The following is a 57,122-nucleotide window of genomic DNA, read 5'->3' on the forward strand; positions in this document are numbered from 1 at the left end:
GGCGGCGCGGGCCCGCGCGCAGCGGAGCGCGGGCGGGCGCTGGCGGGGCCGACGGCAGGCGCCGGGGGCGCACCGGGGCGGTCGCCACACGGCGCCGGGCACGCCGGTGGACTGACTGATTCCCGCACGCTACCCCGTACGTTTTCAGCCAACTTCCCAGCCGTCGGCGTTCCCTGGCCGAACAGGGGGTCAACCCACGTCCCACCAGGGGTGAAAGGAGCACGGAAGGGCTCTGCACCCTACGTTGACCGGCCACTGGCACGAGGCGCACTTCCCTGGGCGCCCCGTGAGTGCGACGCTTCGTGATCGAATGCTTCACGCCAAGTTGCCATGTCGACAATGCGCCGGTTGGTGAACTGGTCACGGCGGCGTCACGTGACGCAGTAGATTCGATCTTGACTGTAGTACGGCGGGGGACTGGTGGAGGACCGAGGGGAAACGTGCAGGAGCGACAGGTCCAGCAAGCGCGCCAAGAACAGGGAGCCGCGACGACCGAGGGGGGCTTAGCGCCATGAGCCACGACTCCACTGCCGTGCAGGAAGCCGCGGCGCGGAAACTCTCCGGGCGGCGCCGTAGGGAAATCGTCGCGGTGCTGCTCTTCAGCGGTGGTCCCATTTTCGAGAGTTCCATACCTCTCTCCGTGTTCGGCATTGACCGGCAGGACGCGGGAGTCCCTCGATACCGGCTGCTCGTGTGCGCCGGCGAGGAAGGTCCGCTGCGCACCACCGGCGGACTCGAACTGACCGCGCCCCACGGGTTGGAGGCGATCTCGCGGGCGGGCACCGTGGTCGTGCCGGCCTGGCGGTCGATCACATCGCCACCGCCCCTTGAGGCACTCGACGCGCTGCGCCGCGCGCACGAGGAAGGCGCGCGCATCGTCGGCCTGTGCACCGGCGCGTTCGTCCTCGCGGCAGCCGGTTTACTGGACGGCCGCCCGGCGACGACGCACTGGATGTACGCGCCGACGCTCGCGAAGCGCTATCCGTCCGTGCACGTCGATCCGCGGGAGCTGTTCGTCGACGACGGCGACGTGCTGACGTCGGCAGGCACCGCGGCCGGAATTGATCTCTGTCTGCACATCGTGCGCACCGATCACGGCAATGAGGCGGCGGGCGCGCTCGCCCGCAGGCTCGTCGTGCCGCCGCGCCGCGCCGGAGGCCAGGAACGCTACCTGGACCGGTCGCTGCCGGAGGAGATCGGGGCCGACCCGCTGGCCGAGGTCGTGGCCTGGGCGCTCGAACACCTCCACGAGCAGTTCGACGTGGAGACGCTCGCCGCCCGCGCCTACATGAGCCGTCGCACGTTCGACCGGCGCTTCCGCTCGCTGACCGGGAGCGCTCCCCTGCAGTGGCTGATCACCCAGCGGGTGCTGCAGGCACAGCGGCTCCTGGAGACGTCCGACTACTCCGTCGACGAGGTCGCCGGACGCTGCGGCTTCCGCTCGCCGGTCGCCCTGCGCGGCCACTTCCGGCGCCAGCTCGGCTCCTCGCCCGCCGCCTACCGCGCCGCGTACCGGGCGCGCCGGCCGCAGAGCGAGCGCGCGCTCGAGTCGGCGGCCGCGGCCGCCACCGTGCCCGCGACCGCCTCGGTGGTCTCCGCGGAGGGTCCGGGTCCAGGACCGGGCGGGAATCCCGGCCTTTCCCCGGGCCCCGTGCCGTCCCAGACCCGGCGTACGGCGGCCGCGAGCTCGCTCGGCGCCACGGCGTCGCTGCCGATGGACGCGGGCAAACCGCACTCCGACATGTACGCGCCGGGCCGTGCTCCCCTGCCCGGCCAGAGGAGCGCGCCGTAGGGTTGGGCGCATGAACGATCGCATGGTGTGGATCGACTGCGAGATGACCGGGCTCTCGCTGACGGACGACGCACTTATCGAGGTGGCCGCACTGGTCACCGACTCGGAACTGAACGTGCTCGGCGAAGGTGTGGACATTGTGATCCGCCCGCCGGACGCGGCCCTGGAGACCATGCCCGAGGTGGTGCGGCAGATGCACACCACCTCGGGGCTCCTCGACGAGCTGGCCGGCGGCACCACGCCGGCCGACGCCGAGGAGCAGGTCCTCACCTACATCCGTCAGCACGTGAAGGAGCCCCGCAAGGCCCCGCTGTGCGGCAACTCGGTCGGAACGGACCGCGGCTTCCTGCTGCGGGACATGCCGACCCTGGAGGACTTCCTGCACTACCGCATCGTCGACGTCTCCTCCATCAAGGAGCTGGCCCGGCGCTGGTACCCCCGGGCGTACTTCAACAGCCCCGACAAGAACGGCAACCACCGGGCGCTCGCCGACATCCGCGAATCCATCGCGGAGCTGCGCTACTACCGCGAGGCGGTCTTCGTCCCGCAGCCCGGGCCCGACTCGGACACCGCCAAGTCGATCGCCGCGAAGTACGTCCTGCCTGCGGATTAGCCCTCCCCGGCACCCCGTGTACGGGGTCCGTAAAACGCGTGCGCGAGCACCCCTTCGGACCCTGTACACTTTTTCTCGGCCGGTCGGAAGAACACCAAAGACCGGCTCATGGTGGGTGTAGCTCAGTTGGTAGAGCACCTGGTTGTGGTCCAGGTGGCCGCGGGTTCAAGTCCCGTCACTCACCCTGAATGATCAAGGCCCGGCCTGCGAAAGCAGGCCGGGCCTTCGTCATGGCCCATGACAGGTCAGGCCGGGGTGCGCAGGCCCGCAAGCAGCCGGTCGAGTGCTTGCTCCGCGGCTCCCGGGTCGCCGCCCCGCGCGATCCAGAGCGCGGCCTCGTTCATCGCCCCCGAGAGCAGCCGGACCAGGGGCTCCACCGGCTGCTCCGCGATGATCCCGGCCGCGGTGAGCGCCGCCAGGGCCTCCGCGAGGTGCCGGCCGGAGGACTCCTCGTCCAGAGCCCGCCACTCGTCCCAGCCCAGCACGGTCGGCGCGTCGACCAGGAGGACCTGCCGCACGGCCGGATCGGTCCCCGCGGCCAGGAAGGCCCGGCAGCCCGCCCGAAGTTGCTCCCAGAGGTCGTCGTGCCGCTCGGCCGCGGTCGCGACCCGCTCGCCCAGTTCCTGCTGGACCTCGGCGACGACGGCGCGGAAGAGCCCCGCCTTGCTGTCGAAGTGGTGGTAGGCCGCCCCCTTGGTGACCCCTGCGGCACGCGCCACCTCGGCCAGCACCACGTGGTGGTACCCGTCGGCGGCGAACCGGCGCCGCCCTTCGGCCAGCAGCGCCCGCCGCGTCGCCGCCCGCTGCTCCGCCCGGTTGACCGCCATCGCGCGCACCACCCTTTCCATTTCGCGTACCCCGGGTATGCTAACGCCATGTTCGCATACCCCGAGTATGTGAAATGGACGGGAAGGGACCTCTCCATGACGGCCGAACTCACGACCAAACTCACGAGCGAACTCACGACCGGGCCCACGATCAAGCCCACGAGCAAGCTCAGCGGCTTCTACCCGGTGCTCGCCACCCGGGACGTGGCCGCTTCGCGCGACTTCTACACCCGTCACCTCGGGTTCGAGGTGACCTTCGAGGCGGACTGGTACGTGAGTCTGCGACGCCCCGACGCCCCGCAGTACGAGCTGGCCCTGCTGGACCACTCCCACGCGACCGTCCCCGAGGACCACCGGGCCGCACTCCGGGGCGGCTTGCTGCTGAACTTCGAGGTGGACGACGTGGACGCCGAGCACCAGCGGCTCGTGACGGAGGCCGGCCTGCCCGAGGTACTGCCCCTGCGTACGGAGGAGTTCGGCCAGCGCCACTTCATCGTCGCCGCCCCCGACGGCGTACTGATCGACGTCATCACGGTCATACCGCCCAGCGAGGAGTACGCAGCCCAGTACACCGACGCCTGACCCCCGGGCCGCCGCGTGATCGGTGGGGCGCGCCGTGGCACTCCGCGCACCGCTACTTGCGCTTCTTCGACCGCATGGACCAGAGCGTGACCGCGATGCCGACGAGCGCCAGCAGAAAGAGGATCTTCATGTTGTTCAAGTGCCCGCGACAGCTCCGTCCAACACGCCGAGTTCCGCGTCAGGCCGACCCGGTTGGATGACGCCTGGTCACCCTCAGTCCGCCACCCCGCCGAACCCGATCACCCGGTCCACCCGGGCCCGCACCAGATACTCGCCCTCCACCGAATTCCGCTCCCCGTACGCGGCGGCCCGCTCCTGGCCCATGTAGCGGCCGCCGATCCGGGTGGCCCACTCCCGCATCAGCCCCGGGTCGTCCGTGAAGTCGGCGGTGCACTCCAGCATCACGTACGAGTACGGCGGCTCCTGGTCGTCCACGCACAGGGAGAAGCGGGGCTCCCGGCGGAGGGACTTGTGCTTCAGGGAGGCGTGCCAGGTGGTGAAGAGCAGGTAGGTGTCCTCGCCCGTGTCGTCAAGGAGGAACCACACCGGGGTGACGTGCGGGCGGCCGTCGGCGCGGTTCGTGGCCAGTTTGCCGGTGCGGGTTCCCGTCAGAACGAAGGAACGCCACTCGGCGTCGGTCATCGGCTTCATCATTCGCTCCCCTTGCTCGTGCGGCCGGCACAGCCGGTGCGGCTGTGACGGCTCGTGCGGCCGAGGACGCTACTCCGCACCGGCGACAAGATCATCCCGTTTTCGGGACCTCGCCCCTCACGACGACTCCCTGCACACCAGCTCCGTAGGCAGCACGATCTGCTGGCGTGTCAGGTGGCGGGCCGTCGCCGGGCGGGTGTCGGCTATCTCGGCGAGCAGGACGTCCGTCATGGTGCGGCCCATCTCGGCGATGGGCTGGCGGACGCTGGTCAGGGGTGGGTCCATGTGGCGGGCGATGGCCGAGTCGTCGAAGCCGACCAGGGCCACGTCGGCGGGTATGCGGCGGCCCGCCTCGCGGAGGACCTGGCGGGCGCCCGCCGCCATCACGTCCGAGCCGGCGAAGACCGCGTCCAGGTCGGGGCGGCGGGCCAGGAGCTCGGTCATGGCGCGGCGGCCGCCGTCCTCGGTGAAGTCGCCGCGGGCGATCAGGGCCTCGTCGACGGAGTGGCCCGCCTCGGCGAGCGCCTCGCGGTAGCCGTCGAGGCGGCGCTGGGCACCGTACACATCCAGGCGCCCCGTGATCGTGGCTATCGCGCGGCGGCCCCGGCCGAGGAGGTGGTCGACGGCCGCCCGCGCGCCCGCGAAGTTGTCGGAGTCGACCGAGGCGAGCGGCTCGTCCGCCGAGCGGCGGCCGCTGATCACCGCCGGGATCGCCAGTTGCTGGAGCAGGTCGGGGAGGGGGTCGTCGGCGTGCACGGAGACCAGGAGGACGCCGTCCACGCGGTGCGCGGACAGGTACTGCGCCAGGCTGCGGCGCTCCCGGTCGCCGCCCGCGAAGGTCAGGACCAGCTGCATGTCGGTGTCGGCGAGCGCCGTGCCCACGCCGTGGATGATGTCCGAGAAGTACGGCTCCGCGAAGAAGCGGGACTCCGGCTCGGGGACGACCACAGCGATCGAGTCCGTACGGTTCGCGGCCAGCGCGCGAGCCGCCGTGTTCGGGACATAGCCGAGCTCCGCCACCGCCTCCTCGACGGCCGCACGCGTGTGCTCGCTCACCCGGGGCGAGCCGTTGATCACCCGGGACACCGTGCCCCTGCCGACCCCCGCCCGCGCCGCGACCTCCTCCAGCGTAGGCCGCCCGCCACCGCGCCCCCTGGCCTGACCACTCCCCATCAGTGCCTCCCCACGACGCGAATCTAACAGCAGGACCACGGCCACCAGCGACGCCGCCGACGGCCCGCAACTCCCGGTGTCCGGTGCCTTGACACCCCCGTGGCAAGCCGCGAACCTTCAAGGCATCACACATGGGAGCGCTCCCACCCTACCCGGCTCTTACCCGCCCCGCACGTCCCCATCCGAGCCACATGCCGCCAATCCCCTTATTTCACACGGTAGTTGGCCGGTGATCGGTACGTCCGGGCACCAGGAGGACGTAATGCGCTACAGGACTCGAACGTCCCGCAAGGCCGTGGTCCTCGCGGCCGTCGCCGCCCTCACCACCGGGCTGCTCGCCGGCTGCGCGGAGGACTCCGGGGACGAGCCCGGCGGCTCCTCGGGCGGCGGCGGAGGAGGCGGCAAGGGCAGGACGACCCTGAGCGTCGGCGTGTTCGGCGCCTTCGGCCTGCAGGAGGCCGGTCTCTACGACGAGTACGAGAAGCTCAACCCGGACATCGACATCAAGCAGAACTCCGTACAGCGCAACGAGAACTACTGGCCCGCACTCCTCACCCACCTCAGCAGCGGCAGCGGGCTCTCCGACATCCAGGCCGTCGAGGTCGGCAACATCGCCGAGCTGACCGGCACCCACTCCGGCAAGCTGGTGGACCTCGGCAGGACCCAGGGTGTGGACAAGGGCGCCTACCTCGACTGGAAGTGGCAGCAGGGCACCACCGACGACGGCAAGACGATCGGCCTCGGCACCGACATCGGGCCGACCGGCATCTGCTACCGCAAGGACCTGTTCAAGAAGGCCGGCCTTCCGACGGACCGCGAGGCGGTCGGCAAGCTGTGGGCGGGCGACTGGAACATGTACCTGGAGACGGGCAAGCGGTTCAAGAAGAAGGCGCCCGAGGGGACCGCCTTCGTCGACGGCGCCACGGGCGTCATGGCCGCCGTGCACGGCTCCGGGAAGGAGAAGTTCTACGACGCCGAGGGCGATCTTGTCTACAAGGACAGCGCGGGCGTGAAGGAGGGCTGGGACCTCGCGGCCGACTTCGCCGAGGCCGGGCTCACCGCCAAGCTCCAGCAGTTCCAGCCCAGTTGGGACCAGGCCTTCTCCAACGCCTCCTTCGCCACCGTGACCTGCCCGCCCTGGATGCTCGGCTACATCAAGGACAAGGCGGGCGACAAGGGCAAGGACCAGTGGGACGTCGCCGCCGCGCCCAAGCCCAGCAACTGGGGCGGCTCCTTCCTGACCGTGCCCGAGGCGGGCAAGAACAAGGAGGAGGCCGCCAAGCTCGTCGCCTGGCTGACCGCCCCGAAGCAGCAGGCCAAGCTGTTCGACAAGCGGGCCAGCTTCCCGAGCGCCGAGGCGGCGTACGGCCTGCCCGAAGTGAAGGACGCCAAGAACGCCTACTTCGGCGACGCGCCCGTCGGACAGATCTTCGCCAAGGCCGCCGAGGGCGTGCCGGTCCAGCCCATCGGCCCCAAGGACGGAATCATCTCCCAGTACCTGGCCGACACCGGGATGCTCGGCGTCGACCAGAAGGGAACGTCTCCCGACAAGGCCTGGGACAAAGCCGTGAAGACGATCGACAACGCACTGGACCAGTGATCATCCGGTGACCGACATCCCGAGCGACACCCGTACCGCCGCGCCCTCCACCGGGGAGGAGGGCGCGGCCCCCCGCGCGCGGGCCGGGACGCTGCTCGCCGACCCGGCCGCCGAGCGTCGCCGCGCCCGGCGCAGCCGCCGCTACCGCCGGGACGTGAAGTGGAGTCCCTACGCCCTCATCGCGCCGTTCTTCCTCTTCTTCATCGCCTTCGGGCTCTTCCCGCTCCTCTATACGGGGTGGGCCTCGCTGCACCGAGTGGAGCTGGGGACGCCCACCGACATGGAGTGGGTGGGCCTGCGGAACTTCTCGCGGCTCATGGAGGACGAGTTCTTCTGGAACGCGCTGCGCAACACCTTCACCATCGGCCTCATCTCCACCGTGCCGCAGCTCCTGATGGCGCTCGGCCTCGCCCATCTCCTGCACTACCGGCTGCGCGGCTCGATGTTCTTCCGCGTCGCGATCCTCACCCCGTACGCCACGTCCGTGGCCGCGGCGACGCTCGTCTTCGTGCTCATGTTCAGCCGCACCGACCACGGCATGATCAACTGGGCGCTCGGGCTCATCGGCGTGGACGCCGTCGACTGGCAGAACGGCGACTGGACCGCGCAGTTCGCCGTCTCCTCCATCGTCATCTGGCGGTGGACCGGCTACAACGCGCTGATCTATCTCGCCGCGATGCAGGCCATCCCCAACGATCTGTACGAGTCGGCGGCGCTGGACGGCGCGAGCCGCTGGCAGCAGTTCCGGCACGTCACGATTCCCTCGCTGCGGCCGACGATCCTGTTCACCTGCGTGGTGTCGACGATCGGGGCGACCCAGCTCTTCGGCGAGCCGCTCCTTTTCAGCCAGGGCGCGAGCCCCACCGGCGGCTCCGACCACCAGTTCCAGACGCTCGGTCTCTATCTGTACGAACAGGGCTGGTTCAACCAGCACCTGGGGCGGTCCTCGGCGATCGCCTGGACCATGTTCCTCATTCTCGTCCTGGTCGGCCTGCTGAACTGGGCGATCAGCCGGTGGATCCGCCGAAGCTCGTGAGGGGATGACGTGACCAGCCTCAAGAAACGCGGCGCCGGCCGCCAACTGCACGGCGGCAAGCTGGCGTACGCCGTGCTGATCCTTTTCACCATCGGCTCCCTCTTCCCGCTGGTGTGGACCGCGATCGCCGCCTCGCGCAACAACACGCGGCTCGCCGAGACGCCCCCGCCCTTCTGGTTCGGCGGCAATCTCTTCAAGAACCTGGAGATCGCCTGGACCGACGCCAACATGGGCACGGCGCTGCTCAACACCCTCGTGGTGGCGGGCAGCATCACCGTGGGCACCGTGCTCTTCTCCACCCTCGCGGGCTTCGCCTTCGCCAAGCTGCGGTTCCGCTTCCGGGGGCTGCTCCTGCTGCTCGTGATCGGCACGATGATGGTGCCGCCGCAGCTCAGCGTCGTACCGCTGTTCATGATGGTGGCCGAGTTCGGCTGGACCGATCAGCTGCAGTCGGTGATCCTGCCGACGCTGGTGAGCGCCTTCGGGGTGTTCTTCATGCGGCAGTACCTCATCGAGGCGCTGCCCACCGAGGTGATCGAGGCCGCCCGGGTCGACGGGGCGAGCAGTCTCCGGCTGATCTGGCACGTGGTCTTTCCCGCGGCCCGGCCCGCGATGGCCGTCCTCGGCATGCTGACCTTCGTGATGGCCTGGAACGACTTCTTCTGGCCGATCATCGCGCTGACGCAGAACGGCGAGCCGACCGTGCAGGTGGCCCTCGCCGGGCTCGGCCGCGGTCAGATCCCCGACCAGTCCGTGATCATGGCGGGCGCGCTGCTCGGCACGCTGCCGCTGCTCATCGCCTTCGTCCTGTTCGGCAAGCAGATCGTGGGCGGGATCATGCAGGGCGCCGTAAAGGGCTAGCCGCCACGGCCCGCGTGCCCCGCCTCTCCTCTTTTCCGTACGACTCTTCCATTCCGTACGACCCATGGGAGCGCTTCCATGACCGACGCGAACCTGCGATTCCCGCCCTCCTTCCTATGGGGCGCCGCGACCGCCGCATACCAGATCGAGGGGGCGGTGGCCGAGGACGGCAGGACGCCGTCGATCTGGGACACCTTCAGTCATACGCCGGGCAAGGTGCTCGGCGGGGACACCGGGGACGTGGCCTGCGACCACTTCCACCGGTGGCGCGACGACGTGCGGCTGATGGCCGACCTCGGGATCGGCGCGTACCGCTTCTCGGTGTCCTGGCCCCGGGTGCAGCCCACCGGGCGCGGGCCCGCCGTGCAGCGCGGGCTCGACTTCTACCGGGCGCTCGTCGACGAACTGCTCGCGCACGGCATCACGCCGATGGTCACGCTCTACCACTGGGACCTGCCCCAGGAGCTGGAGTCCGCCTTCCCCAGCGGCTCCCCGGCGGGCGGCGGCTGGCCGGAGCGGGACACCGCCTACCGGTTCGAGGAGTACGCGGGCATCGTCGCCGGGGCGCTCGGTGACCGCGTGGACTTGTGGGCGACCCTCAACGAGCCCTGGTGCAGCGCGTTTTTGGGCTATGGCTCGGGGGTGCACGCGCCCGGCCGCGCCGACCCGGCGGCCGCCCTGCGCGCGGCGCATCACCTCAACCTCGCCCACGGCCTGGGCGTACGGGCGCTGCGCGCGGCGCTGCCCACCCGCGCGCGGGTGGGCGTCTGCCTCAACCCCAGCGCCGTGCGCCCGCTCACCTCCTCCGCCGCCGATCTCGACGCGCGCCGCCGCATCGACGCGCTCGCCAACCGCGTCTTCACCGGGCCGATGCTGCGCGGGACGTACGACGACGATCTGCTCGCGGACACCGCGCGGATCACGGACTGGTCCTTCGTGAGCGACCGCGACCTGGCCATCGCCAAGCAGCCGCTGGACTTCCTCGGCATCAACTACTACTCCCCCGCTGTCGTGTCGGCCTCCGTCGGCGCCGCCGCGGACAGTCCGCGTCACGACGGGCACGGCGCCGCCGACCACTCCCCCTGGCCGGGCGCCGACCGCGTCTCCTTCCACCGGGCGTCCGGTGAACTCACCGCCATGGACTGGCCGGTGGACCCCACCGGCCTGAAGGACCTTCTCCTCGAGTACACCGCTCAAGCTCCCGGGGTTCCGCTTTTCGTGACGGAGAACGGCGCCGCCTACGACGACAAGCCCGGCGCGGGCGGCCAGGTCCACGACCCCGACCGCGTCCGCTATCTGCACGGCCACCTCACCGCCGTACACGAGGCGCTCCTCGAAGGAGCGGACGTCCGCGGCTACTTCCTGTGGTCGCTCCTGGACAACTTCGAGTGGTCGTACGGCTACAGCAAGCGGTTCGGGGCGGTGTACGTCGACTACGAGACGCAGGCGCGGACGCCGAAGACGAGCGCGCAGTGGTACGGGAAGGTGGCGGCGAGCGGGGAGGTGCCGCCCACAGTCGAGGACTGAACAGGGGTGCGCCCCGGCCGGGTGGGGGTCCGGCCGGGGCGCGTGTTTCCCGTGGGGGGAACCTGGGGGGGAACTGGGGGCTACTTGTACGCGGCGAACGCCTTCGTGAACGCCAGCGGGTCCTGCTCGATCGACGAGCACGTCGGCTGCACGGAGTTGTTGCCGCCCGCGCAGGCCTTGTCGCGCGTCGAGGACCACATCGACAGCCAGCCGATGCCCTTGTCCTGCGCGAACTTCACCAGCTCGGTGGCGTCGTCGACCTTGAAGATCTCCGTGGTGACGTCGTTGACGCCGATCATCGGCGTGACCGCGACGGTCTTCCAGGCCTCGGCGTCCGACAGGCCGAGGACGCCCTTGATCTGCGCCTGCGTGGCGGTCGCCGCCTGGGTGGCGTACTTGCCCATGTCGTCGCTGTACGCGGGTCCGTAGTCCATCGCCATGATGTTCACGGCCGACGTCTTGACGCCGTTCTTCTTCGCGTCGGCGAGCAGGTCGACGCCGGGTTGGGTCAGGCCCTCGGGCATCACCGGCAGCGTGAAGGAGACGTCGAGCCCGGGGTGGTCCTTCTGGAGCTTGGCGATCGCCTGCGCGCGGCGGGAGTTGGCGGCGGTGTCCGGCAGGGCCGCGCCCTCGATGTCGAAGTCCACCTTCGTGAGCTTGTACGCGTCGATGACCTTGCCGTACGCCTTGGCGAGGGCGTCGGCGCTGTCGCAGCGCAGGCCGAGTTCGGAGCCCGCGGCGCCGCCGAACGACACGCGGACGTCGCCACCCTTGGCGCGCAGGTCGCCGATCTGGGCGGCCACCTTGTCGTCACCGAGCGCCGTGGTGCCGCCCCACAGGGGCTCGCAGCCGCCGCCGGACGTGACGAACGCCAGGTTGAACTCCTTCACGCCGGTCTTCGTGGCGGTGTCGACGAGGTCGTACGCCGGGGCGAGTGAGGTGTCCACGAAGGGGGCGAACTTGGCGGAGCCCTTGGTTCCGGTGCCCTCGCCGGGGGTCTTGGTGGGGGTCGGGGTGGGCTTCTCGGTCGGCTTGTCGGTGGGCTTGTCGGTCGGCTTCTCCGTCGGCTTCCCGGTCGGGTCCTCGGTGGGCTTCCCGGTGGGGCGGCCGGAGGGCTGGGGGGCCGCGCCGTCGTCGGCCGCGCACTTCGCCTCGTTGATCAGACACTTGACCGGGTCGGCGGCGCCGGTCACGACGAAGCCGACCGTCAGGGACTCGCCGGGGGCGAGTTCCTTGTCCCACTTGGGCGGGGTGACGGTGACGCGGCTGCCGTCGGTCTTGTGCTCGGCGTTCCACAGCGAGCTGAGCTTGGTGCCCGCGGGCAGGTCGAACTCCAGGGTCCAGTCGGACTGGGCCTTGCCGGTGCTGTTCTTGACGACGTACTGCGCGGTGTAGCCGCCCGACCAGTCGCTGGTCTTGGTGTACGCGGCGCCGACGGAGGCCGCCTGGGCCGTGCCGGACAACAGGAAGGCACCGCCACCGACGACGGCGGCCGTGACGACGGCACCTATCGCCTTCTGCCTGCCGGTGATCCTGCGACGGTGGGTGCTCATGGGGGTGCCTGCCTCTTCGGGGGGGGGTGCGGGGTGGGGACTGCTCCGCACGTTAGCCAGCCAGAGGCGCGACAAAACGGGCCTGTCGGGTTTGGGACGGTGATCTTAGGGTGCGCTTAAGAGTGCGATCGGAGTCGGGAAAGGTTGCGCCGGCGCACCGCGCCCGCGACGGCTGAGAGCGCTCTACTCCGGCCCCGCCGAAACCCGCTTCCGCCGCCGCACGGCCCCCCGCCGCCGCCCCCCGACCGGCGACCGCCGGGGATCCCGCTGGATCCAAAGCCGCACCTCGGTCCCGCCGAGCATCGAGCTGCCGATGCGCACATCGCCCCCCGTGGACTCGGCGAGGCGACGCACGATGTCGAGACCGAGGCCCGTGGAGCCGGTCGAGCCCGCCGAGGCACCCGAGTTGCCGCGGGCCAACGCGGCCTGCGGATCCGCGATGCCGCCCCCCGCGTCGGAGACGAGCACGATCACCGCGTCCTCCCCGCTGTGCACGTCGACGGCGAACGCCGACCCCTCCCGCGTGTGCCGGAAGACATTGCCGAGCAACGCGTCCAGGGCGGCGACCAGTTCGGCCCGCGCCACGGGGATCCACACGGGCCGGTCCACGCCGGCGACCCGCGCCTCGCGCCCCTCGTCCTCCGCGAGCGCCGACCAGAACCCCATCCGCTCGCGGATCACCTCGGCGGCGTCGCACCCGGCCCCGGGCCCGATGTGCACCCCGGCCGCCGTCTGCGGCTTGGCGTCACGTGCCGTACGAATGATGGTGTCGACCTCGCGTTCGAGGCGTTCCACGGCGACGCGGGTCTGCTCGGCGGCGGGCCCGTCGCCGAGCGAGGCCGCGTTGAGGCGCAGCACGGTCAGGGGCGTACGCAGCCGGTGCGAGAGGTCGGCCGCCAGCTCCCGCTCGTTGGAGAGGAGTTGGACGACCTGGTCGGCCATGGAGTTGAACGCCACGGCGGCGAGCCGCAGTTCGGTGGGACCGTCCTCCGGCACGCGCGCCCCGAGCTTGCCCTCGCCCAGGTCGTGCGCGGCGCCCACGAGGCGGCGCGCGGGCTGGACCATGCGTACGCCGAGCCGGTCGGCGACCGCGACGGACCCGATGATCAGCGCGACACCGACGCCCGCGAGCACCAGCCACGCCGTGGTGACACCGTTGCTGACCTCGCTCTCCGGCACGAAGATCTCGACGACGGCGATCTCCCCGGAGCCGAGCCCGAAGGGCTGGAGCAGCGCCGAGCCGCCGGGCACGCCCGCGGTCCTGGCCCGGCCCTGCGCACGCGTGGCCTCCACGTCGCGCGCGGTGGCGCGGCGGTCGCCGATCTTCAGCGCCGGGGTCCTGCCGACGGCCGGTACGTACACGGCCATCCGCCCGTCGCCGCCCGCCTCGGAGGTGGCGACGGCCCGGGTGAGCTGGTCGCGGTCGGTGGTGATGGAGAGGGTGGGGCCCATGCCGGCGGCGTGCCGTTCGGCGGCGGAGAAGGCGCGGTCGCGGGCCATCTCCTGGATGACGAGGCCGAGCGGGATGGCGAAGGCGGCCACGACCATCGTGGTGACGGCCAGGCACACCTTCACGAGCGCCCACCTCACGGCGCGGCTCCCGCGGGACGGGCCCGGTTCACAGCGGTGGCTCCAGCTTCACGCCGACGCCGCGCAGCGTGTGCAGATAGCGCGGGCGCGCGGCGGTCTCGCCCAACTTCCGGCGCAGCCACGACAGATGGACGTCGATGGTCTGGTCGTCGCCGTAGCTCTGCTGCCACACCTCGGCGAGCAGTTCCTTGCGGGGTACGACGACGCCGGGCCGCCCGGCGAGGAAGGCGAGCAGGTCGAACTCGCGCCGGGTCAGGTCGAGCCGCGCGCCGTCCAGCTCGGCCTGGCGCCGCAGCGGGTCGACGGTCAGGCCGCCGACCTGGAGCACCGGCCGCGGCGCCGCCTCGCCGGACCCGGACCCCGAGCCGCGCGAGCGGCGCAGCACGGCGGCCATCCGGGCGGACAGGTGCTCGACGGAGAACGGCTTGGTCAGGTAGTCGTCGGCGCCGTCGTTGAGGAGCCGGACGATCTCCGTCTCGTCGTCGCGCGCGGTCGCGATGATCACGGGTACGTCGGTGATGCCGCGCAGCATCTTCAGCGCCTCGGACCCGTCGAGGTCGGGCAGTCCGAGGTCGAGGATGACGACATCGAAGCGGAAATGGGCGACCTCGCGCAGCGCCTCCAGGGCGGTGCCGACGCTCCGTACCGTGTGGGAGGCGTCGGTCAGATGCCGGATGAGGGCCGAGCGTACGAACTGGTCGTCCTCGACGACGAGCACACTTGCCATGGGCGGCACCGTACGCCATGCGGGGGACGCGGGTGCCGTGCGGGACTTTTGGCCCGGACTTGGGTCCGATGTCCCCTTCCGGGCGGGAAATCCGGGCAGAGAGTTCCCGGCAGGAAAGCGGAAGCCCAGACTCCTGGGCGCCTGTTCTTCGTGGCGGCACGTGGTGCAGTATGGCCCGCGATGCACAGAGGTCTCGTACACGCCATCGCGTGGTCGCTCGCCACGGGCGCGGCGGTCACGCTGTCGTGGTGGGGTGTGCACACGGTGATGGCGGGCACGGCGTACGACCCGCCGCGCGCCCTGCCGCTGGCGGCCGGCGACCGTTCGGCCCTGCCGCAGTCGTCGTCGACGCACCGCCCGGAGGCGACGTCCAGCACCAAGCCCCCGAAGAAGTCCGGCGAACCGTCCAAGTCGAAGCCCCCCGGCCCGACGAAGGACAAGCCCCCGGAGAAGACGAAGAACCCGCGGAACTCCCCTTCCCACCAGACCGACAAGCCCGAGAACTCCACGTCGCCCTCCTCACCCTCCTCCGGCGACAGCAGCATCAAGGGCTACAACACCGAGGGCGGCCGCGTCGTCTTCGACCTGGGCAGGACGTCCGCGACGCTCGTGTCGGCGTCACCTGCGTCGGGCTGGTCGATGCAGGTGTGGCGGGCGTCGACGTGGATCCGCGTGGAGTACACGTCGGGCGCCGACCGCGTTTCGGTGTTCTGCACGTGGCACGACCACGCGCCGCAGGTCGACGTGAATACGTACTGACTGACGTACTGAGCCGGGCCTGTCAGCGAAAAACCGACGACGGCGGCGCGGGTGACGCGACGGCGCTGGCGTCGGTGACGGCCGCGGCACCGCCACTGAGGTCGAGGAGCGCGCGCCCGTGTTCGACGCGGGCGGGGTGCGGGTCGGCGGCGCTGCGCCGGGTCAGTTCGGCGACGGGCAGCGGCTGCGCCGCGCCGAGGAGCACGGCGTTGCCGAAGCGCTTGCCGCGCAGCACGGCGGGGTCGGCGACGAGGGCGAGTTCGGGGAAGACGGTGGCGGCGGTGGCGAGTTGGCCGCGCAGATAGGCGAGCGGCGGGCCGTCGGCGAGGTTGGCGGCGTACCAGCCGGTGGGTTTGAGCACCCGGCGTATGTCGCCGAGGAATTCGGCGCTGGTGAGGTGGGCGGGGGTGCGGGCGCCGCTGAACACGTCGGCTATGACGAGGTCGGCCCAGCCGTCAGGGGTCTTCGCGAGCCCTTCGCGGGCGTCGGCGCCACGCACGCGTATTCGGGCGCCGGGGTCCAACGGCAGGGCGCGGCGGACGAGTTGGACGAGCGCGGTGTCGCGTTCGACGACCTGCTGGGTGGAGCGGGGGCGGGTCGCGGCGACGTACCGGGCGAGGGTGAGGGCGCCACCGCCGAGGTGCAGGGCGTGCAGGGGCCGTCCCGGAGGGGCGACGAGATCGACGATGTGCCCGATCCTGCGCTGGTACTCGAAGTCGAGATACGAGGGATCATCAAGGTCGACATGCGACTGCGGCGCACCGTCCACGAGCAGCGTCCACCCCCGGGCCCGCTCCCGATCCGGCATCAGCTCGGCAAGCCCCCCGTCGACCTCCTCGACGACGGCTTCCCGCGCCTGCTGTCCCCGCCTGTTCCTTGCCACAGGCTCATTATCGCCGGGGTCGGACACCTACGCCCGCCCGCGCGGTCGCAGCCCTTCCAGTGCTGGGCCGAGCCACTCCAGCCCGTCCGGCGTTTGAGGACGAGCCGCGCAGCGGCGAAAGGCGGGGAAAGGGGCGCAGCCCCATATACAGCCTCAGCGACAGTTATCCGCGGCTTCGATCATCCGCGCGGCCTCGCCAAGCGCAGCACGCAACACAGCGGGATCGGTAACGGGGTCGGTCTCCCCGGGCGGCACCAACCACCCGGTCCCGGCAACGGGCGGCGGGGGCACCGGGTCCGGCTCCTGCGGGACGGCAACACCGCGCCCGAACGTCTGCGTACACGCGCTGCCAGGCAAGTCCCACGCATCCGCCGTGCCGGGCGGGACCAGGAAGCCGAGGGTGTCGCACCCCCCGTCGTGCAGAACGGGCCCCACGGCCTCTTCGCCGGCGCCCCGGCGCAGAATGTCGACGGCCTCAAGCCCCTGGCGCGCCGGCACGGTCACGAGATCGCACTCCTCGTGACCGTCATGGCGCTCGACGCAGCCGGCGGGCCCCGCACTGCGGTCCTGGCTCGGCCAGTGCCGCGCGGTCGTCAACGCGCCCCCGGATTCGCTGTTCTCCATGCCGAACTCCAACAAGGGAACCTCCTCGCCAGGGCGGGAGCGGCGTCGCTCCCTCTCCGCATGGTTCAACGCGCGAGGGCGGCAACGGCTACGGCGCCACGCCGCCGCAAAGGATGGCAGTTCATGGCAGATCACGGATGAGATATCCGGTTTGTAGGCAAACTCCGCGTGGTGGCCGGTTCCCAGCCGGTACGTTCATGCTCCGCCGGAACAGGTCCGCAGCCCCCCGCACAAGCTCCAGCCGATACGTCAGCGGCCGACGGCGCGGGACGGCGCGGCGCGATCCGGCACGGTCCCCCAGCGAGAGGATCCGGCATGGCGTCGTCGTCATCGGCATCGTCAACTCCGCCTCCGCGACCGAATCTCGCGTTCCGGCAGTTGCGCGGGCAGCGCTCGCCGGGCGAGTTCGCGGCCGCGGTGCGGCGGGCCGCGCGCGAGATCGGCGAGCGGGTGAGCTGCGACGCGCGGTACGTGGGCCGCGTCGAGGCGGGCGAGATCCGCTGTCCCAACTACGCGTACGAGCGGGTGTTCCTGCACATGTTCCCCGGCCGCACGCTGACGGACCTGGGCTTCGCGCCGCGCGCGGCGGTCCGGGGCCGCGGGGCGCGCGGGGCCGGGGACGCGCGCGGGGCGGACACCACGTACACGCATGACCGCGTGGACGCCCGGTACTCGCGCGTGCACGGCATGGAAAGCACCACCGGCGACGAGGAGAGCGACGTGCGGCGTCGCGCATTCATGACCAGCGGCACGGCCACGGTGGCCGTCGCCTCCCTGGGGGCCGTCGGGCTCCCCCTGGGCGGCGTCGCCGAGGCCGCCCGCGTCCGCGGGCACCGCCTGCGCGCGGCGGACGAGAACGAGGTGAGCGCGGTCGAGGAGGCCGTACGCCAGATCCGGCTGCTCGACGACCGGCACGGCGCCGACGGCCTGTACAAGCGGGCCGCCGCCCCCTTGCGCACGGCCTACGCCCTGCTCGACGCGGGCACCTCCCGGCAGGGCGGACAGGCGGTGGCCGACCGGCTCTACTCGGGCGCGGGCGAACTCGCCATCTCCGTCGGCTGGCTCGCGCACGACTCGGGGCGCTTCGACGACGCCCGCTCGCACTACGCGGAGGCCCTCGCGACGGCGCGGGTGGCGGGCGACCCCGCCCTGGAGGCGCACGCGTTCTGCAACACCGCGTTCCTGGCGCGGGACGCGGGACGGCCCCGGGAGGCGGTGCGCGCCGCGCAGGCCGCCGCGCGCGCGGCGCGGCAGCTCGGCTCGCCCCGGCTCCTTTCGCTGATCGCGCTGCGCGAGGCGGGCGGCTGGGCCGGGCTCGGCGACCGCGCGGGCTGCCGGCAGGCGCTCACGCGCGCGCACGCGCTGTTCGACATCGGCCCGTCCGAGACCGACCCGGAGTGGATGACCTTCTACGGCCCCGCGGAACTCGCGGGCCTGGAGGCGCAGTGCTGGTCGGCGCTCGGCCACTGGGAGCACGCGTCCCGGCACGCGCAGCGCGCGGCGGGCGTCGCCTCGACGCAGACCCCCGAGTTCACCCGGAACATCGCCCTGTACACCGCCGAGCTGGCCGACGACCTGGCCCGCGCGGGCCGCCCCGACGAGGCCGCGGCGGCGGGCCTGCGGGTCCTGGCGCTGCTCGACGAGGTCCAGTCGTCACGGATCGAGTCCATGATCGCGACCACCGCGCGGCTGCTCCTTCCGCACCAGCGGGCGGCGGGCGTGACGGAGTTCCTGGAGCAGCACGCCGCCCGCACGCGCGGGGTGACTATTTGACTGAGGCTCTTGACCGAGGCTCTGTGACCGAGGCTCTTCAGCCGACCAGGTGCCCCGTGTCGTTCCACGCCTCCAGCGCGGGCTCTCCGTAGGCCCAGCCCAGGACCGAAAGGGACGTCGGGTTGAGGCGGATCCGGGACGCGAAGTCGATGTCGAAGCCCAGCCAGCGGGCGCCGATGGCGCGCAGGATGTGGCCGTGCGCGAAGACGAGGACGTCCCGGTCGGCCTCGCGCGCCCAGGCGACGACCTTGTCCGCGCGCGCGGACACCTGCGCCAGCGTCTCGCCGTCCGGCACCCCGTCGCGCCAGATGAACCAGCCGGGGCGCATGGCGTGGATGTCGGCGGGGGTAAGGCCGTCGTACGCGCCGTAGTCGAACTCCATCAGCGCGTCCCACTCCGCGGCCCGGTCCCCGAACCCGGCGATCTCGCACGTCTCCCGCGCGCGGGACAGCGGGCTGGTGCGCACCTCGACACCGGGGAGGCCGTCGTAGGGCGCCCGGTGCAGGCGCTCGCCGAGGAGTTTCGCGCCGCGCCTGCCCTCTTCGAGGAGCGGGATGTCCGTCCTGCCGGTGTGCTTTCCGGACAGCGACCACTCGGTCTGTCCGTGCCGGGCCAGCAGGATGCGCGGTGCCATGAGGAGCCTTTCCAAAGAGCTGTGCAAGAGCTGTGCGAGAGAGCTGTGCAAGCAGATGTTCAAGGAGATTTTCCGGGACAAAAGCGGACAGTCACCCGTCCGTTCCTTCCATCATCACTCACACCGCGAAGGAGCAACCCCGGCGACGATCTCTGCGTCTTTGACGACCAGGGGGATGGCTCAGCGGCCTTCGCGTACGCCGTAAAGTGACCCAGCGGCCGTACGCCGCACGAACTGAGCGGGAACAGCGCGAATGAGATGGGGGACCCACCGGATGCCGCAGACCGAGGCACAGGGCGCGGGCGCCGGCGGCATATCCGGGAACGGTACCGCGCGGCTCCGCCTGCGGTGGTGGACGGAGCTGCCGCTGATCCTGCTGGTGTACGGGGCCTACTCGGCCGGGCGGCTGCTCGCCCGCGGGGACGTCACGACCGCCGTGGGCCACGGCCTCGACATCCTGCGCGTCGAGAAGGCCCTGAACCTCAACCTCGAGCATCCACTCAACCGGCTCTTCACGGCCCACACCTCGATCGGTGTCCCGGCGGACTTCTGGTACGCCTCGCTGCACTACGTGGTCACGCCGCTCGTGCTGATCTGGCTGTTCCGCAGCAGGGCCGTGCACTACGCCGCCGCCCGCACCTGGCTGATGGTCTCCACCCTCATCGGCCTGATCGGCTTCACACTGATGCCGACCTGCCCGCCTCGTCTTCTTGAGAAGAGCCACGGGTTCGTCGACACGATGGCGCAGTACAGCGACTGGGGCTGGTGGGGCGGCCAGGCCAGCGCGCCGCGCGGGCTCGGCGGCATGACCAACCAGTACGCGGCGATGCCCAGCCTGCACGTCGGCTGGTCGCTGTGGTGCGGCGTGGTGCTGTGGAAGTACGGCCGCACGCCCCTGCTGAAGACGATCGCCGTCGCCTACCCGCTGCTCACCACCGTCGTCGTCATGGGCACCGCCAACCACTACTTCTTCGACGCGCTCGCGGGCGTGGCCGTGATGGGTCTGGGGCTGCTGCTCGTCCGGCCCGTGCGGAACGCCGCCGCTCGGGTCAAGGCACGGCTGCAGCCGGTTGTCGCCACGGCGCTCGCCGCGCGCGGCAACGGCTCCGCTGCGCGCCCGGAAGGCGCCTCGGTCGCCTCTTCCGTCGCCAAGGCCCCGGCAGAGTCCTCCAATGTCAGTGGTGGATGCCAGACTTCGGCGGGTGAGCGAATTCCCCATCAGCGCAAGCTCGGCGCCGAGCCGGGCGTCGGCAGCGGTGCCGCGGGCAAGCCTGCCGGAAAGCCCCGCGGGAGCAAGGGCGGCAGACCCGCAGGCCGCGCCGCGGACACCGGGGACGGCGCTGCGGCAACGGCTCGCGGAACTGCGCGGACCTGACGTACGGCCGCAGCCCCTGGACGCCCGCGCCCTCGCGGCACTCGCGGCGAACCCGGGGTGCGGTCGGCGCGCCCTCCTCGACGGCGCGGGGGTGCCGAAGGCGGCCCTCGCGGAGTCCCTCGGCTCGCCCTCCGGCTTCGGGCAGTCGCAGTTCGCCTTCATGCGGGGGCACGCCTTCGAGGCGCGGGTGAAGTCCGACGGCGGCACGGAGCTGCTGCGCCTCACGCACGCGTGCCTGGGCGGCGGGCCCGAGCCCGAGCCCGGCACCGCGCGCGTTCCGGACCTCACGGCGGCCGGTCCCGAAGGCCGCGCGGGCCGCACCGCCCTCGCCCTGCGCGAGGCCACGGCCGCCGGTGCCTGGACGCTGCTCGACCACCCCATGCTGGCCCTGGACGTCGCGGGCACGCCCGCCTTCCTGGAGCCGGACGCGGTGGTCGTCGCGCCGGACGGGACCTGGACGGTCGTCGAGATCAAGTCCTTCCCGATGATCGACGGGGCTGCGGACGCGGCGAAGGTGGGGGCGGCCGCGCGGCAGGCCGCGGTGTATGTGCTGGCTCTGGAGCGGGTTGCGGCGCAGGTCGCTGCGCAGGACTCCGGGCACGTCTCCGAGCAGGGCGCCTCGCAGGCCGGTGAGGGTGCCGGTCTCGTGCCCGAGGTGCGGCAGCGGGCGCTGCTCGTCTGCCCCAAGGACTTCTCGAACCTTCCGGCCGCGTCCCCCGTGGACATCCGCAAGCAGCTCGCCGTCACCCGGCGCCAGCTCTCCCGGCTGACCCGCGTCGAGGACATCGCGGCCACGCTGCCGCCCGGCACGACGTTCGACGTCAACCGGCCCGCCGCCGAGCTGGCCGCCGCGGTCGACGCGGTGCCCGCCACGTACGCCCCCGAGTGCCTGGCCGCCTGCGAGCTGGCCTTCCACTGCCGCGACCGGGCCCGCGCGGCGGGCGAGCTCACGTCCCTCGGGCGCTCCCTGCGGGCCGACCTCGGGACGCTCACGACGGTCGAGGAGGCGCTTGCCGCCGCGCGCGGTGCGGCGGGGGATCCGGATGATCCGGCCGTGGTGGCGCTGCGGTGGGCGGGGGCGTTGCGGGCCGAGGCGTTGGGTGAGTCGTGGGGTGGCTCGGCCTCGGAGACTTCGTCGGATGGCGTGGCTGCCACGGCGACGGTTGCCGGAGGTGTGCGTTGTCCCTGATCGACAATCTGGCCCGCCTTGAGGCCACTGCCGGTGGGCGCGCCCGGCCGCGGGCCACCGTGCGGCACCGGCACCTCTCCGAGCGGCCCCTCGTCTTCGTGCCGCTCGTCACCGCCGGTGAAGCGGGCGCCCCGCTCGGCGCCCTGATCGGCACCGAGCGCACATCCCCGCGGCTGCTCACCGTGCCCCAGCCCCGCGACCGCGACCTGCGCTTCGCCTTCCTGTCCCGGCTCGCCGAGATCCTGCTGCCGTACGTGGAGTCGTACGAAGGCGACGTCGAGGCGGCCGAGCGCACGGAGGCCGACGCGGAGACCGGCAAGCGCGTCAAGGTCGAGGTCGAGCTGTGCGCGGACGCCCCGCAGCTCATCGTGCCGAGCCGCGCGGGCGTCGAGTTCGTGCGGCTGCTCGGCCGGTCGATGCGGTTCCGGCGTACGGCCGAGCAGGATCCGGACGCGCCGTATCCCGCGCCTCCGCGCGTGCCGCTCCTCGGGCGCTGGCTCACGCACTTCGGCGAGCGCTCCCGGGTGCCCGGCTCGGCGCTCCTGCTCGCCATGACCGACCTGCTGTCCCGGCACTGGGCCACCGGCCAGTCCTCCCTGGAGGAACAGCACTTGGGCGCGTTGCTTGCCTGGATCGAGGCGCCCGAGGGCACGTCGGGCGCCGAGGCCGCGCTCCGCGCGGAGCTGGCCCGCGGCGCCGACGGGCAGTTGCTGTGCCCGCCCGCCGGGCCCGCCACCGACCCGGCCTTCGACAACCAGCTCCTGGCGCCCGCCATCGAGCGCTACGACCGCGCGCGTACCGCACTCGCCGCCGCCTCCGACGGTGTCGAGGCGGACGGACTGCTCGCCGCCCTCGCCGCCGCCGAGCGGGACATCGACGCCCTGGTCGAGAGCCGTACGCGCCCCACCTGGGACGCCGTGTGGCGCGGCCTCGACGCTCTGTGCACGCTGCCCGAGGCGCCGCACGCCGTCGACCGGTGGCGCGGGGACCGGTGGTCGTTCACCGGCCACCGCGACCGCGTCGCCGCGGGCGAGCCACCGCAGCCGCGCGTCGACGACGCGGTCACCGCCGCCAACAAGCTCGGCACCCGCGAGCGGGAGCAGGCCCGGCTCGACGCCCAGGAGGCCCTGGACGATCCCCTGGTCATGGCCGGGCGGCGGCTCGCCGGTGAGGCCTTCGCCGGAGTGGTGACCGATGTCGTCATGGCCTACAGCGAGGGGCGTTCGCCCCGGCCTCGGCCGCTGGTCACCGTGCGGACGGGTGATCGGCCGCATCTTGATGCCGGCGTGAAGGTGTATCGGTCCCTTGAAGGGAAGCCTCAGGCCGCGCAGTTCGTCGCGTACGACGCCGACGCCGACGCCGACAGTGACGATGTCGGTGGCGGTGGCCGCCTTGTCGTGCTTCGCGTCCTGGACAAGATGGGGCGCGGCAAGGAAGCCGAGCCCGGGTCCGTGCCCGAGGTCGGGGATCGGTTGTGTTGGACGCTCTTCGAGCATGAGCAGCGGGGTGGGCCCCGGTTGCCCGAGCCTGAGGACACTCCCTGGACGCATGGGGGGCCGCCTGAGGGTGCGGGTCCCCTCGGTGAGCGCTCCGACGCCGTGACCTCGGAGGACATTCTGTGACCGTCTCCTTCGACCCCGCCGCCGAGGCCTCTCGGGCCACCGACGCGATCCTGCGCGACACGCTGCACGGCGCCCACCGCGGCGTCGTCGTGGACTCGCCTCCCGGCGCCGGGAAGTCCACCCTCGTCGTGCGCGCCGCGCTCGAACTGGCCGCCGCCGGGCGGCCCCTGATGGTCGTCGCCCAGACCAACGCCCAGGTCGACGACCTCGTCCTGCGCCTCGCCGAGAAGAACCCCGAGCTGCCCGTCGGGCGGCTCCACAGCAGCGACTCCGACCCGTACGACAAGGCGCTCGACGAGCTGCCCCACGTACGCAAGTCCGCCAAGGCCGGTGACCTCGCGGGGCTCGACGTCGTCGTGTCCACCGCCGCGAAGTGGGGGCACGTCAAGGGTGTCGAGCCCTGGCGGCACGCCATCGTGGACGAGGCCTACCAGATGCGGTCGGACGCCCTGCTCGCCGTCGCCGGGCTCTTCGAACGGGCCCTGTTCGTGGGCGACCCCGGGCAGTTGGACCCCTTCGCCATCGCCGAGGCCGAGCAGTGGGCCGGGCTCGCCTACGACCCCTCCGCCAGCGCCGTGACCACGCTCCTCGCGCACAATCCGGGGCTGCCGCAGCATCGGCTTCCCGTGTCGTGGCGGCTGCCCGCGTCCGCCGCGCCGCTGGTGTCCGACGCGTTCTATCCGTACACGCCGTTCCGTAGTGGTACGGGGCACGGGGACCGGATGCTGAACTTCGGCGTGCCGTCGGACGGTTCGGGGCCCGACCGCGTCATCGACGAGGCCGCCGCCTCCGGGTGGGGGCTCCTTGAGCTGCCCGCCCGGCATACGCCGCGTACGGACCCCGAGGCCGTGCGGGCCGTCGCGCTCGTCGTGCGGCGGTTGCTCGACCGGGGTGGGGTCGCCACGTCCGAGCGGTCGCCGGAGCCCGTGCCGGTCACCGCCGACCGGATCGCGGTGGGGACCGCGCACCGGGACCAGGCCGCCGCCGTGCGCGGTGCGCTCGCCTCGCTCGGGGTCGTCGATGTGACCGTGGACACCGCGAACCGGTTGCAGGGGCGGGAGTTCGACGTGACCGTCGTGCTGCATCCGCTGTCCGGGCGGCCGGACGCGACGGCGTTCCACCTGGAGACGGGGCGACTGTGCGTGCTCGCCTCCCGACACCGGCACGCGTGCATCGTGGTGTGCCGCGCGGGCGTGAGCACCCTCCTGGACGACCATCCGTCAACGGATCCCGTCCGCCTGGGAGTCACGGTCAAGTTCCCGGACGGCTGGGAGGCCAACCACGCCATTCTCGCCCGGCTGGCCGAGCATCGGGTGTCTTGGCGGCCCTAGGTCGGATGGCTACTTTCCCGCCGGTGGGAGTTGCTCCGCCTATGGTCCGGTGGTGGGGCGGGGCCGCGCCGGTATGTCCGTGCTCGCGCGTGGGCGCCGGAGGCGTTTCCTGTGCGTACGGCGGGGTCGGGCGGGCTGCGCGCGGACATACCGGCACGTCCCCTCCGGTCCGTCGGCGGCTTTCCCCTTCGGTGGGGGTTGAGCGGTCGGCTTTCCCGTCCGGGGGGGGTGCCCGCCCGGCCGTTCTGCCGTACCTGCTGTGGGCAGCTGGGCCGCCAGGGGCGGCTCCCGCCCCTTAAAGGCAGCCCACGTCTACGGGGCGGGAAAGTGGGGGCAAGGTCGGCTCCCGGCAGGCGGGGGCGCCAGGGGTGGCGGTCACCCCGGGGCCGCTCAAGGGAACGCCGCGCGAACGTCGCGGGCGTCTTGCGGGGCGGGGGACAATGGGTGTGGCCACGCGGCGTACGACGAGAGGAAAACGACATGGCGGAGCCCTCGCGGCCCCGGTCCAGCCAGCGCATGCGCCCCGCACCGCTCCTCTTCGAGCCCGCGGAAGCCGCCGCCGACCCCGAGCACTTCTTCGACCTGGAGTCGATGGAGGACCCGCGCGAACTGCTCGCCCGGGCCACCGAGTTGACCCTCGCCTTCCGGGCCGCCACCGACCGCTCCGTCGAGTTCCAGGCCATCGCCGCCGCCCAGCTCGCCGACCCGCGCCGCTTCGACCGGCTCACCACGGCCGACATCGCCGAGCGCGCCCAGTGGACCGAGGACTACGCGAAGAAGATGGTCGAGTTCGGTCGGGAGTTGATGGGTGGGAGTGAGGGCGGCGGGTCCGGTGCGGGTGGTGCGGGTGGCGCCGGTGCGGATTCCGGGCCCCCGTTGCCCCACTGAGCCCACGCGGCCCACGCGGCCCACGCGGCGCTCACGGCGCTCACGGCGCTCACGGCGCTCACAGCCCATCCGGCACAAGGTCCTGCGGCATATGCCGCAGGGGCAAGGTACTCCACCTCGCGTGTCATCGCCTGGGTTTCCCGCAACTCTGTGAAAGCGGGCGCTCACCACCGGTAGATCTATCCGGTATGAGCCGCCTCCCCCACCCCCACACCGTTCCCGCCAACGCCTGCGACGTCACCCCCGAAGGCGCCGCCTGGCTCGCCTCTGCCGAAACGTATCCGCAGGGGCTGCTCACCGGCTGGCGGGCGCGGCCCACCGCCCCGGCCGTGCTGTCCTGCGGCACCGTCTTCGACGTGGTCAGCGTGCCCGCCGTCTTCGGGCGGCGGATGGTCGACCGGTTATGGCACGACGGGCCCGGCTCCGGGCCCGTCGCCACCCACCGCGGCCGCATGCTGCTCTTCGCCGCCCCCGGCACCGCCCGGCGGCTGCCCTCGCTGCTCGCCTGGGAGGAGTGGGGTTCCGCCGTGCCGTCCCTGCTCTGCCACGGCGCGGGCGACGCCGTCACCGTGCCGCCGCTCGCGGCCGGGCCGGGCCCGGACGACCGGCTCGGATCGCGGTGGCTGGTCGCCCCGGACAGCCGGCACCCATGGCTCCCGGGGGCCGATGTGGTGCTCTGGGCCTGCGTCCGGGCGGCCCGGGAGGCGGGTGGGTCCGCGGTGCGTATATCGATTTTTCCTCCCCGCGATCAGGGTGCTAAGGTCTACGACGTCAGCAGGCGCCGCTAGCTCAGTTGGTTAGAGCAGCTGACTCTTAATCAGCGGGTCCGGGGTTCGAGTCCCTGGCGGCGCACAGACGAAAAAGAAGCCCCTCACGGATGTGAGGGGCTTCTTTTTGCCTGGTCAGAGGCTTGCTTCCGATCACGTCGGCGTGACCTTCAGCGTCCATGCTCCGGAAGCCGTTCTCGTCTCCACCTCGATCCTGACCCCCTCCGACGGCACCGTCAGGCTCTCCCCCGCGCGTACCGGCGCGTCCGCCAGTGGTGGGTACACCGAGTCGTTGCCGCACGCCGCCGAGTCCGGGTGGGCGTCGATCACCTCGATGGGGCCCCGGCCCGACGCCGTCTCGCTGCGGACGCGGTACGCAAGGACGCCCTCGCTGCACGTCGCCCGGTCGTTGCCCAGGGCGCCGCGCGCCTCGATGGCGACCACGCTGCCCCGGCCGGTGCGGACGACCGCCAGCTTGGTCGAGGTGGTGCCGCTGCGGGTGGGCTGCGCCGAGAGCGGGTCCAGGGTCAACCGGCGCGGGCCGCCCGCCACGCACACCACCTGCCGCGGGGCCAGCCAGCCGAGCTTCCACTTGTGCCAGGCGAACAGCTCCGGGGCCAGGCCGAACTGGCTGCCCATGACGTCCCAGTCGCCCACATGGGTGTCCCAGTCGCCCTTGCCGTCCGTGGGGCGGTGGTAGAGGTCCGGCAGGTCGAAGACGTGGCCCGTCTCGTGGGCCAGCACGTTGCGGTCCGGCGGGTGGCGCTCGAAGACCGTGACGATGCGGCGCAGCGGTGTGTCGTCCGCGTGCATCGGGTGGTCGAAGTTCACGACCTTCGTCGCGTCCGAGTCCACGCCGGGGGCGTCCGGATCGGCCACGAAGTAGACGATGTCGTACGCCGAGAAGTCCACGTGCGGATCCGCCGCCGCCACCGCGTCCCGCAGGTAGGCGGCGCGGCGCTGAGGATTCCAGTCCCGCTCTATGGCGTACGCCGCTGAATCTTCCGGCATTTCCACCCATTCGTGTTGCGGGTGTGGGCGCAGTGTGAACCTTCCGTAGGAAGCTCGCTGGAAGAACTCGCTCGTGGCCGGGAAGTAGTCGGCCGCCAGCTCGTCGGGCGTCGTCATCGGCGGGGAGTCCGGGAAGGAGAGGAAGACCATGACGGCGTCGAGGGCGCGGGACGGCCGCGGATAGGCGGCGTTCCAGGTGTCAAGGCCCTCCGAGTGGTGTGCGGGCGTGCGGCGCAGGGCGCACGGGCCCGCCGAGCCCTGGGCGAACGCCGGTCCCGCGACCAGTGAGGTGGCGGCCAGAGCGGTCAGGCAGGTGAAGAGGATTCCCGCGCTGCGCAGGCGCGGCCACTCCCCAACACGGGTGAGCATCCAAGGGGGGAGCTGACGCTCCACGTCGACCTCCGGGTGCGGAATGCGAGACACCCCACCCACCCTGTGATGATTTGTTGAAGTTCGCCCAGTTTGTCTGACCCGGCCGAGTGACGAACGGCCAGGATGCGACACTCCGACCGCTCACTGACCGTCACAAGCGGTCGAGCCGCGGATATCCCCGTACACGGCTGAGCAGAAACGATCTGTCGGCGGCCCCCGCAGCCCCCGTTCGCCGTGCCACGGCTGGAACGCCCCGACGGCCTGCCTCTATGATCGGCACACTTTCCCGGCCCCGTCGGCCGTCCGCCAACCGGCCGGCCGCTTCACCAGACCCGCCAGATTTGGGGCCCATCGACCTGCTCGACATCAATTGCACTGCGGGAGCAAGCGGTGAACGGAACCTCTCAAGGGCCGACCGCCACAGCGGTCGCAACACTCGGCCGCGCCTGGCCTGCCGTCACGGAGCGTCACCTATCGGGCCCGACCGGCCCCCTCGCCCAGTACACCGCCGACTACCTCGCCGCCTTCACCGCGGCTCCCCTGGCCCTCGCCGTCGTGGACCGCGAGGGCCTGGTCGTCAGCGCCAACGACGCGCTGGGCGATCTGCTCGGCGCCGACCCCGCCGACCTCACCGGCCGGGCCGCCGCCGATCTGGTGGACCTCACGTCCGACGCCCGCACCTGGCACGCGTACCGGGAGGTCCTCCGCGGCCGGCAGGCCAAGCTGCGCTGCACCCGCCGCCTGAAACACCCCGACGGGCACTCGCTCTGGACCCAGATCACCGCGTCCCCGCTGCCCGGCGGCAGCGAGCGGTACGGCGCGGGCAGCGTCCTGCTCGCCGCCGCAGACATCAGCGCGCGCCGGGACCTCCAGGCCCGCCTCCGGCATCTCCAGATGCACGACCCGGTGACCCGCCTGCCCAACCGCGCGCTCTTCTTCGAGCGGCTCGCCACCGCCCTGGAGGCCGGTGCGTACGACGACACCAGCACCGGGCGGATCGGGCTCTGCTATCTGGACCTCGACGGCTTCAAGGCCGTCAACGACACCCTCGGCCATCGCGTCGGCGACCGGCTGCTCGCCGCCGTCGCCGAGCGGCTGACCGCCCTCGCCGACGAGGCGGGGTACGGCAGGGCGTCGGCGCCGCTGGTCGCGCGGCTCGGCGGGGACGAGTTCGCGCTGCTCGTGGAGGACTCCACGGGCACGGACCAGCTCACCGAGCTCGCCGAGACCACCCTGCGGGCCCTCCAGGAACCCTTCGACCTGTCCGGGCAGCGGCTGTCCCTCTCGGCCTCCATCGGCGTCGTCGAGCGGCGCGCCGCCGGCACCACGACCACCGGCCTGATGCAGGCCGCGGACACCACGCTGTACTGGGCGAAGGCCGACGGCAAGGCCCGCTGGACGCTGTTCGACCCCGAGCGCAACGCCCATCGCATGACCCGGCAGGCACTGGCCAGTTCACTGCGCCCCGCCGTCGAACGCGACGAATTCGTCCTGGACTACCAGCCGTTGGTGAGCCTCGACGGCGGCGGCATGCGCGGGGTCGAGGCGCTCGTACGCTGGCAGCACCCGCAGTTCGGGCTGCTCACGCCGAATCGGTTCATCGGACTTGCTGAAGAAGACGGCTCGATCGTGCAGCTCGGGCGGTGGGTGCTGCGGACCGCCTGCCGGCAGGCCCGCCGCTGGCAGCTCGAACACCCCGACAGGGAACCGCTGTTCGTCAGCGTCAACGTCGCCGTGCGCCAGGTCTGGGACTCCGACCTCGTCGCGGACGTCGCCGAGATCCTCGCCGAGACGGGCCTGCCCTCGCGGCTGCTGCAACTGGAGCTGACCGAGTCCGCGGTCATGGGCTCCGCGGGCCGTCCGTTGCAGGCCCTGCAGGCCCTCAGCGACATGGGCGTACGCATCGCCATCGACGACTTCGGCACGGGCTACTCCAACCTCGCCTACCTCAGCCGCCTCCCCGTCTCCGTCCTGAAGCTGGACGGCTCCTTCGTCCGCGGCTTCCAGTACGACGAGGGCGAGTACGGCGAGGCCGCCGCGCACATCAACCCCGCCGACGAGGTCATCGTCGAGGCGCTGGTGCAGCTCGCCCACCGCCTCGGGCTCACCGTCACCGCGGAGTGCGTGGAGACCTCCGGGCAGGCGGAGCGGCTGCGCAGGATCGGGTGCGACACCGGGCAGGGGTGGCTCTACTCCCGGCCGGTCGCGGCGGACCGTATCTCCGTACTTCTCAAGGACGAGGGTTCGTAAGGGCGCTGGTTCGTGAGGGAGGCGCGAGAGTTCGTGAGGCTCTTGACGCGTACGGTCACGTCGCGGGGGTCGGCTCGTCGCGTGCCGTCACGCAGGCCTCGATGAAGTCCCGTACCGCCTGCGGGACTTGGGTGCCCCGCGCGCAGGCCACGCCCACCTCGGTGGGGCCGACTCCGCGCACGGGGCGGTAGGTCACGTCGGGGTGGCCGTCGTGGGCGGTTGTTTCCAGGGCGGCGGCCTCGGGGGTGAGGGCCACGCCGTGGCCGCCCGCTATCGCCGTCAGCCACTCTTCGGGGGTGTGGGCGACGGCGCCGATCTTCGGCGGACGGCCGTCCCGTTCGTCCGCCGCGAGCCAGTGGTCGCGCCACCAGCCGGACTCCGGCGGGGCCGCGACGAAGGGCTCGTCGAGGAGATCGGTGAAGTCGACCTCCTGCTGGTCTGCGAGGCGGTGCGCCGTCGGAAGCGCAACCCAGCGCCGCTCGGTCAGCAACACCTCTATGTCCAGGGCCTCCTGGCCGGGGAACGGCAGCCGCAGCAGCGCCACGTCGGCCGTGCCGCCCGCGAGGCCGGCCGTCGGGTCGTCGCACGCGGTCCGCGTCAACTGCACGCGCCAGCCCGGTCTGCGGCGCGCGAACTCGGCGACGATGCGCCGGGTCAGCTCGTTCGCGCCGCCGGCCACGAAGCCGACCCGCAGGATCCGGTCCGCCCGCGCGGAGGCGCCCCGGGTGGCGCGCAGCGCGCCGTCCCAGGCGTCGAGGACGGCGGGCGCGGAGGCGGCGAGCGCCACGCCCGCGTCCGTCAGGGTCATCCCGGCGCGCGAGCGCGTGAACAGCTCCGTTCCCAACCGGGTCTCCAGCTGCCTGATCTGCTGGGTCAGCGCGGGCTGCGAGAGGAAGAGGCGTTCGGCGGCACGGGTGAGGTCGCCCTCCTGGGCGACGACGGTGAAGTAGCGCAGCAGCCGGGTGTCCATGTCCATGCGGACAGGTTAGGGAAGGGGGAGGGGGGTTGCGGGTGTGGGGTGGAAGGCTTGGCGGGACGCCAACGGCCGTAGGGAGACGGCGAGTTCACTGTGGGGTTCGTTCACCGGTTTCGCTGTCGGCGCGGGTCGCGTGAAGGTGCCGCCTCCACCCCCGTCGGAGGCGGCACCTTCCATGGCGGCATTCGGAGCCGGGGTCAGGCCGGATTGGGCAAGCCGTAGGCGTCCGCGACGAGTTCATAGCTGCGCAGGCGTACGTCGCCGCTGTGCGCGTTGGCCGTGAGCATCAGCTCGTCGGCGCCGGTGCGCTTGGCGAGGTCGTCGAGGCCGGACCTGACCTGGTCGGCGGTGCCGTGGATGACGTTGGAGTTCCAGCTCGTGATGAAGTCCCGCTCCATCTCGGTGAACTGGTGGGCCTCGGCCTCCTCCGGGGTGGGGACGAGGCCGGGGCGGCCGGTGCGCAGCCGGACCATGTTCAGGGCGGCGGCCATGACCTGGCGGCGGGCCTCGTTCTCGTCGTCGGTCGCGAGCGCGGAGACGCCGATGAGGGCGTACGGGGCGTCCAGCACCGCGGACGGGCGGAACGTATCGCGGTACAGATCCAGGGCCGGGAGCGTGTTCTGCGCGGAGAAGTGGTGCGCGAAGGCGAACGGGAGGCCGAGCATGCCCGCGAGGCGGGCGCTGAAGCCGGAGGAGCCGAGCAGCCAGATCGGGGGGCGGTGCGGGGACTGTACGCCGCCGGGGGACGTGGACTGGACGGGGCCGGGGACCGCGTGGATGCGGGCGTAGGGGTGACCGTCGGGAAAGTCGTCGTCCAGGAAGCGGGTCAGCTCCGCGAGTTGCTGGGGGAAGTCGTCCGCGCCCTCGTTGAGCTGGTCCGAGCGGCGCAGGGCCGCGGCTGTGGCGCCGTCCGTGCCCGGGGCCCGGCCCAGGCCCAGGTCCACCCGGCCCGGGGCCAGGGCCTCCAGGGTGCCGAACTGCTCCGCGATGACCAGCGGGGCGTGGTTGGGGAGCATGACTCCGCCTGAGCCGAGGCGGATTCGGGTGGTGTGGGCTGCGAGGTGGGCGAGGATCACTGCCGGAGAGGAGGAGGCCACTCCTGGCATGGAGTGGTGTTCGGCCACCCAGTGGCGGTGGTAGCCCCTCGACTCGGCCTGCTTGGCGAGGGTGACGCTGGTGCGGAGGGCGTCTGTGGCGGTGCGGCCTGCTCCTACTGTCACCAGGTCGAGTACGGAGAGAGGGGTGGGGGCGGTGCCCTTTGGCTCCGCCCGGATGCCTTCCGCCGCCGCGTCGCCGGTTTCTCCGCCGTGCTCGTCCGCTGCCACTGCCACCGGGGCCTCCTGCTGCTCTGTCCGTACGTCACGTCGTTCGGTAGTTCGGGGTACGGGTGGGTGCAACAGGAGGGGGGCTCCGGTTATTCCCTCGGGGAGGGGTGGGGTTCGGATTCGCGTGCGGGTGGGTGGGGCCTCGCGGTGCGCCCCAGGCCCGCCCCTTCTCCGAAACCAGGGGCTGCCGCCCCTGGACCCCGCTGTCGGCCTGAACGGCCTCGTCCTCAATCGCCGGACGGGCTGAAGGGAACCGGGGCGGGGGTGGAGGTCCCGGGCGGGTGGGACAGGCCCCCGCCGTATCGGCGCTCCGCGCCTCGTCCTCAATCGCCGGACGGGCTGAAGGGGGACGGGGCGAGGTGGGAGTCCGGGGCGGGTGGGACAGGCCCCCGCTGATCGCCGCTTCGCAGCTCGTCCTCGAGCGCCGGACGGGCTGAGACCTTGCTGGGGCGGGCTGGAATGTGCGGGTGATTTCAGCCCCTCCGGCGTTTGAGGAGCGGGGTCTGGGGCGGAGCCCCAGGAGGGCGGGTGGGTGGGGAAGAAGCCTGCCCGGCGTTTGAGGGCGAGGCGCGGAGCGCCGATTAGGGGGAGAGGGGCGGAGCCCCAGACGGGGCGGGTTAGTCGTGGGGGGCCTGGATTACTGGTTCTCGGCGGAAGAGGGTGCCCAGGGTGGGGGCGTTCACTCGGCGGGAGGCCAGGCGGAGGGCTTCCCAGACGGTGGCCTGGTTGGCGGTGAGGATCGGCTTGCCGAGGGTGGCCTCCAGGTCCTGGATGTGTGCGGCGGTGTGGAGTGCGGTGTCCGGGAGGAGGACGGCGTCCGCGTCGGGGTGGTCGCCGGCGCGGGCCAGGGCGAGGACCTCGTCGCGGCCCCACGTGCCGACCTCCGCCGCCGTGATGATCCCGCTCCCCCGCATGGCGACGACCTCGATGCCCGCCGCCTTGAGGAAGGCGGAGAAGTGGGCGGCCACGTCCTCGGGGTAGGTGGCGGCGATGGCGACGCGTGCCGCCCCCACCTCACGTACGGCGTGGGCGAAGGCGAACGACGTGGAGGAGGCGGGAAGCCCCGCCACCTTGGCGAGCGCGCGGACCTGGTCGTGCGCGCCCTCCCAGCCGAAGACGAAGCTCCCGCTGGTGCACGCCCACACCACGGCCTCCGCGCCGGTGAGCCGCAGCTCCTCGACCCCGGCGGCGAGCCGTGCCGTGGAGCCCATCTCCAGGAGCGCGTCCACACGGTGGGCGTCCTCGCCGATGTCCGTGTGGACGACTTGCAGGCGGATGTCGGAGCCGAGCATCTGCTCCATGCGGGGGTAGTCGTCCTCGGCGGAGTGGCCCGGGTAGAGGAATCCGAGTGCGGTCAAGTCCAGCCTCCTTCTGCGGTCGGTCCTGCGGGCCCCGTGGCTTCGCCCGGTCCGGCCGGTCCCCCGGGCGGGTCGGGCAGGTTGTCCGCGGGCGCCGCGGTGGGCGGACCCGCGGTGATCGGTGGCACCGCCGCGTCGGTCACCGCGGGTCCGCCCACCGCACCCGCCGACGGCTCCAACGCCTCGTACACGTCGTACACCTCGTACGAAGGCTGATCCGCCGACTCGTACGCGGGCGCCGGCAGCGCGTCGAGCACGCCGAACTCCGCGGCCCCCGGCCGCGCGCCCGCGTTGATCAGCGCTTGGTAGGGCCCTACCGCACGCGTACCCAGCCTGCGCAGGGCCGACCACATCGTCACCTGGTTCGCCGAGATGACCGGCATCCGCAGCTCCGCCTCGAGCTGCGGGATGACGTCGTACGTGGGCAGGTTCGTGCAGCTGATGAACAGCGCATCCACCGGCCCGTTCGCCGCGCGCCGCGCCATGTCGGCGACGTCGCGGTACGGGACCTTCCAGATGTGCCGGGTCAGGCCCAGGTAGGCCCGGCCCACGACGGAGACGCCCGCCTCGCTCAGATACTCCTCCAGGGACTGGGTCACCGACCAGGTGTAGGGCGTGACGAGGGCGATGCGCCGCGCGTCCAGCTCTTCGAGTGCTTCGAGCAGCGCGCCGGACGTCGTCACCGACGCCACCGCGCCCTCGCGCGTCATGGCCTCGCACATCGCCCGCTCGCCCGCGATGCCGCCGACGAAACTGCCCGAGGTGCAGGCGTACGCGAGGACTTCCGGTTCGGCGGCCGTCAGCGCGCGTACCGCCTCGGCCAGCGTCTCGTGCTCGCTGACCAGGCGTGCCAGATCCAGGCTGACTTCGACGGGCACGTACGGCGTGCGCGTCAGATGCAGGGAGACCTCGTCCGGGACCCAGCGCCACAGCTCCCGGTCGAGGGCGAAGTCGAAGGGTGCGACGACGCCGACACCGCGCTGAGGGTGTGGTCCGCCGAGCGAGGAAAAGGAAGTGACGTCCATGAGCAGGCCCTAAATTCGTGCGTGCAGGGACAGGGCCGGCCGGGGGCCGGAAGTGGAGCTGGCGGCGCGCGACGCGCCGGGACGTCGGGACAAGGGTGCGTGTGTGCGGCGAGCACACCGTGCGCGAGAGCGCGAGCACGCTGTGTGTCCGGCTCTGTGGTGCCAGTACTGAACTGCTTCTGTTGACGAAGGTAGGTTGGGGTGCCAGCGTGGTCAATCCGCACATCTCAGACGGCTGAGAACGAGGGCCGCCGGGAAGCTGCGGCAGTCGTCCCGACGCTCTCCCAGGGAAGCGGGCTCTCGTTGCGAAACGGTTTCTCTGCCATGTCCGCCAACAGCTTCTCCGCCCCGTCCGGCCCCGGCGCCCCGGAGGGCGGGGCGTCCGGAAGCACGGGCTCCGCGGGCGGCGCACCCCGGAGCGGTCCGGCGCGGGCCGCCGCCCCCGGCGAGAGCCCCGCGCGCCCCACCGCCGCCGTCCCCACCGTCCCCACCGTCCCCACCGTTCTGGTGCTCGACGCCCCCGCCCCCGCGCCCCCGCCCCGCCTCGGCTCCCTCACAGGACGCGCCCGCGTCCTGCACGCCGACGAGGACACCCTCGCCGGTCAACTCCCGCACGCCGACGTGCTGTTGGTGTGGGACTTCCTCTCGCACGCGGTGCGCCGCGCCTGGCCCGGCGAGGGGCCGCGGCCCGCCTGGGTGCACACCGCGAGCGCGGGCGTCGACCATCTGATGTGTCCCGAACTCGCCGCGTCCGACGCGGTGGTGACCAACGCGCGCGGCGTCTTCGACCAGCCGATCGCCGAGTACGTCGCCGCCCTCGTACTCGCCATGGCCAAGGACCTGCCGCGCACCCTCGACCTCCAGCGCGAGCGGACCTGGCTGCACCGGGAGAGCCGCCGCGTCTCGGGCACGCGCGCGTGCGTGGTGGGTTCGGGGCCGATCGGCCGCGCCATCGCCCGCACCCTGAAGGCCCTCGGCATCGCGTCCGCCCTCGTCGGACGGACCCCGCGCACCGGTGTGCACGGCCCCGACGACCTCAACCGGCTGCTCGCGCGCGCCGATTGGGTGGTGTGCGCGGCGCCCCTGACCGACGACACCCGCGGCATGTTCGACGAGCGCCGCTTCGGCGTCATGCAGCCCTCCACGTGCTTCATCAACGTGGGCCGCGGCCAGCTCGTCGTCGAGGACGACCTCGCCGCCGCCCTGGCGAAGCGGTGGATCGCGGGTGCCGCGCTCGACGTCTTCGAGCAGGAGCCGCTGCCCGCGGACAGCCCGCTGTGGACCGCCCCGGGGCTCATCGTCTCGCCGCACATGAGCGGCGACACGGTCGGCTGGCGGGACGAACTCGGCGCGCAGTTCGTGACGTTGTACGGGCAGTGGGAGGCGGGTCGGGCGCTGGCGAACGTGGTCGACAAGAAACGTGGGTATGTCCCTGGGCACTGATCGCTTCCGATCACCCAGCCCAGTGCCCCGCCCCGTTCCCGTTCGCTGAGGAGACGCATGACCGAGCTCACGGACCTCACCGCCGTACAACTCGTCGATGGCTACCGCAAGGGCGAATTCAGCCCCGTGGATGTCACCCGTGCGGTGCTGCGGAGGGCCGAGGATGTCCAGCCCGCCGTGAACGCGTTCGTACGTCTGGACCACGAAGGCGCCCTCGCGCAGGCCGGGGAGAGTACCGAGCGGTGGCGGCGCGGGGAGCCCGCCGGGCTTGTCGACGGGGTGCCGGTCACCGTGAAGGACATCCTGCTGCAGCGCGGCGCGCCCACGTTCCGTGGCTCCAAGTCCGTTTCGGAGGAGGGTGCTTGGGACGAGGACGCGCCCTCGGTGGCGCGGCTGCGTGAGCACGGCGCGGTGTTCGTCGGCAAGACGACGACGCCCGAGTTCGGCTGGAAGGGCGTGACGGACAGCCCTCGGCACGGCGTGACCCGTAATCCGTACGACACCTCGCGCACCGCGGGCGGCTCCAGCGGCGGCAGCGCGGCGGCCGTGGCGCTCGGGGCGGGGCCGCTGTCGCTCGGGACGGACGGGGGCGGGTCGGTGCGGATCCCGGCCGCGTTCTGCGGGATCTTCGGGTTCAAGCCCACGTACGGCAGGGTGCCGCTGTATCCGGCGTCCGCGTTCGGGACGCTCGCACACGTCGGGCCGATGACGCGGGACGCGGCCGATGCCGCCCTGATGATGGACGTGATCTCCGGCCCTGACGCGCGCGACTGGTCCCACCTCGGGCCCGTGGCGGGCAGCTTCCGGGACGGGCTCGACGGGGGTGTGCGGGGGCTCCGGGTCGCCTACTCGGCGTCGCTCGGGGGGCAGGTCGCTGTGCGGCCCGCTGTCGCCGCTGCCGTGCGGGAGGCGGTGGGGACGCTGGCCTCACTCGGTGCGTACGTCGAGGAGGCCGATCCCGACTTCGCCGATCCCGTGGACGCGTTCCACACGTTGTGGTTCAGCGGGGCCGCGCGGGTGGTGCAGCATCTGCCGCCCGCTCGGCGGGAGTTGCTCGATCCCGGGCTTCGGGAGATCTGTGCGCAGGGGGCTCGGTTCAGTGCGCTCGACTATCTGGCCGCTGTTGATGTGCGGATGGCTCTTGGGCGGCGGATGGGGGTCTTTCATGAGACGTACGACCTGTTGGTGACGCCTACTTTGCCGGTTACCGCGTTTGAGGCGGGGGTTGAGGTGCCGGGGAAGTCCGGGCTTCGGCGGTGGACGGGGTGGACGCCGTTCACTTACCCGTTCAACTTGACTCAGCAGCCGGCTGCGACTGTGCCCTGTGGGGTGGATGGGGGTGGGTTGCCGGTGGGGGTGCAGGTTGTGGCTGCGCGGCATGCGGATGCGCTTGTTCTTCGGGTTGCGCAGGCGTTGTACGGCGGGGGCGCTGCGCTGAGCGTCCCCCAACCCCGCCCCTTCCCGTAACCAGGGGCTGCCGCCCCTGGACCCCGCTGATCGGCGCTTCGCGCCTCGTCCTCAAACGCCGGACGGGCTGAAACCGCCCACGTTTACGCTCGCCGGAAATTCAACGTCTCCCCCAGCGCCCCCGTCCGCCACAAGTCGTTGCACGCCTCCGCCATTTCCTCCAGGCCCTCGACGATCTGGCCCCAGACGATGCCTGGGACCCAGCCCACGTCGCCGTTGATCAGGAGGTTGTTGCGTTCGTAGAAGAGGGCCAGGTCGACGATCGTGCCCTGTTGGGGTGTTTCGTAGCCGTGGGACTTTGTGCCCAGTTCTGTGCCGGAGAAGGTGAAATAGCACAGGTCGCCGGGGATGGGGGTGATGGTGGGGTTTTCGAGGGGAGGTTCGGTGGGGGCGAAGGGTGGGAACAGGGCGTAGATCTCATTCCGGGCATATTTCGCGTGGTACACCTCTCCGCCCAGCGGGAGGGCGTCCCAGACCGCCGCGCAGGTGACCGGAGCCCGGTCGTCGAGGAGCTTCGCCGTGGCCTGAACTCCCCGCTTGGCGAGGGAGACTTCGATGTATCGGTCTGCCATGGGGCCCATGGTCCACCCCGGGTCGGCGCTCGCGTCAAGTGGACAACGATCGCATCAGGGGCTGGAATTCAACGGCATATCTCGCGTCGGCTCGGGTAGCCGCGCGCCCATGGCTCCACCATCGAGGAACCCAAACAAGACAGAGCGCGCACCCGGCGTGCGCCGGAGAACCCTGCTCGCGTCGGCCGCCGTCCTGGGCACGGCAGGCGCGCTCGGCGCCACGGCGTGCAGCCGGGTGCCCACGGGCGACACGCTGGCCCGGCTGAAGTCGCAGGGCACGGTGCGGCTCGGCATCGCGGGCGAGGCCCCGTACGGGTACATCGACGACAAAGGCGACTTCACGGGTGAGGCGGTGGAGCTCGCCAGGATCATCTTCAAGCGGCTCGGCGTCGACAGCGTGCAGCCCGTCGCCACCGACTTCAGCTCGCTGATCCCGGGGCTGCAGACGCAGCAGTTCGATGTCGTGTCCGCCGGGATGTACATCAACAAAGAGCGCTGTCAGCAGGTGATCTTCTCCGATCCCGAGTACCAGATGCTCGACTCGTTCATCGTGCGCAAGGGCAACCCGAAGGGGCTGCACACGTACGCCGACGTCGTGAAGAAGAAGGCCAAGTTCGGCACGGGCACGGGCTACGCCGAGATCGCGTACGCAGTCGACGCCGGGTACAAGGAGAGCGACATCGTGATCCTCCAGGACCCGGTGGCGGGGCTCAACGCCGTCGAGGCCGGACGGATCGACGTCTTCGGCGGGACCGCGCTGACCGCGCGCGGCGTGGTGAGGAAGAGCACCAAGGCCGAGGCCACCGAGGCGTTCGCGCCCCTCGTCGACGGCAAGAAGCACGTCGACGGCGGCGGCTTCACCTTCCGCCCCAACGACACCGAGCTCCGCGACGCCTTCAACGTGGAGATCCACAAGATGAAGAAGAGCGGCGAGCTCTTCCGGGTGCTGAAACGGTTCGGTTTCACCAAGGACGAGATGACCACCCTGACCGCAGAGGAGCTGTGCAAATGACAGCGGGACTGTGGGAACACTGGGTACTTCCGGGCATCTGGATCACCATTCAGCTCACGCTCTACAGCGCGGCGCTCGCGACCGTCGTGGCCTTCGGCGTCGGCATGGCGCGCACGCACCGGCTGCGCACCGTGCGGTTCTTCGCCGGGTTCTACACGGAGATCTTCCGCGGGACGTCCTCGCTCGTGCTGATGTTCTGGATCTTCTTCGTGCTGCCTCAGCTCGCGGGGTGGGCGCTCGTCCCGATGTGGGCCGCGGTGCTCGCACTCGGGCTTTCGTACGGTGCGTACGGCGCCGAGATCGTGCGCGGCGCCCTGAACGCGGTGACCCCGGCGCAGCGCGAAGCGGGGGTCGCGCTGAGCTTCACGCCCTGGCAGCGGATGCGGCTCATCCTGCTGCCGCAGGCCGTGCCCGAGATGATCCCGCCGTTCTCGAACCTGCTGATCGAGCTGCTCAAGGGCACCGCCCTGGTGTCGCTGCTCGGCATCGGTGACGTGTCCTTCGCCGCCTATCTGGTGCGGCTCGCGACCACCGAGAGCGCGGAGATCTACTCGATCACGCTGGTCATCTACTTCGTGATCGCCTTCCTGCTGACCCGCGGGATGCGGATCCTCGAGCGCAAGGCCAAGGCCGGGATCGGGCAGAAGCCCGAGCCGGGCGTCGGCATCATGCGCAGGCTGGGCCTTCGCCAGTCGACGGACGAGCTGACCCACGCGGTGAAGCAGAACGGGGGTGTCTCATGAACAACGGTACGGACAAGTGGGACTGGGGCGCCGTCTCCGACTTCATGCCGCACTTCTGGGACGGGTTGCTCATCACCCTCCAGGTGCTCGCGCTCGGCTCGCTCATCTCGTTCGGGCTCGGCCTCGTCTGGGCGCTCGCGTTCCGGGCGCCGACGCGGTTCATCCGCTGGCCGGTCGGGATCGTCACCGAGTTCATCCGCAACACACCGCTGCTCGTGCAGCTCTTCTTCCTGTACTTCGTGCTGCCCGAGTGGGACATCCAGTACTCGGCGATGACCACCGGCACGATCGCGATCGGCCTGCACTACTCGACGTACACCGCGCAGGTCTACCGCGCGGGCATCGAGGCCGTGCCCGTCGGCCAGTGGGAGGCGGCCAAGGCGCTCAGCCTGTCGTACACGCGCACCTGGACCGCGGTGATCCTGCCGCAGGCGATCCGGCGTGTGATCCCCGCGCTCGGCAACTACGTCATCGCGATGCTCAAGGACACCCCGCTGCTCGCCAGCATCGGCGTGCTCGAACTCCTGCAGCGCTCGCGCCTCGAAGCCGCGCAGACCTTCCAGTACACCGAGGCGCTGACCGTCGTCGGTGTCGCCTTCATCCTCATCGCCTATCCGTCCTCCCTCCTCCTGCGAGCCCTGGAGCGCCGTCTTGTCCGCTGACACGAATCTCACCAAGGACCAGCCGAATCCGGCGGTGGACGGCAGCGAGCTGATCCGCTTCGACAAGGTCGTCAAGCGCTTCGGGTCCAACACGGTCCTGGACGAGCTGGACTTCTCCGTCTCCTCCGGCAAGCACGTGACGCTGATCGGCCCGTCGGGATCGGGAAAGACGACGATCCTGCGCCTCCTCATGACGCTGATCAAGCCGGACGAGGGCACGATCAAGGTCGGCGGGGAGTATCTGACGCACGAGCAGAAGAACGGCAAGCTCGTGCCCGCCGGCGAGAAGCACGTCCGCGAGGTCCGCAAGAACATCGGCATGGTGTTCCAGCAGTTCAACCTCTTCCCGAACATGAAGGTCCTGCGCAACATCACCGAGGCCCCCGTCACCGTGCTCGGCCTGTCCAAGGACGAGGCGGAGCAGCGGGCCCGCGAGCTGCTCGACCTGGTCGGGCTCGGCGACCGCTGCGACTCGTACCCGACGCAGCTCTCCGGCGGCCAGCAGCAGCGCGTCGCCATCGCGCGGGCGCTCGCGATGCGGCCGCAGGTGCTCCTCCTGGACGAGGTGACGTCCGCGCTCGACCCGGAGCTGGTCGCGGGCGTCCTGGACGTCCTGCGGGACATCGCGCACACCACCGACATCACGATGCTGTGCGTGACCCACGAGATGAACTTCGCGCGGGACATCTCCGACCAGGTGCTGATGTTCGACGCGGGCCGGGTGATCGAGTCGGGTTCGGCGGAGAAGATCTTCACCGAGCCGGAGCACGAGCGGACGCGGGAATTCCTGTCCGCGGTGCTGTGAACCTGGCAGTGCGCTGAGCGGATTGTCGAGGTCATGGCTTCGGCGCATGCCATAGGCATATGCCAGAGTGGCGTGTTCCTGCTCACCGAGCCGGAATCGCGCCACTCTTCCGGCCAACACCCCCTACCCAGCGGGCACTTGGCGGCTATCGTGGACAGTGTCGTGCTGTCCGGAACCGTTCCATGTCAGGATCAGCGATCAGGGGGAAGCCGTGGCGCTGCAGCGCGAGTCGACGACGGCCCACCAATTGGTACAGAACGCCCTGCGGGTGCTGGAGATCGTCGCCAACCGGGGCACCGGCATCACCGAGGACGAGCTGGCCCGCCGCACGCGGATGCCGGCCGACCGGCTCGCCGCGCTCCTGCGCATGCTCCGGCGCGAGGGATACGTCGAGCAGATCACCGACGGCGCGTACGTGACGGGCGCCTCGCTCACCCGCCTCGGCTCCGCTCACGACCGCGCCCTCGCCCTGCGCGAGAAGCTCCGGCACACCCTCGGCGGGCTGCGCGACTCGATCGGCGCCGCGGTCTACCTGAGCCGGTATGTGGACGGCGAGATCCGGGTCACCGACTTCGCGGACGGCCCGCGCGCGCCGAAGGTCAACGAATGGGTGGACTTCCGGGTCTCGGCGCACGCCAGCGCCGTCGGCAAGAGCCTGCTCGCCCAGCTCGACCTGGACGCCCGCAGGGACCACCTCTCCCGGCACAAGATGGCCCGCCTCACCTCGCGCACCATCACCAGCGAACGCGTCCTGCTGAACAACCTCGACGCCCAGGCTCCCACGGTCCCGGTCCTCGACCTCCAGGAGTACGCGGTCGGCACGGTCTGCGCCGCCGTCCCCATCACCGCGGGCGCCACCGTCGGCTCCCTCGCCCTCTCCCTGCCGATCGAGCACGCCCACCGCCTGCGGGAGGCCGCCGACACCCTGAACAGGAACGCGGCACCGGTCCTGCTCTCCCTGGCGATCTAGCCCCGCCGCTCCCTCACCCCCTGGCGTCCGCCCCGGGTGGTCCGGAGCACCTCCCGGCACCAGGTATTATTTTCGAGTCAGCAGGCGCCGCTAGCTCAGTTGGTTAGAGCAGCTGACTCTTAATCAGCGGGTCCGGGGTTCGAGTCCCTGGCGGCGCACAGACAGCGAAGGCCCTCCGTTCCGACGGAGGGCCTTCGTGCTGTTCCGGTCGCGGGCCTCGGTGGAAACGTCTCGCGTCTCAGTGGAAACTCAGCGTCCGGTACACCGTCACGTTCCCCGCCAGCTCCTGGCAGCGCTGGGCCGCCGTCGTCAGCTTGGTGTGGCAGTCGGGGGCCGCGGTGTCCAGGAGGATGCCGAGGGCCGTGCCGCTGTGGCCGACGACGACGCCGAGGCCGCCCACCGCCTCGCAGATGTCGATCATCGGTTCCAGGGACCACTTGTGGCGCAGGACCTGGTTCATGCGGGCGCTGGCCGTGGCGACGCGGCCGACCTCCGCGAGGTCGCGGGCCGCCACCGCCCGCGTGACACGGTCCAGGAGCCGGGCGTACTCGCGTTCGTCGGCGGCGGTGAACGGCTTGGGGATGTTGTTGAAGTCGACGGTGTCCACCGAGCCGCCCTCGTCGACGCTGACCACCGCCATCGACGGCAGCGAGCCCAGCTTGGCGCGCAGCCGCACGCTGCGGTGGTGGAAGGCGACCACCGAGGGATAGAGCACGCCGTCCGTGGGCTCGATCCTCGCCAGGTACCTCTCGATGCGGCGCGGCGGCATCGCCTCGCCGAGCGCGTTGGCGACCGCCCGCGCCGTCGCCACCAGGTCGGCCGAGGAGCTGGCGAGGCCCTTGCCCTCGGGCAGGGTGCTGTCGAGGACGAGCAGGCCGCCCGCGGGGTGCTCCGTGTCCTCCATGATCATGGAGGTGAGGCGGAGCGCCTTCTTCTTGTGCGGCGGCACGACCGCGAGGGCGTCCGCGCCCGGGTCGAGTTCGAAGCGGGCCATGGCCCAGCGGGCGACCGGCAGCGTCACCAGGAAGTCGCCGTCCTTCTCGGGCAGCACGCCCTGCAGCAGCTCCCCGAAGGTGCCGAACGCGGCGCTGACCCCGACGGCCGCCACACCGGGCGGGGCCGTACCGGTCAACAGGTGTGCGTGCGTGGTCACGTGGTTCCTCCTTGCCCCGGCGGCTCGGCGCGCAGCGCCGCCCGCACCGCTCCCGCCGCGTCCGCGGGGCGGGTACTGACGAAGTAGTGGCCTCCCAGAGGCAGTTCGTGGCTCGTGACGTGGTCGCTGACCGCCTTCCATTCCAGGTGCGACCGCGCGGAGCGCCCGGTGGCCGGGTCGTCGCGCGCGACGACGACGTCCAGGGGCGCCCGCACCCGGTGCGCGTCGGGGTCGGCGCGCAGCCGCAGGAGATGCGTGTGCGCGGCCCGGAGGTCGTGGCGGCAGGCGCGGGCCACGACCTCGGCGCGCTCCGGCTTGAGCGCGTCCAGCTCGACGTACGCGCCACCCGCGCGGAGGCCGTCGAGGAGCGTGGAGTCGTCCGCCGCGGCGGCCCGGTCGGCCCGGGCGCGCAGGGTGGCCGGGTCGTCGAGGAGCTGGGCGCCGACGAAGACCCGCGCGACGGCGTGGCCCGCGGCCTCCAGGAGCCGGGCGGTCTCCAGGGCGGGCGCGGCGCCCGCCCCGTGGCCCCAGAGCAGGACGGGCCCTGGGGCGCGCGCGGCCAGTTCGTCCCGTACCCGGCGGGCGAGTTCGGGGACGTCCGCGAGGGGGCCCGCGGCGCCCGCGAGGTCATGGCCGGGCGGCTCCACGCCGAGGACGGCGATGCCCTCGCCCTCCAACTCAGCGGCGAGCGCACGGTAGTTGACGGCGTTCCCGCCCTCGTACGGGAAGCAGACCAGGGTGTGACGCGGGTTGCGGACCAGGGACAGCTCCTGGAGCAGGCCGCCGCCCGGGGCCCTGGCACCGTCGACGGCCGCGGCCAGGTCGGCGAGGACCGGGTGGGCCGTGAGGCGGGCGAGGGAGAGGGTGCCGTCGAGGTGGACGAGGAGGCGTACCGAGGCGAGGGACGTACCGCCCAGCTCGAAGAAGCTGTCGGCGCGGCCGATCCGCTCCAGGGGTACGCCGAGGACCTCCGCCCACAGCATCGCGAGCCGCTGCTCGGTCGCGGTGGCGGGCGCGGTGTGCGGGGCGCCGCCGTGGCCGAGCGTGCCGGCGAGGCGGACCAGGGCCTGCTTGTCGGCCTTGCCGTTGTCGGTGCGGGGCAGGCGCTCCAGTTGGTGTACGTAGGCGGGCACCATGTAGTCGGGCAGGCGGGCGGCGAGGTGGTCGCGTACGCGGTCGGCGGGGAGCGGTCCCGGGCCGCAGACGAAGGCCGCGAGGCCGCGGGGGGCGGCGGTGCGGTCGCGTGGTCCGGCGCGGTCCCCTGGGCCGTCACCGAAGCCGACGCCTCCGCTTCCGCCTCCGTCGATGACCACGGCCGCCTCGCGCACGCCCGGCATCGCCGTCAGGCGGTTCTCGATCTCGCCCAGCTCGATGCGGTAGCCGCGGATCTTGACCTGTTCGTCGTGGCGGCCCAGGTACTCGATGCGGCCGTCGGGCAGCCAGCGGCCGAAGTCGCCGGTGCGGTACATGCGGGTGCCGGTGCGGAACGGGTCGGCGACGAAGGCCTGCCGGGTGCGTTCCTCGTCGTTGACGTAGCCGCGGCCCACGCACACGCCGGAGAAGGCGATCTCGCCGGTCGAGCCGAGGGGGACGAGGTCCAGGTTCGCGTCGAGGATGTACGTGTTGACGTTGCGGAGGGAGCGGCCGAGCGGCACGAAGTCGCGCTCGGGGGCGGCGTACAGGACCTCATGCATCGTGTCGTCGCAGACCTCGGTCGCCCCATAGGCATTGACGAGCCGGATGTCCGGGTACAGCACGAACCAGCGGCGCACCAGGTCCAGGCTGAGTGCCTCGCCGGTGACGGACAGCGCCCGCAGCGCGCCGAGGGGACGCGGTGTGCGCCGCTCCAGGTGTGTGAGCAGGACCTCCAGGTACGAGGGGACGACCTGCGCGACCGTCACGCCGCCGTCGGCGATCTCCTCCAGGAAGCCGTCCACGCCGAGCTGCGCCTCGGTGTCGACGATGCGGACGGCTGCGCCGGTGAGCAGGGGGGCGGCGAACTGCCAGAGGGAGATGTCGAAGCTTTGGGAGGCGGTTTGGGCGACCATCTCGCCGGTGCCGTCCGGGGGGCCGGGTGGTCCGCTCGGGCCCGCGAGCCCCATGTCGTCGATCTTCATGTGGAGGTGGTTGAGGAATCCGGCGTGCTCGCAGAGGGCGCCTTTGGGGGTGCCGGTGGAGCCGGAGGTGAAGTAGATGTAGGCGGCTTGGGTGGGTCGGACGGGGGTGTTCGGGGGGTGGGTGGGGGTGTCGTCGGCGCTGTCGACGCTGTCGACGGCGAGGATTTCGGGGACGGGGAGGATGGCGGTGGCGGTGGCGGTGTCATGGGCTGGGGGCGCGGCGGCCCCCGTCCGGTCCGGCACCCCGCCGCCCGCGTCGGTCAGGGCGAACGCCGCTCCGCTGCGGTCGAGTTGGGACGCGATGTGGTCGGCGGGGAAGTCGGGGCTCACCGGCAGGTAGACGCCGCCCGCCTTGAAGACGCCGAGCGCGGCGGCGATCCAGTCCAGGCTGCGCTCCATGACGACGGCCACCACGTCCTCGGCCCGCACGCCCGCCCGCAGCAGCGCGTGCGCGACGGTGTTGGCTCGTTCGTCCAGTTCCCGGTACGTCAGGCGGTGGGTGCCGTGGACGGCGGCGAGGGCGTCGGGGGTGGCGCGAACCCGGTCCTGGAACAGGTCCACGAACGTCCGCTCCGGCAACTGCGCGCGCGGGCCCGCGAATTCGTACAGCTGGGTCTCCGTCTCGCGCGCCGACAGCAGGCTCTGGCGGTCGTGCCGCCCGGCCGGGTCGGCGACGATCGCGCGCAGCGCGGCAAGGTGGTAGCCGACCATACGCTCGGCGTACGAGGCGTCGAGCGCGGCCGTGTCGTGGATGATCCGCAGGGTGAGCCCGCGGTCCCCGTCGGGGGCGAAGGCGACGAGCAGGACGGTGCCGTCGGGCAGGGCGGCCTCTTGCGGCGGGGTGCGCCCCGACAGGTCGAGGACCACCTCCGGCCGGGCCGCGCCCCGGTACGTCGTCGCCCCGGCCGCGCCCGCCACCAGGTCGGCCCAGCTGGAGTCGGGGACGGCGAGGCGCAACGGACCGTCGAACGCGGCCTGTTCGTGGGGTACGTAGCCGACGAGCAGGTCGCGTTCGTTGGTGAGGGTCGACAGGACGCGGGCGTGGGCGGCCATGAGGAGTGCGGGCAGGGTGGTGCCCAGGCCGGCGGCCGTGCGTTCCAGGGCGCGGGTGAAGTCGGCGGGGAGCCGGGCCGTGCGGAGGCCCGGGGGGCCGCCGGTGCGTGCGGGCACCGGTGCCGTCCACCGGGGAATGCGGGTGGACGGTTCCCTGCTCGTGCGGTGGTCGTCGCTCATCGGTCCCCCTCCACGGCCGCGACGGCGCGTGGCGCTTGCGCGGGCGGTACGACGTTCTGCGCGGGCCGTACGGCGTTCTGCGCGAGCCGTACGACGTTCTGCGCGGGCTGCATGGCGGTTGCCGCGTGCGCGGTGTCCGTCGGTGCAGTGGCCTGCGAGGCCTGTGCGGACTTGGTGGCGCCCGTGGCCCGCGCCGACGTGGTGGCCTTCGTGGCCTCTGCCGTGGCTGTGGCCTCCGCGGCCTCTGCGGACTTCGCTCCCCCGTCCAGCTCGACCTCGATCAGTCCCGTCGCGTCCCGCGCGCGGCGCCCCGCCTCCTCCGTGTCCCGGCCGGTGGCCACGACGCTCGCCAGGCGGTCCAGGAACGAGTGGGTGACGCGTACGTCCCTGCCGACGGCGGTGGTGACTGCGGCGGCCACAACTCCCTCCGCGTTCCGGGCACTTGGGAGGCCTGTGATCGCCTCGATCCGTCCCTCCCCCGGCGTCCGGAGGAAGCGGACGGCCGCGTGGCCCGCGCCGGTTGCGGGACGGGCGGGCGGGCGGCCCGAGGCGCGGGCGATCACCGCGTCGACCAGGTCCACGCCCGTGGCGGCCCGTACCGCTACGGGGATCATGCCGCCCGCGAGCCGGGGGTTGACCTCGATGACGACCGGTCCTCGGACGGACAGGCGCAGTTCGGTGTGGGCCGCGCCCCAACCGAGGCCGAGCGCCGCGAGCGCGCGCAACGCGGTGTTCGCGAGCGCGGCGGCGGTCTCCTCGGGGACGGGTGCGGGTACGTCGTGTCCGGTCTCCACGAAGTAGGGCTCGGGCCCGACGTGCTTGGCGACGACCGCGACCACCCGGTCGTCCAGGGTCTCCACGGAGAACTCCGGGCCCCGGACGGCCTGTTCGACCAGGATGCGGCCCGGCACGGGGTTGCCGCGCTCGTCGGTGCCCCGGTCCAGGAGGCGGCCCGCCCAGGCACGGGTCTCGCCCGCGTCCCGGCACAGTCGTACGCCGACCGAGCCGGACCCGCTGACCGGCTTGAGCACGACGGGGAACCCGGTCACCTCGGCCGCGCGCACCGCGCCGTCCACGCTCTCGGCGACCGTGAACACCGGTACCGGCACCCCGTGTTCGGCGAGCGCAGCCCGCTGCGCACCCTTGTCCCGGCAGCGGGCGACGGCGTCCCCGTCGGCGGCAGGCAGCCCGAGCTTGGCCGCCACGCGGGCCGCCGTGGCCACGAAGTACTCGGAGCTGGAGGCAACTCCGGCGAGGGCCGCGTCGCGCGGGGATCCGCCGGGGGCACCGGAGCCCGCGGAGCCGCCGGGCACCGCTGCCCGGTCGGGCCCGGAGGCCCGGGTGCCCCCCGCACCCCCCTCCTCCGCCAGCGCCCCGCACGCCTCCACCACCGCCGACAGATCGCCCGTGTCCACCACCCGTACATCGACCGCGTCCTCCGCGACGTACGGGTATCGGGACGGGTCACGGGTCAGCAGGACCGGTCTGAGGCCGCGGGCGCGGGCCGTGGCGCAGAAGTCTCGGCCCGTTCCTGTGGTGTTGCTCTCGATGAACGCTAGCCAGGTCATTGGGTGCCTCCCGTCGGCCTGCCGGGGGTGGCGCGGCCGGGTGCGTGGCGTTCGACTACTTCGGCGACTGCCGTCGCGAGCGCGCGTTCGGCGTCGCGGAGGCGGGTTCGGCGGGTCGCGCTCCAGTCGGCGTGGGTGATCAGGCTGTGTCGGAGGATGGACACGACCTCGTCGCATTCGCCTGGGCCGCCGCCGCGGTCGTGGTCGGCGACCACCTCGGCGAGTGGCGGGAGGGCGCCGCCGAGGGCGGGGAAGCCCTCGGGCGGGGTGATCTCGGTGAGTTCGGCCGCGCCGGTGTCGACGGCCTCGCGTACGGCGGCGCCCACCGCGTGGTGGGCGGTGCGGAACGGGACGCCCTGCGCCACCAGGCGGTTCGCGATCGCCGTGGCGGTCACGAAGCCCTCCTTGGCGCGCTGTTCCATCCGGGCGGGCACCGGCCGCGCACCCGTGACCAGGACCTGGGTCAGGAGCACGGAGTCATGGACGGCGGCGAGGGCCGGCCACACCACGGCCACGGCCTCCGTGCCGACCTCGATGGAGTTGGTGAACGGCGTCGACTTCATCGCGGACGCCGACGCGGTCCACGCGCCCACGGCCGCCGCGGCCTTCCCCTTCACATGCTCCAGGAGGAACGCGTTCCGCTTCTGCGGCATGGCCGAGCTGCCGCCCACCAGCCGCTCCGGAAACTCCACGAAGCCGAACTCCTGCGTGCTCCACAGCTGCAGGTCGGTGGCGAGCCGGCTCAGCGTCACCCCGGCCGACGCCGCCGCGGCCAGCGCCCGCAGCGCAGTGTCGCGCGCGGCCACCGCGTCCGTGGCGTGCAGCGGCGGCCCGCCGAAGCCGAGCAGCGCGGCCGTGCGCGCGGGCCGGATCGGCAGGTCGGTGCCCGCCACCGCGCCCGCGCCGAGTGGGCAGCGCAGGTCCAGTTCGTCCACGGTGTGCTTCAGGCCCGCGATGTCCCGGTCGAGCGCCGTGGCCAGACCCGCCAGGTAGTAGCCGTACGTCACCGGCATCGCGGGCTGGAAGTGGGTGTAGACGGGCATGACCACGTCCCGGTGGATCCGGGCTCGGGACAGCAGTGCCGCCTGGAGGCGTTGCAACTGGCTCAGCAGTTCCAGGAGTTCGGCGCGCAGGCGCATCGCCGTGACGGTGGCCTTCAGGTCGTTGCGGGAGCGCCCGGTGTGCAGCTTGCCGCCGACGTCCGCGCCGAGCGCGGCGGTGAGGTGGCCCTCGTACATGAGGTAGAGCCCGCGCGGCGCGTCGAGGCCCGTGAGCTCTCGGAAGCCGTCCGCGCGGAGGCCGGCGATGCGGTCCAGGAGGGCCGCGGCCGCGGGGCCCGGGAGCAGTCCGCTCTCGGTGAGCATCACTATGTGCGCGAGGTCGACGGTGCTGGTCAGGTCCAGTTCCGCGCGGATCGCCTCGGGGTCGGGCTCGCCGTAGACGACGCGGCGGGTGCGGGGGCCGAGGACGGCGGTGAGGCGGCCGGTGTCGGGGGAACGGGCGGCGGTGGTCGCCGTGTTCCCCGTGTCCCGCACGGTGGTCGCCGCATCCCGCGCGGTGCTCGCCGTGTCCCGCGCGGCCTGCGCCGGGCTCGTGACACGACCAGTCACGGGCGCCGTCACGACAGCACCCGTTCCGCACGCGCCCGCGGCGACGGGCGCGGGATCACGCCCGGCACGTCGTCGTACGCGCGGCGGTTCCACGCGAAGCGGGTCCACCGGTCGCCGGCCTCCTCGGGGGAGGCGACGGTCGCGGGCTCGGCGTCGGGGCGCGGGGCGAGGACGTACCCGTTGTCCGCGAGCCACGCGTCGTCGTACACCGTGGCCTGATAGCGGTAGCCCTCGTCCGGCATCATCACCACGCACAGTTGGTCGGGGTGGCGCTTGGCCCACCACTGCGCGACGAGGTACGAGGCGCCGCTCGTCGGCCCCTGGAACAGGGCGTGCTGGGCGTGCAGCGACCGGGTGTGGGCGTACGCCTCCTCGGCGGCGCACCAGTGGACCTCGTCGAAGACGCTGTGGTCGAGGTTGGCGGGCCACAGGCTGTTGCCGAGTCCGCGCAGCGCGCGCGGGCCGTCGCCCTGGCCGAACAGCACGCTGCTGTGCGTGTCGACGCCGATGGCGAGCGTCTCCGGAGTGTGCTCGCGCAGCCCGCGCACGGTGCCGCACATCGAGCCGCCCGAACCGACCGGGCCCACCACGCAGTCCACCGCGCCGAGCGTGCGGATCAACTGCTCCGAGACCCGCTCGTACGAACGCGGGTTGTCGGGGTTGGTGTACTGCTCGGGGCAGAACGTCGACGGCAGCCCGGCGCGGATCTCCGCGAGGCGCTGCAGCCGTGCCTCCTGGTAGCCGCCGACGGCGGCGGGCTCCTGGCAGATCTCGACCCTCGCGCCGAGGTCGCTGAGCCTGCGGTACAGGTTCGCGTCGATGGCCGGGTCGCTGACCAGGATCAGCTCGCGCTCGGTCAGCGCGGACTGCATGGCGAGGGCGAGCCCGAAGGTGCCGGAGGTGGTCTCGACGACCACGGTGTTGTGGTGCAGTTCACCCCGTTCCCGCGCGCGTTGGAGGATGAAGTGGGCGGGCAGCAGCTTCATCAGGGTGAAGACCGCGCCGTACAGGTTCGGTCCGATCCGCACGAGGCGCGGCATCATCTGCGCCTCGGTGATCGAGTGGTACGTCGGGGGGGTCACCGGCATGGGAGCTCCCTGGGATCGGGGTGGTGCTGGTCGGTTCGGCGGCGGGCGGCGGAGCGCCCCTCGACGGGGTGGACGGCGGACGCCACGGGGCGCGGGCCGGGCTCCGCGCGAGGCCGGAGCTGAGGACGTGCCTCTCCTTCGGCAGGATCCCGGGGGGCCTCTGACAGGGGGCTGACAGGCCCCGGGGAACGGTGAACGGGCGTCCGTACGGTGCGGGGGTGCCGGACATCACAGGCCCGTCGTCCCGGCACAATCACCCCGCTGTCAGAGGCCGGTGGAATCATGGGAGGCCGACCGGGGTGCCGTCGCACGCCGGTCCGAGTACCGGCTCTGGGGGACAGCAATGGTGTGGACGCAAGCAGTCGAGTCACGGCCCTTCGCGGCGGGGCGCCTGGTGTGCTTCCCGCACGCGGGCGGTTCGCCGTACTTCTACCGCTCGTGGGGCAAGGCCCTCGCGGACGTCGAGGTGCACACGGTCTGCTATCCGGGGCGCGCCGACCGCATCTCCGACGCCCCGGCCACGGACCTGAAGCTGATGGCCCGGCACATCGCCGAGGAGCTGCGGCCGCTGCCGGACGGGCGGCCCACCGCGTTCTTCGGGCACAGCATGGGCGCGTTCGTCGCCCATGAGGTGGCCCGGCTCTGGCGCGCCGACGGCGCGGGCCTCAGCCACTTCTTCGCGTCGGCGGCCCGCGCCCCGCACACCGCCCACGGCACGCCCGAGCGCGCCGCCGCCGTGGACGACGCGGCCGTCCTGCGCACCCTCGCCCAGCTCGGCGGCACGGACGCGGACCTGCTCGACAACCCGGTCTTCCTGGAGCTCGTGATGCCGTACGTGGGCGCGGACTTCCGGATGGTGGCGGGGTACGCCGGGGAGCCGGGCGCGGTCCTCGACTGCCCCGTCACGGTACTCCTGGGCGACACCGACACCCGGGTGAGCGTCGAGGAGGCCGCGGCCTGGCGGGAGTCGACCAGCGGCCCCTTCACGATGCGGACGCTCAGTGGCGGGCACTTCTATCTGGCGGACGAGCCGCCGTTCGGGATCATCGAGGAGGCGCTGCGCGCGAGCTGAGCGAGGGCTGCGCGCGGACGGCCCGCGCTCAGTGCGCCTTGGGCCCGCCCCGGTACTTCTCCGCGAGGAGGAACGCCAGGTCCAGTGACTGGGTGTGGTTGAGGCGGGGGTCGCAGGCCGTCTCGTAGCGGTGCGGCAGGTCCTCCTCCAGGACGGCGTTGCCGCCGCCGACGCACTCGGTCACGTCGTCGCCGGTGAGCTCGACGTGGATGCCGCCGGGATGCGTACCGAGCTCCTGGTGGACCTCCACGAACCCGCGCACCTCGTCGAGGACGGTGTCGAAGCGGCGGGTCTTGTGGCCGCTGGGCGCCGTCGTCGTGTTGCCGTGCATGGGGTCGCTGACCCAGGCCACGAGCGCGCCCTCGGCGTTGACCTTCTCCACCAGGGTGGGCAGCAGGTCGCGTACGCGGTCGGCGCCCGCGCGCACCACGAACGTGAGCCGGCCGGGCTCGCGGTCCGGGTCTAGGCGGTCGAGCAGGGACAGGACGGTGTCGGGGGTCGTCGTCGGGCCGAGCTTGACGGCGATGGGGTTGGCGACGCGGGAGAAGTACTCGACGTGGGCGCCGTCCAGGTCGCGGGTGCGCTCGCCGATCCACAGCAGGTGGCCGCTGGTGGCGTACGCGCGACCGCTGCCGGGCTCGGCGCGGGTCAGCGCCGCCTCGTAGTCCAGGAGCAGCCCCTCGTGGCCGACGAAGAACTCGGCGGTGGCCAGCTCCCGGGTCTCGACGCCGCACGCCCGCATGAACGCCAGGCTGCGGCCGATCTCGTCGGCGAGCTGTTCGTAGCGCTCGCCCGCGTCCGACGCGGCGACGAACCCCGCGTTCCAGGCGTGCACTTGGCGCAGGTCGGCGAAGCCGCCCGTGGTGAGGGCGCGCACCAGATTGAGGGTGCGCGCCGACGCCTCGTACATCGTCCGAAGGCGGCGCGGGTCCGGAACCCGGGACTCCTCCGTGAACTCCAGGCCGTTGACGGCGTCGCCGCGGTACGAGGGCAGCACCACGCCGTCGCGTTCCTCCACCGGGCTCGAGCGGGGCTTGGCGTACTGCCCGGCCATCCGGCCGACCTTGACGACCGGCAGCGCGGTGGCGTGCGAGAGGACCACGGCCATCTGGAGCAGCGTCTGGAGCTTGCCGCGGATCGCGTCGGCGGTGGCCCGCTCGAAGGTCTCGGCGCAGTCGCCGCCCTGGAGCAGGATGGCCTCGCCGCGCGCGACCGCCGCCATGCGCCTGCGCAGCAGGTCGCACTCGGCGGCGAAGACCAGCGGCGGCGCGACGGCCAGCTCGTCGGTCACCGCGCGCAGTGCGTCCTGGTCCGGCCAGTCGGGCTGCTGCTGGGCGGGGAACGCCCGCCAGGATTCCGCCGCCGGGTTGTTCGCTTCACTTTCCCTTTTGCTGTCTTTCATCACTGCCTTCCCCGTACAGACATAGGACAGGAGGAACGGAAACGTGCGACAACTGAATCCGTGCGACCCCGTCCGGGTCAAGGGATTCGGTATTGGTCCGCATCGTGGGCGGGGAATTGGTCTGGCACGGCGCGCACCGCCGCTGGTTCACTCATTTCATTCACAGGATCAGCGAATTGACAGCAGGTGAAAGGAAGTTCACCATGCCGGAGAACGCGCGGGTCAGTGTGCGGGTGACCGACACCGAACTGCCCCGCCACGACCCCCTTGATCTGTACGTCCCCCTGCGCGAGGCCCTCGGCCAGGACGACGTGTTCCTGTTCGAGAGCCTCGCCGGCGCCGACCAGGACCGCCGTTCGGCCGTCGTCGGCTTCGGGCGGCTCGCGGAGATACGGGTGTACGACGGATACGTCGACCTCGAAGGGCCGCCCGCGCTCGCGCGGGCCCTGTCCGGCGCGGCCCTGGCGGCCGGGCTGCGCGGGGACCACCCCGAGGACCCGGCGCCCGGCGTGCACCGGCTCCGCTTCGGCCGCGCCGACCAGGTCTGGGACGCCCTCGCCCGCGCGCAGCGGCTCTTCGCCCTGGACACGGACGTGCCCGCGACGGCCTTCGCGTTCGGCTTCCTGACGTCCCTGGCGTACGAATCCGCCTGGCACATGGAGGAGCTGCCCGCCCGCACCAAGCGGCCGCACGGCCCGGACATCACGCTCACGCTGTTCCGGGACACCGTCTGGTACGACCTGGCCGACGGGTCGGTGCGGCATCTGCGGGCGGAGAGCAGGGCGTTCGGGGAGGGGTTGGCCGGGGCGGACTCCGGTGCCGTCGCCGCGCCGGAAGTCGGCGCGTTGGTCCGGGAGGCCGCGGCGCGGGCAGCCGTCCCCGGCCCCCGCGAGCCCGTCGTCCCCGAGGCGCCCGCGCCGGACTCCGTACGGGACAGCGTGAGCCGTGAGACGTTCCTCGGCTGGGCGGAGACCTGCCTGGAGCACATCGGGGTCGGCGACATCTACCAGATCCAGATCGGCCACCGCATCGACGTCCGCACCGCGCTGACACCCGTCGACGTCTACCGTCGACTTCGCGCCCGCAACCCCTCTCCGTACATGTATCTGATGCCCCGCGCGGGCCACACGCTGATCGGCGCGAGCCCGGAGCTGTTCTTCCGGATCGAGGGCGACGAGATCGTGATGCGGCCCATCGCGGGCACGGCGCGGCGCGGGCCCGACGAGGAGGAGAACCAGCGCCGCGTCAAGGAGATGCGCGAGTCCGTCAAGGAGCAGGCCGAGCACATCATGCTGGTCGACCTGTGCCGCAACGACATCGGCCGGGTGACCGTGCCGAGCACGCAGCCGGTGGCCGAGCTGATGGCCGTGGAGAGCTTCAGCCACGTCTTCCACCTGGTGTCGACGGTCTCCGGCCGACTTGAGGACGGAGTGGACACCTGGCAGGCGGTGCGGGCGACATTCCCCGCGGGCACCATGACGGGGGCGCCCAAGGTGCGCGCCATGGAGATCGTCGACGGCCTGGAGCGGGAGCGGCGCGGCTCCTACGCGGGCGCCGTCGGCCTCGTCGACGTGCGCGGCTGGAGCGAACTCGCGCTGTGCATCCGCACGGTCGAGCACGACGGGCACACGTACTCCACGCAGAGCTCGGCCGGCATGGTCGCGCAGTCCGAGCCGGAGGCGGAGTGGCGCGAGACGCTGGCGAAGATGGGGGCCGCGTACTGGGCCCTGACAGGTGAGGAGTTGCTGCCGTGAACAGTTTCCAGGGTACGAGAGTTCTGCTGATCGACGCCTACGACAGCTTCGTGCACATCATCGACCAGTATCTGCGCACGCTCGGCGCCGAGACGCGGGTCGTGCGCTCCCTGGCCCACTCCCCCGCCGAGCTGGCCGCGACGGCGCCCGACGCCGTGGTGCTGGGGCCAGGACCGGGGCATCCGGCGGAGTCCGGACATGTGGAGCTGGTGCGGGAGTTCGCGGGGCGGGTGCCGTTGCTCGGGGTGTGCCTGGGGCATCAGGCGATCGCCCTGGCGTACGGCGGCCGGGTGGAGGTGGCCGGGCAGGTGATGCACGGGCGCACCAGCACCGTGCGGCACGACGGCGCCGGGATCTTCCAGGGCCTCGGCCACACCCTCGAAGCCACCCGCTACCACTCGCTGGTCGTCGCCGAACCGCTCCCCGAGGAGCTGGTGACGACGGCCACCGCCCTCGACCACGGGTACGTGATGGGGCTGCGGCACCGCGAACTGCCCGTCGAGGGCGTGCAGTTCCACCCGGAGAGCATCATGACCAGCGGCGGCCTGGCGATGATGGAGAACTTCCTCGCGCAGAGCACGCCGAGCACGCCGACCACGCACCGGCGCCCGGCCGGTCTCGTTCACGCCACCGCATCCACCGCCACCGCCGCCGGGGTCACCGCCCCCTGACCACCTCCGCGATCTCCCGCACCGCCTCCGTGATGCCCGAGCAGGGCAGGTGCGCGTGGCCCACGACCAGGGCGGGCGCGGCGGCGTGCGGCCGGGCGTGGAAGGCCGCGCCCCCGCGCACGAGGACCGACCGGGCGAGCGCCCCGGCCACGACTGCGGCTTCGTCGGCGTGCCGGGGCAGCCGCACGTACGCGTGCAGGCCCGCCGCGCGGCCGATGACGCGGGCCCCGGGCAGATGTCTGCGCACCGCCTCCTCAAGGGCCTCGCGGCGGTCGCGACCGCGGGCGTTGAGGCGGCGCAGATGGCGGTCGAACAGGCCGCCGCGCAGCAGTTCCGCGAAGGCGAGCTGGGTGAGCGTGTCCGTGCCCAGGTCCTGCCGGGCGCGCACCCGAAGGAGCTGGTCGAGGAGCGGCCGGGGCGCGGCGATCCAGCCGAGGCGCAGGCCGGGGGCGAGGGTCTTGCTGGCCGTGCCCGCGTACACGACGCGGTCGGGGGCCTCGCGCTGGAAGGCGAGCGGGCGGATGCCGCCCTGGTCGTACCAGAGCCCGCCGTCGTAGTCGTCCTCGATCACCCAGCCGCCGGTCTCCCGCGCCCAGCGGGCCAGGGCCTCGCGGCGCTGGGCGGACAGCTTGACGCCGGTGGGGAACTGGTGGGCGGGCGTGATCAGTACGGCCCGCACGCCGGACGCGACGAGCGCGTCCACGTCGATGCCCTCCGCGTCCACCGGCAGCGGCACCGGGCGCAGTCCGCTGTCGCGCACGAACTGCCGCTGCCCCGGGTGGCCCGGGTCCTCGATGCCGAGCGCCTCGACGCCCTCCTGTGCCAGGACCGCGCACACCAGCGCCAGCGTCTGCGCGAACCCGCCGACCACCATCACCTGGTCGGCGCCCGTGCGCACGCCCCTCAGCCGGCCCAGGCAGTGGGCGAGTTCGCTGCGCAGGCCCGCCTCGCCGGCCAGCGGCGGATAGCCGTGGTCGGTGGCGTCCGCGCGGTTCAGGACCCGCTGGTAGCAGCTCAGCCACTCGCGGCGCGGGAACGCCGAGAAGTTGCGGCCGCCCGGTCTCAGGTCCCAGCGGACGCCCGGCA

The 57,122-nt window shown here is 72.3% G+C and carries 48 protein-coding genes and 3 tRNA genes (1 of these 51 running past the window's edge); 29 read left to right on the forward strand and 22 right to left on the reverse strand.

From position 1 onward, the window contains the following. Window positions 1-511 precede the first annotated feature (511 nt). From IEY91_RS27300 to IEY91_RS27310, 3 genes are all read left to right on the forward strand, one after another. Window positions 512-1,792, forward strand: a complete 1,281-nt coding sequence (locus IEY91_RS27300) for a helix-turn-helix domain-containing protein (RefSeq protein WP_164324783.1) — start codon at window positions 512-514, stop codon at window positions 1,790-1,792. A gap of 10 nt (window positions 1,793-1,802) precedes the next feature. Beyond that, entirely contained in the window at window positions 1,803-2,405 is a 603-nt protein-coding gene (gene orn / locus IEY91_RS27305) for an oligoribonuclease (protein WP_164324781.1), read from the forward strand. A gap of 111 nt (window positions 2,406-2,516) precedes the next feature. Continuing rightward, a tRNA-His gene (locus IEY91_RS27310) sits at window positions 2,517-2,589 on the forward strand. 61 nt (window positions 2,590-2,650) lie between these two features. Here the strand turns inward: IEY91_RS27310 and IEY91_RS27315 are convergent. Next, complete coding sequence (locus tag IEY91_RS27315) at window positions 2,651-3,232, reverse strand: TetR/AcrR family transcriptional regulator (RefSeq protein WP_189176217.1); 582 nt, start codon at window positions 3,230-3,232, stop codon at window positions 2,651-2,653. Window positions 3,233-3,328: 96 nt separating this feature from the next. Here IEY91_RS27315 and IEY91_RS27320 point away from each other — a divergent pair, with 96 nt between their 5' ends. Continuing rightward, complete coding sequence (locus IEY91_RS27320; RefSeq protein ID WP_189176218.1) at window positions 3,329-3,814, forward strand: VOC family protein; 486 nt, start codon at window positions 3,329-3,331, stop codon at window positions 3,812-3,814. A 213-nt stretch (window positions 3,815-4,027) separates the two neighbouring features. On the opposite strand, the gene IEY91_RS27325 is transcribed toward IEY91_RS27320, so the two are convergent. Together IEY91_RS27325 and IEY91_RS27330 are read right to left on the reverse strand one after the other, a co-directional pair. Then, window positions 4,028-4,456 carry a PPOX class F420-dependent oxidoreductase gene (locus IEY91_RS27325; protein WP_229697256.1) on the reverse strand — a complete coding sequence of 143 codons (429 nt, stop codon included), beginning with the start codon at window positions 4,454-4,456 and terminating at the stop codon, window positions 4,028-4,030. 126 nt (window positions 4,457-4,582) lie between these two features. Beyond that, window positions 4,583-5,638, reverse strand: coding sequence for a LacI family DNA-binding transcriptional regulator (locus IEY91_RS27330; protein WP_189176033.1), 1,056 nt, complete (start codon window positions 5,636-5,638; stop codon window positions 4,583-4,585). A 262-nt stretch (window positions 5,639-5,900) separates the two neighbouring features. Here IEY91_RS27330 and IEY91_RS27335 point away from each other — a divergent pair, with 262 nt between their 5' ends. From IEY91_RS27335 to IEY91_RS27350, 4 genes are all read left to right on the forward strand, one after another. Beyond that, window positions 5,901-7,238, forward strand: a complete 1,338-nt coding sequence (locus IEY91_RS27335) for an ABC transporter substrate-binding protein (RefSeq protein WP_189176034.1) — start codon at window positions 5,901-5,903, stop codon at window positions 7,236-7,238. Window positions 7,239-7,245: 7 nt separating this feature from the next. Further along, window positions 7,246-8,274, forward strand: a complete 1,029-nt coding sequence (locus IEY91_RS27340) for a carbohydrate ABC transporter permease (protein ID WP_189176035.1) — start codon at window positions 7,246-7,248, stop codon at window positions 8,272-8,274. A gap of 9 nt (window positions 8,275-8,283) precedes the next feature. Further along, complete coding sequence (locus IEY91_RS27345; RefSeq protein ID WP_164324771.1) at window positions 8,284-9,135, forward strand: carbohydrate ABC transporter permease; 852 nt, start codon at window positions 8,284-8,286, stop codon at window positions 9,133-9,135. 78 nt (window positions 9,136-9,213) lie between these two features. Next, complete coding sequence (locus tag IEY91_RS27350) at window positions 9,214-10,662, forward strand: GH1 family beta-glucosidase (RefSeq protein WP_189176036.1); 1,449 nt, start codon at window positions 9,214-9,216, stop codon at window positions 10,660-10,662. Window positions 10,663-10,742: 80 nt separating this feature from the next. Here the strand turns inward: IEY91_RS27350 and IEY91_RS27355 are convergent, their stop codons facing one another. The 3 genes from IEY91_RS27355 to IEY91_RS27365 all read right to left on the reverse strand — a co-directional run bounded on the left by IEY91_RS27355 (window position 10,743) and on the right by IEY91_RS27365 (window position 14,532). Continuing rightward, entirely contained in the window at window positions 10,743-12,215 is a 1,473-nt protein-coding gene (locus IEY91_RS27355) for a cellulose binding domain-containing protein (protein ID WP_189176037.1), read from the reverse strand. A 183-nt stretch (window positions 12,216-12,398) separates the two neighbouring features. Continuing rightward, entirely contained in the window at window positions 12,399-13,805 is a 1,407-nt protein-coding gene (locus tag IEY91_RS27360) for a sensor histidine kinase (RefSeq protein WP_189176038.1), read from the reverse strand. A gap of 28 nt (window positions 13,806-13,833) precedes the next feature. Beyond that, complete coding sequence (locus tag IEY91_RS27365; RefSeq protein WP_164324764.1) at window positions 13,834-14,532, reverse strand: response regulator transcription factor; 699 nt, start codon at window positions 14,530-14,532, stop codon at window positions 13,834-13,836. Window positions 14,533-14,712: 180 nt separating this feature from the next. On the opposite strand from IEY91_RS27365, the gene IEY91_RS27370 reads away from it, so the two are divergent. Beyond that, entirely contained in the window at window positions 14,713-15,291 is a 579-nt protein-coding gene (locus IEY91_RS27370) for a hypothetical protein (RefSeq protein WP_189176039.1), read from the forward strand. 22 nt (window positions 15,292-15,313) lie between these two features. Here the strand turns inward: IEY91_RS27370 and IEY91_RS27375 are convergent, their stop codons facing one another. Together IEY91_RS27375 and IEY91_RS27380 are read right to left on the reverse strand one after the other, a co-directional pair. Then, window positions 15,314-16,174 (reverse strand): spermidine synthase, encoded by an 861-nt coding sequence (locus IEY91_RS27375; RefSeq protein ID WP_189176040.1) that lies wholly within the window; start codon window positions 16,172-16,174, stop codon window positions 15,314-15,316. 153 nt (window positions 16,175-16,327) lie between these two features. After that, a complete protein-coding gene (locus IEY91_RS27380; protein ID WP_229697282.1) occupies window positions 16,328-16,810 on the reverse strand; it encodes a hypothetical protein in 483 nt (160 codons plus the stop codon). Window positions 16,811-17,113: 303 nt separating this feature from the next. Here IEY91_RS27380 and IEY91_RS27385 point away from each other — a divergent pair, with 303 nt between their 5' ends. Next, window positions 17,114-18,571: an NsdA family TPR-like regulatory protein gene (locus IEY91_RS27385; protein ID WP_189176041.1), complete on the forward strand. Its 1,458-nt coding sequence runs from the start codon at window positions 17,114-17,116 to the stop codon at window positions 18,569-18,571. Window positions 18,572-18,608: 37 nt separating this feature from the next. On the opposite strand, the gene IEY91_RS27390 is transcribed toward IEY91_RS27385, so the two are convergent. Then, window positions 18,609-19,205, reverse strand: coding sequence for a histidine phosphatase family protein (locus IEY91_RS27390; protein ID WP_189176042.1), 597 nt, complete (start codon window positions 19,203-19,205; stop codon window positions 18,609-18,611). A 274-nt stretch (window positions 19,206-19,479) separates the two neighbouring features. Between IEY91_RS27390 and IEY91_RS27395 the strand changes: the two genes are divergently transcribed. From IEY91_RS27395 to IEY91_RS27425, 7 genes are all read left to right on the forward strand, one after another. Then, window positions 19,480-20,580 (forward strand): phosphatase PAP2 family protein, encoded by a 1,101-nt coding sequence (locus IEY91_RS27395; protein WP_189176043.1) that lies wholly within the window; start codon window positions 19,480-19,482, stop codon window positions 20,578-20,580. Beyond that, window positions 20,462-21,769, forward strand: a complete 1,308-nt coding sequence (locus IEY91_RS27400; protein ID WP_373288024.1) for a hypothetical protein — start codon at window positions 20,462-20,464, stop codon at window positions 21,767-21,769. The genes IEY91_RS27395 and IEY91_RS27400 overlap by 119 nt, the downstream gene beginning before the upstream one ends. Further along, on the forward strand, window positions 21,760-23,391 hold the full coding sequence (locus IEY91_RS27405; protein ID WP_189176044.1) for a hypothetical protein: 1,632 nt from the start codon (window positions 21,760-21,762) through the stop codon (window positions 23,389-23,391). Before IEY91_RS27400 ends, IEY91_RS27405 begins: the two co-directional genes overlap by 10 nt. Next, window positions 23,388-24,722 carry an AAA family ATPase gene (locus IEY91_RS27410; RefSeq protein ID WP_189176045.1) on the forward strand — a complete coding sequence of 445 codons (1,335 nt, stop codon included), beginning with the start codon at window positions 23,388-23,390 and terminating at the stop codon, window positions 24,720-24,722. Before IEY91_RS27405 ends, IEY91_RS27410 begins: the two co-directional genes overlap by 4 nt. Window positions 24,723-25,202: 480 nt before the next feature. Continuing rightward, a complete protein-coding gene (locus IEY91_RS27415) occupies window positions 25,203-25,610 on the forward strand; it encodes a DUF8844 domain-containing protein (RefSeq protein ID WP_189176046.1) in 408 nt (135 codons plus the stop codon). Window positions 25,611-25,798: 188 nt separating this feature from the next. Then, window positions 25,799-26,398 carry a bifunctional DNA primase/polymerase gene (locus IEY91_RS27420; RefSeq protein ID WP_189176047.1) on the forward strand — a complete coding sequence of 200 codons (600 nt, stop codon included), beginning with the start codon at window positions 25,799-25,801 and terminating at the stop codon, window positions 26,396-26,398. After that, a tRNA-Lys gene (locus tag IEY91_RS27425) sits at window positions 26,389-26,462 on the forward strand. Before IEY91_RS27420 ends, IEY91_RS27425 begins: the two co-directional genes overlap by 10 nt. A gap of 68 nt (window positions 26,463-26,530) precedes the next feature. On the opposite strand, the gene IEY91_RS27430 is transcribed toward IEY91_RS27425, so the two are convergent. Beyond that, window positions 26,531-27,757 carry a M6 family metalloprotease domain-containing protein gene (locus IEY91_RS27430; RefSeq protein ID WP_164328512.1) on the reverse strand — a complete coding sequence of 409 codons (1,227 nt, stop codon included), beginning with the start codon at window positions 27,755-27,757 and terminating at the stop codon, window positions 26,531-26,533. Window positions 27,758-28,150: 393 nt separating this feature from the next. On the opposite strand from IEY91_RS27430, the gene IEY91_RS27435 reads away from it, so the two are divergent. Beyond that, window positions 28,151-30,010, forward strand: coding sequence for a putative bifunctional diguanylate cyclase/phosphodiesterase (locus IEY91_RS27435; protein WP_189176049.1), 1,860 nt, complete (start codon window positions 28,151-28,153; stop codon window positions 30,008-30,010). Between the two features lie 55 nt (window positions 30,011-30,065). Here IEY91_RS27435 and IEY91_RS27440 read toward each other — a convergent pair whose 3' ends face one another. From IEY91_RS27440 to IEY91_RS27455, 4 genes are all read right to left on the reverse strand, one after another. Then, the gene (locus IEY91_RS27440; protein ID WP_189176050.1) at window positions 30,066-30,986 is read right to left on the reverse strand and encodes a LysR family transcriptional regulator; all 921 of its coding nucleotides are present in this window, start codon (window positions 30,984-30,986) and stop codon (window positions 30,066-30,068) included. Between the two features lie 197 nt (window positions 30,987-31,183). Next, window positions 31,184-32,311 (reverse strand): LLM class flavin-dependent oxidoreductase, encoded by a 1,128-nt coding sequence (locus IEY91_RS27445; RefSeq protein ID WP_373288038.1) that lies wholly within the window; start codon window positions 32,309-32,311, stop codon window positions 31,184-31,186. A 617-nt stretch (window positions 32,312-32,928) separates the two neighbouring features. Beyond that, complete coding sequence (locus IEY91_RS27450; RefSeq protein WP_189176051.1) at window positions 32,929-33,669, reverse strand: maleate cis-trans isomerase family protein; 741 nt, start codon at window positions 33,667-33,669, stop codon at window positions 32,929-32,931. Continuing rightward, the gene (locus IEY91_RS27455; RefSeq protein WP_189176052.1) at window positions 33,666-34,694 is read right to left on the reverse strand and encodes a maleate cis-trans isomerase family protein; all 1,029 of its coding nucleotides are present in this window, start codon (window positions 34,692-34,694) and stop codon (window positions 33,666-33,668) included. Before IEY91_RS27455 ends, IEY91_RS27450 begins: the two co-directional genes overlap by 4 nt. A gap of 507 nt (window positions 34,695-35,201) precedes the next feature. On the opposite strand from IEY91_RS27455, the gene IEY91_RS27460 reads away from it, so the two are divergent. Together IEY91_RS27460 and IEY91_RS27465 are read left to right on the forward strand one after the other, a co-directional pair. Then, the gene (locus IEY91_RS27460; RefSeq protein WP_189176220.1) at window positions 35,202-36,137 is read left to right on the forward strand and encodes a D-2-hydroxyacid dehydrogenase; all 936 of its coding nucleotides are present in this window, start codon (window positions 35,202-35,204) and stop codon (window positions 36,135-36,137) included. A gap of 57 nt (window positions 36,138-36,194) precedes the next feature. After that, complete coding sequence (locus IEY91_RS27465) at window positions 36,195-37,604, forward strand: amidase (RefSeq protein ID WP_189176053.1); 1,410 nt, start codon at window positions 36,195-36,197, stop codon at window positions 37,602-37,604. 83 nt (window positions 37,605-37,687) lie between these two features. On the opposite strand, the gene IEY91_RS27470 is transcribed toward IEY91_RS27465, so the two are convergent. Beyond that, window positions 37,688-38,176, reverse strand: coding sequence for a DUF3830 family protein (locus IEY91_RS27470; RefSeq protein WP_164324734.1), 489 nt, complete (start codon window positions 38,174-38,176; stop codon window positions 37,688-37,690). 109 nt (window positions 38,177-38,285) lie between these two features. Between IEY91_RS27470 and ehuB the strand changes: the two genes are divergently transcribed. The 6 genes from ehuB to IEY91_RS27500 all read left to right on the forward strand — a co-directional run bounded on the left by ehuB (window position 38,286) and on the right by IEY91_RS27500 (window position 42,526). Next, entirely contained in the window at window positions 38,286-39,188 is a 903-nt protein-coding gene (gene ehuB / locus IEY91_RS27475) for an ectoine/hydroxyectoine ABC transporter substrate-binding protein EhuB (RefSeq protein ID WP_164324731.1), read from the forward strand. Next, window positions 39,185-39,931 (forward strand): ectoine/hydroxyectoine ABC transporter permease subunit EhuC, encoded by a 747-nt coding sequence (gene ehuC, locus IEY91_RS27480; RefSeq protein ID WP_189176054.1) that lies wholly within the window; start codon window positions 39,185-39,187, stop codon window positions 39,929-39,931. The genes ehuB and ehuC overlap by 4 nt, the downstream gene beginning before the upstream one ends. Then, window positions 39,928-40,593, forward strand: coding sequence for an ectoine/hydroxyectoine ABC transporter permease subunit EhuD (ehuD, locus tag IEY91_RS27485; protein WP_189176055.1), 666 nt, complete (start codon window positions 39,928-39,930; stop codon window positions 40,591-40,593). Before ehuC ends, ehuD begins: the two co-directional genes overlap by 4 nt. After that, entirely contained in the window at window positions 40,583-41,398 is an 816-nt protein-coding gene (ehuA, locus tag IEY91_RS27490; protein WP_189176056.1) for an ectoine/hydroxyectoine ABC transporter ATP-binding protein EhuA, read from the forward strand. Before ehuD ends, ehuA begins: the two co-directional genes overlap by 11 nt. Before the next feature lie 211 nt (window positions 41,399-41,609). Continuing rightward, a complete protein-coding gene (locus tag IEY91_RS27495) occupies window positions 41,610-42,368 on the forward strand; it encodes an IclR family transcriptional regulator (RefSeq protein WP_189176057.1) in 759 nt (252 codons plus the stop codon). 84 nt (window positions 42,369-42,452) lie between these two features. After that, window positions 42,453-42,526 (forward strand) — tRNA-Lys (locus IEY91_RS27500). A gap of 80 nt (window positions 42,527-42,606) precedes the next feature. Here the strand turns inward: IEY91_RS27500 and IEY91_RS27505 are convergent. The 5 genes from IEY91_RS27505 to IEY91_RS27525 are packed head-to-tail and all read right to left on the reverse strand — an operon-like array spanning window position 42,607 to window position 51,137. Further along, the gene (locus tag IEY91_RS27505; RefSeq protein WP_189176241.1) at window positions 42,607-43,521 is read right to left on the reverse strand and encodes a GHMP family kinase ATP-binding protein; all 915 of its coding nucleotides are present in this window, start codon (window positions 43,519-43,521) and stop codon (window positions 42,607-42,609) included. Then, window positions 43,518-46,871 (reverse strand): non-ribosomal peptide synthetase, encoded by a 3,354-nt coding sequence (locus IEY91_RS27510; RefSeq protein WP_189176058.1) that lies wholly within the window; start codon window positions 46,869-46,871, stop codon window positions 43,518-43,520. Before IEY91_RS27510 ends, IEY91_RS27505 begins: the two co-directional genes overlap by 4 nt. Continuing rightward, entirely contained in the window at window positions 46,868-48,439 is a 1,572-nt protein-coding gene (locus tag IEY91_RS27515; protein WP_189176059.1) for an ATP-grasp domain-containing protein, read from the reverse strand. The genes IEY91_RS27510 and IEY91_RS27515 overlap by 4 nt, the downstream gene beginning before the upstream one ends. Continuing rightward, window positions 48,436-50,049 carry an argininosuccinate lyase gene (gene argH / locus IEY91_RS27520; protein WP_189176060.1) on the reverse strand — a complete coding sequence of 538 codons (1,614 nt, stop codon included), beginning with the start codon at window positions 50,047-50,049 and terminating at the stop codon, window positions 48,436-48,438. The genes IEY91_RS27515 and argH overlap by 4 nt, the downstream gene beginning before the upstream one ends. Window positions 50,050-50,057: 8 nt before the next feature. Continuing rightward, window positions 50,058-51,137: a pyridoxal-phosphate dependent enzyme gene (locus IEY91_RS27525; protein ID WP_189176061.1), complete on the reverse strand. Its 1,080-nt coding sequence runs from the start codon at window positions 51,135-51,137 to the stop codon at window positions 50,058-50,060. 343 nt (window positions 51,138-51,480) lie between these two features. Between IEY91_RS27525 and IEY91_RS27530 the strand changes: the two genes are divergently transcribed. Then, on the forward strand, window positions 51,481-52,209 hold the full coding sequence (locus tag IEY91_RS27530; RefSeq protein WP_164324717.1) for a thioesterase II family protein: 729 nt from the start codon (window positions 51,481-51,483) through the stop codon (window positions 52,207-52,209). A 28-nt stretch (window positions 52,210-52,237) separates the two neighbouring features. On the opposite strand, the gene IEY91_RS27535 is transcribed toward IEY91_RS27530, so the two are convergent. Then, entirely contained in the window at window positions 52,238-53,611 is a 1,374-nt protein-coding gene (locus IEY91_RS27535) for a class II 3-deoxy-7-phosphoheptulonate synthase (RefSeq protein ID WP_164324716.1), read from the reverse strand. 203 nt (window positions 53,612-53,814) lie between these two features. Between IEY91_RS27535 and IEY91_RS27540 the strand changes: the two genes are divergently transcribed. Beyond that, window positions 53,815-55,365, forward strand: a complete 1,551-nt coding sequence (locus tag IEY91_RS27540; RefSeq protein WP_189176062.1) for an anthranilate synthase component I family protein — start codon at window positions 53,815-53,817, stop codon at window positions 55,363-55,365. Continuing rightward, entirely contained in the window at window positions 55,362-56,036 is a 675-nt protein-coding gene (locus tag IEY91_RS27545; protein WP_229697257.1) for an anthranilate synthase component II, read from the forward strand. The genes IEY91_RS27540 and IEY91_RS27545 overlap by 4 nt, the downstream gene beginning before the upstream one ends. On the opposite strand, the gene pdxR is transcribed toward IEY91_RS27545, so the two are convergent. Beyond that, window positions 56,023-57,122, reverse strand: the 3' portion of a protein-coding gene (gene pdxR / locus IEY91_RS27550; protein WP_189176063.1) for a MocR-like pyridoxine biosynthesis transcription factor PdxR. It continues 316 nt past the right edge of the window; only the last 1,100 of its 1,416 coding nucleotides appear in the window; the start codon falls outside the window, past its right edge; its stop codon occupies window positions 56,023-56,025. The two genes, IEY91_RS27545 and pdxR, sit on opposite strands and share 14 nt — an antisense overlap.

The organism is Streptomyces lasiicapitis (assembly GCF_014646335.1).
Lineage (GTDB): Bacteria > Actinomycetota > Actinomycetes > Streptomycetales > Streptomycetaceae > Streptomyces > Streptomyces lasiicapitis.

Coding starts and splice junctions, on each gene's coding strand:
- IEY91_RS27300 (WP_164324783.1), top strand. CDS start 512: ATGAGCCACGACTCCACTGCCGTGCAGGAAGCCGCGGCGCGGAAACTC.
- orn (WP_164324781.1), top strand. CDS start 1,803: ATGAACGATCGCATGGTGTGGATCGACTGCGAGATGACCGGGCTCTCG.
- IEY91_RS27315 (WP_189176217.1), bottom strand. CDS start 3,232: ATGGCGGTCAACCGGGCGGAGCAGCGGGCGGCGACGCGGCGGGCGCTG.
- IEY91_RS27320 (WP_189176218.1), top strand. CDS start 3,329: ATGACGGCCGAACTCACGACCAAACTCACGAGCGAACTCACGACCGGG.
- IEY91_RS27325 (WP_229697256.1), bottom strand. CDS start 4,456: ATGACCGACGCCGAGTGGCGTTCCTTCGTTCTGACGGGAACCCGCACC.
- IEY91_RS27330 (WP_189176033.1), bottom strand. CDS start 5,638: ATGGGGAGTGGTCAGGCCAGGGGGCGCGGTGGCGGGCGGCCTACGCTG.
- IEY91_RS27335 (WP_189176034.1), top strand. CDS start 5,901: ATGCGCTACAGGACTCGAACGTCCCGCAAGGCCGTGGTCCTCGCGGCC.
- IEY91_RS27350 (WP_189176036.1), top strand. CDS start 9,214: ATGACCGACGCGAACCTGCGATTCCCGCCCTCCTTCCTATGGGGCGCC.
- IEY91_RS27355 (WP_189176037.1), bottom strand. CDS start 12,215: ATGAGCACCCACCGTCGCAGGATCACCGGCAGGCAGAAGGCGATAGGT.
- IEY91_RS27365 (WP_164324764.1), bottom strand. CDS start 14,532: ATGGCAAGTGTGCTCGTCGTCGAGGACGACCAGTTCGTACGCTCGGCC.
- IEY91_RS27370 (WP_189176039.1), top strand. CDS start 14,713: ATGCACAGAGGTCTCGTACACGCCATCGCGTGGTCGCTCGCCACGGGC.
- IEY91_RS27385 (WP_189176041.1), top strand. CDS start 17,114: ATGGCGTCGTCGTCATCGGCATCGTCAACTCCGCCTCCGCGACCGAAT.
- IEY91_RS27390 (WP_189176042.1), bottom strand. CDS start 19,205: ATGGCACCGCGCATCCTGCTGGCCCGGCACGGACAGACCGAGTGGTCG.
- IEY91_RS27395 (WP_189176043.1), top strand. CDS start 19,480: ATGCCGCAGACCGAGGCACAGGGCGCGGGCGCCGGCGGCATATCCGGG.
- IEY91_RS27415 (WP_189176046.1), top strand. CDS start 25,203: ATGGCGGAGCCCTCGCGGCCCCGGTCCAGCCAGCGCATGCGCCCCGCA.
- IEY91_RS27420 (WP_189176047.1), top strand. CDS start 25,799: ATGAGCCGCCTCCCCCACCCCCACACCGTTCCCGCCAACGCCTGCGAC.
- IEY91_RS27430 (WP_164328512.1), bottom strand. CDS start 27,757: ATGCTCACCCGTGTTGGGGAGTGGCCGCGCCTGCGCAGCGCGGGAATC.
- IEY91_RS27440 (WP_189176050.1), bottom strand. CDS start 30,986: ATGGACATGGACACCCGGCTGCTGCGCTACTTCACCGTCGTCGCCCAG.
- IEY91_RS27455 (WP_189176052.1), bottom strand. CDS start 34,694: ATGGACGTCACTTCCTTTTCCTCGCTCGGCGGACCACACCCTCAGCGC.
- IEY91_RS27465 (WP_189176053.1), top strand. CDS start 36,195: ATGACCGAGCTCACGGACCTCACCGCCGTACAACTCGTCGATGGCTAC.
- IEY91_RS27470 (WP_164324734.1), bottom strand. CDS start 38,176: ATGGCAGACCGATACATCGAAGTCTCCCTCGCCAAGCGGGGAGTTCAG.
- ehuB (WP_164324731.1), top strand. CDS start 38,286: ATGGCTCCACCATCGAGGAACCCAAACAAGACAGAGCGCGCACCCGGC.
- ehuC (WP_189176054.1), top strand. CDS start 39,185: ATGACAGCGGGACTGTGGGAACACTGGGTACTTCCGGGCATCTGGATC.
- ehuD (WP_189176055.1), top strand. CDS start 39,928: ATGAACAACGGTACGGACAAGTGGGACTGGGGCGCCGTCTCCGACTTC.
- IEY91_RS27510 (WP_189176058.1), bottom strand. CDS start 46,871: ATGAGCGACGACCACCGCACGAGCAGGGAACCGTCCACCCGCATTCCC.
- IEY91_RS27515 (WP_189176059.1), bottom strand. CDS start 48,439: ATGACCTGGCTAGCGTTCATCGAGAGCAACACCACAGGAACGGGCCGA.
- IEY91_RS27525 (WP_189176061.1), bottom strand. CDS start 51,137: ATGCCGGTGACCCCCCCGACGTACCACTCGATCACCGAGGCGCAGATG.
- IEY91_RS27530 (WP_164324717.1), top strand. CDS start 51,481: ATGGTGTGGACGCAAGCAGTCGAGTCACGGCCCTTCGCGGCGGGGCGC.
- IEY91_RS27535 (WP_164324716.1), bottom strand. CDS start 53,611: ATGAAAGACAGCAAAAGGGAAAGTGAAGCGAACAACCCGGCGGCGGAA.
- IEY91_RS27540 (WP_189176062.1), top strand. CDS start 53,815: ATGCCGGAGAACGCGCGGGTCAGTGTGCGGGTGACCGACACCGAACTG.